The sequence below is a fragment of the Paraburkholderia sp. LEh10 genome, assembly GCF_017814945.1.
In the GTDB taxonomy this organism is placed as follows: Bacteria; Pseudomonadota; Gammaproteobacteria; order Burkholderiales; family Burkholderiaceae; genus Paraburkholderia.
Genome location: NZ_JAGIPX010000003.1, coordinates 1 through 57,671, shown reverse-complemented (window position 1 = coordinate 57,671; position 57,671 = coordinate 1). Strand labels below are relative to the sequence as shown.

The window sequence follows — 57,671 nt, the reverse complement described above, 5'->3', positions numbered from 1 at the left end:
GCATCGAAGCCGAGCAAGACATCAAACGCCCGATGCAGGTCGCGTGCTTCGTCGAATGCGCGATGAAACGTGAGGGGCATGCCGTCGGCGGCTTCGGCCGCGCGCTTCAGTTTCTCGCGATCCACCTCTCCCGACGCCGTCAGCATCCCGATCACGACAGCGTTCGCGCCCGCCGACTTCGCCGCTCGCACATCGCGCAACATCACGGCAAAGTCGCCGGCGTCATAGACGAACGAACGGCTATGCGGACGCACGATCACGTTCACGGGAATCGGCACCGCCGCGACCACGGCTTCGATCATGCCGATGCTCGGCGTCAGGCCGCCTTCGCCCATCGCCGTGACGAGTTCGATGCGATCCGCGCCGCCACGCGCGGCGGCCTTCGCATCGGCGAGCGTCGTCGCGATGACTTCGAGCAGCACCCGTTCGTTTTGCATGTCAGGGATTCATGTCGTGTTGAACCCCGACATGATGTCAGAAGTGCGGCTCCTCGAACCAGTCGATATCGCCGCACAGCACGCAAGTGCGATTGCCGATCTGCGTCGCCACCGACAACGTCACGCACGGCACCGCCTCGTTGATCGACAGATAGGGCCGCGTCACATGCACGCGCTCGGGCGCATTGATCGCGGTGCGGAAATAAGGACGGCGCAGCCAGTTCGCACCTTGCGCATCGGAGAGCGGCAGAAAGCGCGTCTCGTGCGATGCGCGGTCCGCGCGCAACACGACGTTGCGCCCGGCCTGCCGACCTTTGTCGTCGAGCAGATAGCAGCGCGCGGCGTGATCGAGCGCGAGGAAATTCCAGCACACTTCGTCGAGCAGTTCGCCCGCGGCCAGCCGCTCGGCGGCGCGCTCGAACGCCCGGATGTACGGCGCGAGCCGCGACGCGTTGCGCCGCTCGCGCTCTTCCATCTGCGTCTGGAAGCGCTCAGTCAGCTCGCCGATGCAGGCGGCCGCGTGCGGCGCATCGGCCAGGCCCGGATGTGGACGTCCGAAGTAAAAGCCCTGCACGAAATCGACGTTGCATTCGAGCGCCATATGCGCCTCGTGCTCCGTCTCGACACCTTCGATCAGCACAAGCTTGCCCGCCTCGTGCAGCAGCGACACGAGCCCCGGCAGGATCGACGCGACGTCCGCGCGATGCGCCGCATGCGACAGCATGATGCGGTCGAGCTTCACGATGTCGGGGTTCAACTGCCAGATGCGCTCGATGTTCGAATGCCCCGCGCCGAAGTCGTCGAGCGCGATCAGAAAGCCGCGCTCGCGGAACTGTCGCACGGCGTCGGCGAGACGCTCGATGTCCTCCGCGCTCTGTTCGAGCACTTCGAGCACGATGCGTCGCGGCGACAGGTTCAGCCGCCGCAGATTCGCGAGCAGCGCGGCCGAATGATACGAGTCGATCAACGCGCCCGGGTGGACGTTGAGAAACAGCCACTCGCGCTCCGCGCCGAGCATCTTGAAGTTCTCCAGATGCAGCGACTGCGCGAGCCGGTCGACATGCAGCACGTCACCGACACGCGACGCCTGCCCGAACACGTCGATGGGCGACACCACGCGGTCGAGCGGATCGTGCGCGCGAAGCAAGCCCTCGTAGCCGACGGCACGCAGGTGCGACAGGCTGAAGATCGGCTGAAAGACGCTCGTGAGCGTCAGGTCGCCGTGTTGTACCGAATAGCGCTGAAGGCCCGAACTCACGCTGAGTTCGAAGCCGTGCGGCGCCGCTGTTCGTTCCTGCTGCGCAATGGTCATGCAATCCTCTCACGCAAGAGTCACGGCGCGGGTCCGCGAATGCGAAAGAGCCGCGGCCGTCCTCAAAATGTGCGTCATCGCCACCCGTTAAGCAAGGTCCATGCGCACGCTGCCCCACGGATAACGGAATCCTGCGTCGCGGGCTGCACCGCGCATAAGGGCGGATGCGTCGCGCAGGGGCGTGCAATGCACCGTGACGGTGCGCCGGCTTTCGGACGACTTGCAACGTTCGCGGCGCGTTTTCAGGTGGTCGGGCTAAACTTCGGACTGACCGACGCGCCGCCTCCTCACGACGAGGCGACTCGTACAGCGCGAAGTGTCGGCCTCTTGCTCGCGCGCGTCTGCCTGTTTCCCCACCCTCCTCCGCTTCTGATGGAAATCGTCTTCACCGTTTTGATCCTGCTGCTTGCCGTCGCCGCTTCCGGCGTCGTCGTGCGGCTCGTGCCGTTCAAGCTGCCGCTGCCTCTCGTGCAGATCGGACTAGGCGCGCTGCTCGCGTGGCCGCGCCTCGGCTTGCATGTGACGTTCGATCCCGAGCTCTTCATGCTGCTGTTCATCCCGCCGCTGCTGTTCGCGGACGGCTGGCGCATTCCGAAGCGCGAGTTCTTCATGCAGCGCCGCGCGATCCTGATGCTCGCGCTCGGCCTCGTGTTCATGACGGTCGTCGCCATCGGCTACTTCATTCACGCGATGGTGCCGTCGATGTCGCTGCCCGTCGCCTTCGCGCTCGCCGCCGTGCTCTCGCCGACGGACGCCGTCGCACTCGCCGGCATCGCTGGCCGCAACCGGCTGCCCGAGCACCTGATGCACATCCTCGAAGGCGAAGCGCTGATGAACGACGCCTCCGGCCTCGTCGCGCTGAAGTTCGCGGTCGCCGCCGCGCTGACGGGCGTGTTCTCGCTGCGCGACGCATCGGTGAGCTTCGTCATCATCGCGCTCGGCGGGCTCGCGACGGGCGCGGCCGTTAGCTGGCTGTTCAGCTATGCGTCGACGCGTTTTCTCAACCTCACCGAGGAAGGCGACCCCGCGCCCGGCGTCGTGATGACGATGCTGATTCCGTTCGCGGCCTACCTGTTCGCCGAGCACTTCGGCTTCTCTGGCATTCTCGCCGCCGTCGCCGCGGGCATGACGATGAACTACTCTGACTTCGAGCGCGCGACACCCGCGTCGGCGCGCGTGCGTGCGAACGTCACGTGGACGATGATCGAGTTCGTCTTCAATGGCATGGTCTTTATTCTGCTCGGCTTGCAGTTCCCGCACATCATCGGCCGCGCGCTGCTCGACGCGCACGAAGAGGCAAGCGGTTCCGAGTTGCGGCTGATCTTCCATGTCGTGGCCGTTGCTCTCGCGCTCTACGCGCTGCGCTTCGTGTGGGTGTGGCTGCTGCGCTGGTTCGCGAGCCGCAGCGCGGCCACGCAGGGTGTCACGAATGCGGTGCCCGGCTTGCGCACGGCTTCCATCACGACGATAGCCGGCGTGCGCGGCGCCGTGACGCTGGCGGGCGTGCTGTCGCTGCCCGTCGCGCTGTCGAATGGACAGCCGCTGCCCGGACGCGATGTCGCGATCTTCATTGCGTCGGGCGTGATCCTCGTGTCGCTGGTCGTGGCTGTCGTCGGCTTGCCCGTGCTGATGAACGGCGCGCGCCGCCGTGCCGATCCGCACGCCGCCGAAGAACGCGCCGCGCGCATTCAGGCGGCACAAGCGGCGATTCGCGCAATCGACGAGTTTCACGAGAACGCCGCCGCCGATCTCGACGAAGCGGCATCGGCGCATGCCGCCGACGTGACGGCGCGCGTGATGAATATCTACCGCCGCCGCCTCGCGACGCTCGACGACGACAAGGAGCCCGCCGCCAAGGCGCGGCGCGGCGAAGCACTGGAGTTCCAGATGAAGCTCGCGGCGATGCGCGCCGAGCGCGCGACGCTGCTCGACCTGCGCGGCAAGCAGTTCATCAATGACGACACGATGAACAAGCTGATGCGCGAAGTGGATCTGACGGAGACCGCGCTGCTGACGCGCGGCAAAGGGAAGAATTGAGGCTGAATGAAAACCGGCGCCTCGTGTGCTGACGCGCCGGCTTTGTCGTCGCTTCCTGCCGGTCAGACAGCAGGCTCTTGCGGACCCTTACGCCGCAGCAGCGCATACAGGATGATCGCGCCGAACGTCGCCGTGCCGATTCCGCCGAGCGCGAATCCGCCGAACTTCAGTGAGAAGTCGCCTGCGCCGAGCACGAGCGTCACGGCAGCGACGATCAGATTGCGGTTGTCGGAGAAGTTCACCTTGTTGACGACCCAGATGCGCGCGCCCGTCACCGCGATCAGCCCGAACACGACGATCGATACGCCGCCCAGCACGGGGCCCGGAATCGTCTGGATCACCGCGCCGAATTTCGGCGAGAAGCCGAGCACGAGCGCAATCAGCGCGGCGATCACGAACACGAGCGTCGAATAGATGCGCGTCACCGCCATCACACCGATGTTCTCCGCGTACGTCGTCACACCCGTGCCGCCCGCGAAGCCGGAGACGACCGTCGCGAGACCGTCGCCAATGAATGCGCGGCCGATATAGCGGTCGAGGTTCTGTCCCGTCATCGCGCTGACGGCCTTGATATGGCCGAGGTTCTCCGCGACGAGAATCACCGCGACGGGCGCGAGCAGCGCCATCGCCTGGCCGTTGAAGACGGGTGCCATGAAATGCGGCATACCGAACCACGGCGCGTTCGCGACGATCGAGAAGTCGACCGGCTTGCCCATGCCCATGCCGTTCGTGACGACGGCGTAGATCGCATACGCGATCAGCAGGCCGACGAGAATCAACAGACGCTGCAGCATGCCGTGCGCGAATACGGCCACGGCGCCCACGCACAGCACCGTGACGAGCGCCATATACGAGTCGAACGCGCTGCCGCTCACGCCCTTGACGGCGATCGGCGCGAGATTCAAACCGATCACCGCGACGATTGAGCCCGTCACGACGGGCGGCATCAGCGTTTCGATCCAGGCGGTGCCGATCACCGACACGATCAACCCGATGATGATGTAAGCGACGCCGCACGCAATGATCCCGCCGAGCGCGACGGGTATGTTCATGTTCGGCCCTTGCCCGGTGTAGCCGGTGATCGCGATCACGAGCCCGATGAACGCGAAGCTCGAACCGAGATAGCTCGGCACGCGGCCGCCGACCAGCACGAAGAACCAGAGCGTGCCGATGCCGGACATGAAGATGCAAAGATTGGGATCGAAGCCCATCAGGAGCGGCGCGAGCACCGTCGCGCCGAACATCGCGACGACGTGCTGAATGCCCATGGCGAACATTTGCGGCCAGGGCAGGCGCTCATCGGTGTTGACGACGCGCCCTTCGACGCTCTTCGGCTGGACGCGCCAGCGCGGAAACCAGGAATCGGCCATCGCGGGGGTTCTCCTCTATTGGCGTGGATCTTGTGTGGGAGCGCCGCCGGCTTCGCAGGCATTTTTGCACGCGTATTCGCGCGTCAGGCGGCGCGGTCCAGGATGGGATTCTTGAACTACGCGCGAGTTTACGGAGAGCGCATGTCGATGACAAGCCGCGCAAAATCGATAGCCGCGATCGTGCGGGCGAGTGTTGTATCAAGGAGAAAATGCGGCGACGGCTGCCTTCAGATCACGCGCCCGGCCATCGCGCCCGCCGCCGCAGCCGCCTGCTCGACGAGAGCCGCGTTCTGCTGGGTCACTTCGTCCATCTGCGCGACGGCGCGGTTCACCTGCTCGATACCCGTGCTCTGCTCGCCCGACGCGGCCGAACTCTCGCCCATGATGTCCGTCATCCGTTGCACGGCGCGGACTTGATGAACGGATGTCCGGGATAAGAAAGCCCGAATGAGAGTTGCGCGGGTGGTTTGTGTGCGCGTGGCGAAGACGGGCCGATGCGGTGCGTCGGGGCCAATGCGACGCCCTTTCAGACTTCTCTGATATCGGATCGCATGATTCGATCCCTACACTTCAAAGGCTGCGTGACCCCAATTGAGTAACGCAAGCGATGTTGTAACTCTCCGACTTTTCCGCTCATGCTCCCCGGCGTGAGCGGTTTTTTTTCGCCTTCTCTTCATTGCTTCAGGACTGAGCGTCACGCATCTTCTGGCGCATCGCTACTGAACGCGCGCTTCGCCAGCATGCGCGCATGATCGCGAACATCGACAGGCCACGCAGCCGTCATAGCATCGAAACGAAGCGCGTCGTCGGCGTAAAGCGCCCGTGTCGCTTCCTCATAACCTGCGAAATCGCCCGCCATTGCCGTCATGAAACGGTACGCCGCTTCCTGCGCGTGACGCACCCGGTCCTTCCCTTCGCTCGCGACGCGCGCCGCATCGACCAGCTTGCGCAGCACCACCGATGCGCCGCCCGGCTGCCCGTTCAGCCATTCCCAATGCCTCGGCAGCAACGTCACCTCGCGCGCGACGACGCCGAGCTTCGGACGGCCGCGGCCACGCGATGCGCCAGCTTCCCGGTTCGCGTTTTGCGTCTGGTGCGCGTCTGCGCTGTCGGGTTCGGCGAGCCTCGCGAGCATGTCGCCTGTCGAGCCTCGCAAATCCAGTTCGACAGGCAGACTGGTCAGGTCGTCGAAGATCAGCACAGGGGCCGCGCCGTCACGCTCCGTTGCGGCTTTCACCGATAGCGCGACGTCCTTCAGCGCACCGGACGCAATGCGCCGGACGCCTTCGAAAGCAGTGCAGGTTGCTGGAAGCGTGGTCATGTCGTGCCTCGATGGGTGAAATCGCTCGCGCATTTTATCCGGGTATAAATAGAAAATGCAATATCATCCGGGTAAAAATTAGACTAGACACGCACCCGCCGCACGGAATGCCAGCCGTCACTCGACACACGCGCGCAATGCATGGATCAGCTCGAGCGGATCATACGGCTTGCGCAGTTGCGCCGCGTTGTGCAGCTGCGTGCGCTGCTGCGGCGACAGCGGCGCATCGTTGCCCGTGACGAAGATCACGCGCAACGCGGGCTGGCGCGCCGTCGCGTCGAATGCGAGATCGACGCCCGACGCGCCGCCGAGACCCACGTCCGTCAACAGCACGTCGAAGCTGCCGTCGTCGATCATCTGCAGCGCTTGCGCCGCGCTCTGCGCTTCGGCCACGTCGAGCCCGAACGTGCGCAGCAATTCCGCCGTGCTCACGCGAACCAGTTCGTCGTCCTCGACGAACAGAATGCGCAGATGGCGGATCGCTTCGAACGTCTCGTTGCTGCCGCGATCCACCAGGCGCACCGTCTGCGAGTCCTCAGCCTGCAACGTGACCCCGCCGCCTGGCCGCGCGTATTGCAGGCGCAGCGTGTGCTGGATCTTGCGCGCGAGCGCTTCCTGCGAATAAGGCTTGCTGAGCAGCTCGACGCCTTCGTCGAGACGCCCCGCATGCACGATCGCGTTGTCGGTGTAGCCCGACGTGAACAGCACCGCGATGCCCGGCTGGCGCTCACGCGCCTTGCGCGCCAGTTCGGTGCTGCGCAGGGGCCCCGGCATCACGACGTCGGTGAAGAGCAGATGGATCGGCACGCCGCTCTCGATGATCGCGAGCGCGCTTTGCGCATCTCTCGCCTTCAGCACGCGATAGCCGAGCGACGCGAGCATCTCGACAACCGTCGTACGCACGTCTTCATCGTCCTCGACGACGAGGATCGTCTCGGAGCCGCCTTTCGCCTGCCCCGCATCGACTTCGGTTTCGAGGTCTTCCTCCTCGCGCACGCGCGGCAGATAAAGGCGGATCGTCGTGCCGTGTCCGGGTTCGCTATAGATCTTCACATGACCGCCCGACTGCTTGACGAAGCCGTACACCATGCTCAGGCCCAGCCCCGTGCCCTGCCCTTCGGGCTTGGTCGTGAAGAACGGCTCGAACACGTGCTCCTGCACTTGCGGCGACATGCCCGAGCCCGTATCGGTGACGGCCACCATCACGTACTGACCGGGCACCACATCGGCATGGCGCTTCGCGTACGCATCGTCGAGCGACGCATTGCCCGCTTCGATGGTGAGCTTGCCGTGGCCGTCCATCGCATCGCGCGCGTTGATCGCGAGATTGAGCAGCGCGTTCTCGACCTGGAACGGATCGACGAGCGTATTCCACAGGCCGCCCGACACCACCGCTTCGATCTCGATGCCGTCGCCCAGCGCGCGGCGCAGCATGTCGTCGAGGCCGCGCACGAAGCGCCCGAGGTTCACCACCTTCGGCGCGAGCGGCTGTCGCCGGCCGAACGCGAGAAGTTGCGACGCGAGCTTCGCGCCACGCGCGACGCCCGCCAGCGCATTGCGCACGCGCTGCGAAGGCCGCTCGTCACCCGCGACGTCGTCGGCGAGAAGCTGCAGATTGCCGCCGATCACTTGCAGCAGATTGTTGAAGTCATGCGCGACACCGCCCGTCAGCTTGCCAATCGCCTCCATCTTCTGCGCGATGCGCAATGCCTCTTCGGCGTGACGCAGCGCTTCCTGCGTTTCGCGGTCGCTCGTCACGTCGCGGCCGACACCGTGGACGCGCTCCGTATCCGGATCGAGCGAGAGCGTCCACGCGATCCAGCGCCACGAGCCGTCCGCATGCCTGAGACGATTCTCGAAGCGCACAGGCGCACCCGTGCGGCGCAGCTCGCCGAGATGCGCGTTGACCAGCGGGAGATCGTCGGCGTGGATCAGCGCGAAGTACGGTTGCAGCGCGAGCCAGCGCACGTCGTGACCGAGCACGCGCGTCCACGAAGGACTCACGCGCTCCAATCGGCCGTCGACGCCCGCGACCACCAGCAGGTCCTCGCTGATCTCCCACAGACGGTCGCGATCCGCGACGGCTTCGACGACGCGTGCCTCCAGCGTTTCGTTCAGTTCGAGCAGCGCCTCTTCCGCCCTGGTGCGTTCGACGATCTCTTTCTGCGCGGCCTGATAGAGGCGCGCGTTGTCGATGGCCGTCGCGGCCTGCGCGGCGATGCCCTCGACGATGCGCTCGGCGCGCGAGGTGAAGACGCCCGGCGCCGGATGGCCGAAGAAAAGCCCGCCGAGCACTTCGCCCGTGCGCGACACGACAGGCGCCGCGAGATAGCTGCGCACCTGGAGATGACCTTCGGGCATGCCGCGATGAGGCGGATTGCGGCCGTAGCGCGAATCTTTCGTGATGTCGTCGGAGCGCACGATGCTCTCGCCGTTGAACGTCGGCGCAAACAGGGCCGTGTTACGCGGCATCGGAAACTTCGCGAACGTGTCCTTCGGCACACCCGAGAGCGTGTACAGCATGTAGCCGCCGCCCTTGTCGTCCTGCACGTTGTAGAAGAATGAACCGAATGAGGCGCCCGTGAGCTCCGTTGCGGCATCGACGACGACCTGCACCGCGCGGTTCAGATCGAGTTCGGCCGCGACCACCGTGCCGACGCGATTCAGGATTTCCAGCGTGCGCGATTCCTCGCGCAGGCGGTTGCCCGTCTCGCGCCGCAGACGCGCGAGCTGAAGGTTGCCCGCGACGCGCGCGAGCAGTTCGCGCGCGGCAAACGGCTTGATCAGATAGTCGTCCGCGCCCGATTCGAGACCGCCCACTTTCGCCGCTTCACCCGCGCGCGCCGACAGCAGCAGCACGGGCGTTTCGCGCAGTTCAGCATCGGCGCGCAATGCGCGCAGCAGCTCGAAACCGTTGAGCTTCGGCATCATCACGTCCGACACCACCAGATCGGGCCGCAGCTTGCCCGCGACGGCGAGCGCCTCTTCGCCGTCGGCGGCGACCTGCACGTCATGCCCCGCCGCCGACAGGATGCGCCGCATGTAGTCGCGCAGATCGGCGTTATCGTCGACGACCAGCAATCGGCCCGTTTGCGCGCCCTGCTGGCCGCCCCCCGCCGTGTCGGCGGAATCGTCGAGCAGGCTGCCCATGTCGTTGGTGTCGGCGTCGTCTGCGTTCTGCGCGTCGGGCAGCCAGCGCCTCGCCGCATCGACATAGGTGCGCGCTTGCCGGCTCGTCAGCGCGCGCGTGGCGCCGCTCGACGCGGCGTCGATGGGCGCGGGCGGCAGCACCACGGTAAACCGCGTGCCGACGCCCAGTTCGCTTGTGACGCGAATCGTGCCGTCATGCAGCCGCACGAGTTCATGCACGAGCGCAAGCCCGATGCCGCTGCCTTCGACCGAGCGGCCCATCGCCCCCTCGACACGATGAAACCGTTCGAACAGGCGCGGAATTTCGTGCTCCGGAATGCCGATGCCCGAATCGGCGACGCTTGCTTCGATGCTGCCGTTGTCCGCCTTTTTCACGCTGACCGTGATCGTGCCGCTGAGCGTGAACTTGAACGCGTTCGACAGCAGATTCAGCACGACTTTTTCCCACATGTCGCGGTCGATGGGCACGAGATGCGGCAGCGGCTCGCAATCGACAGTGAGTGTCATGCCCGCCGACTCAATCGCCGACCGGAACAGCGACGCGAGATCGGCGGTGAACGCGGCGAGGTCGGTCGGCTGCGGATGAATCTCGATCCGTCCCGCTTCGATGCGCGAAAAATCGAGCAGCGTGTTCACGAGCTTGAGGAGCCGCAAGCCGTTGCGATGCGTGACTTCGATCAGCATGCGCTCCGATGCGTCCGTCTGCGGCTTCGCCAGCAACTCTTCGAGCGGGCCGAGCATCAGCGTGAGCGGCGTGCGGAACTCATGGCTGATGTTCGAGAAGAACGTTGTCTTCGCGCGGTCGATTTCCGCGAGCGCTTCCGCGCGCCGCCGCGCTTCGTCATATGCGTCCGCATAGCCGAGCGCCGCGCCGATCTGCCGCGCGACCAGCGTCAGAAACGACCGGTAGTTGTCGTCGACGAGCCGGTACGGGTTGAGCCCGACTACCAGCACGCCGCCGCGTCCCGTTTCGCCCGACGGTTGCACGGGCAGCACGGCCGCCTGCGCCGGCGGACGCTGCCATGCGCCTGTAGGCAGCGACGTGCCGAAACGCTCCGCGAGATCCGGCACGATCGCGAGCCGCTGGCCGCGCAACACGTCGACGAACGGCCATACGGGGCCGCGCGCGCCATCCATCGTGGGCGGCGCGGCGGGATGATCGGGGGCGATGCCGCACGCGCCCGCGAGCGACGCGACGGCGCTGCCCGGCTCGGCCTGGTAGAAGAGCGCGAAGGTGATGTCATAGGGATCGCTCTTCAGCGCGAGCACGCTGCCTTCGCAGACGTCGCGCCACGACAGCGCCTCGCGCGTCGCGCTGCCGATCTCGCGCAGCAGCCGCAACTGACGATCGCCGAGCACGCGCGCGGTGTCGTCGCTGTTCGCGCAGATGATGCCGCCCGTGCCGCCGCCGTCGTCGGGAACCGGGCTGTACGAGAACGTGTAGTACGTCTCCTCCGGGTAGCCGTTGCGCTCCATGATGAGGAGCTTCTGCTCGGTGAACGTGCCTTCGCTGCCCGTCAGCGCCGTTTCCAGCAGCGGATGAATCTCGCTCCAGATTTCGCGCCATACGACCGACGTCGGCTGTCCGAGCGCAGCGGGATGCTTGCCGCCGATGATCGACTTGTACGGATCGTTGTAGAAGAACACGAGGTCCGGCCCCCAGCCGATCCAGATCGGCTGGCGCGATGTCAGCATGATGCGGATCGCCGTCTTCAGGCTTTGCGGCCAGCCGTCGGGATCGCCGAGCTGCGTCGCGCGCCAGTCGTACGCGCGCATCAGCTCGCCCATCTCGCCGCCGCCGGCGAGAAAGCTCGGCGCCGCGCCATCCGCGAGGGCTCCTTCCGCCTCAGCGTGCGTGCCTGCCATCGTGTTGTCCGGTTTCATCGACGCAACCTCAAATGTCCCGTCGCATGACGCGCGCGCATAGTTCCGTTGCCGTCCTGCCGGTCGCGCCCGCGCCTCCATTCGTCAATCCACTGGTTGTCTTTTCCGCCTGCGTCTGCCTGCCGCCCTTATCCGCTTTCCCTGCCTGCCGCCGGATTCAGCTCGCTCTCGTGTTTGCGCGCTCCTCGCCCGAACTCACTCCGTCATATCCGAACGGGCCGCGTCAGGCTGCGCCGGCACGCCCGGGTTGCGCGGCGTAGCGCCTGGCGCGTCCGCCGCAATCACGCGCTCGATGTCGTCGAGGGATGCAGGTTTCACGAGATGATGGTCGAAGCCTGCATCGCGCGTGCGTTGCCGGTCGCTCTCCTGCCCGTAGCCCGTCAGCGCGATCAGCAGCGCGCCCGCGGTCGCCCGTTCGGCGCGCAGCGCGCGCGCAACCTGAAAGCCGTCGATGCCCGGCAAGCCAATGTCGAGCAGCACCACATCCGGCCTGAATTCGGGCGCGGCCGCAAGCGCGGCCGCGCCGTCGTACAGCACGCGGACCTCGTGGCCAAGCATCTCCAGCAGGATCGACATCGACTCCGCGCCGTCGATGCTGTCGTCGACGACCATCACGCGGCGCTTCGCATTCGGCGCGCTTCCGCCAGACGGGCGATGAACCGCCGAATCGGCTGGGTTCGCGCCGGGCGCAGTTGTGTCAGGTGCCGTTGCAGCGGGCGTCGATACGCCGGGCGTCGATACGCCGGGCGTCGGTACGCACGGCGCAGCGCCTGCTTCGAGCGCGATGGGCAAGGTCACGACGAATTCCGACCCCATCCCGAGCCCTGCCGAAAATGCTTCGATCGTGCCGCCGTGCAACTCACTGAGCGTCTTCGCGAGCGACAGCCCGATACCGAGGCCGCCCTCGGAGCGCGCGAGCGAATCTTCGGATTGCATGAACAGGTTGAACACATCGGCAAGCTCGTTCGGCGGGATGCCGATGCCGTTGTCGCGCACGCGAATCACCACGCTGCCGCCCGCCGTGCTCACGTCCAGCGCGATCACGCCGCCCTCCGGCGTGTACTTCGCCGCATTCGACAGCAGATTGCCGATGATCTGCGCGACGCGCATCGAGTCGCCGCGAATCATGCAGGCCGGTTCGGGCAAGTTGACGTGCAGCGCGTGATGCTTCCTCACGATCGACGGCTGATTCGTTTCCACCGCCGTTGCGACGGCTGCCGCGACATTGACGCATTCGATCTGCAGCGCGATCTTGCCGTGCGTGATGCGCGACACGTCGAGCAGATCGTCGACGAGCCGGCTCAGATGCTCGACCTGGCGGCGCGCGATCATGCGGGCGTCGCGCACCGCTTCCTCGTTCGCGTGATGACGCGGGTCCATCAGTTCGACGGCGTTGCGGATCGGCGCGAGCGGGTTGCGCAACTCGTGCGCGAGCGTCGCGAGAAACTGGTCCTTGCGCCGGTCCGCGTCACGCAGCGCCTCTTCCGCACGATGCAGCCGCAACATCGCGCGCACGTTGGCGACGAGCTCGGAAGGCTCGATCGGCTCAGTCAGATAGCTGTCCGCGCCGCCATCGAGCGCGCGAACCTTGTCGAACGATTGCACGGCGGCCGCCGACGTTTGCAGCACGAGCGTCGAGCGCGTGCGCGGATCGCGCTTCAGGATCGAACAGACCTCGATGCCGCTGATGTCGGGCAGCTTCACATCGAGCAGCACGAGCGCCGGGTTGTGCGCGCGCACCTGATCGAGCGCGCCGTGGCCCGTCGCCGCCTCGATCACCTCGAAACCGGCATGCACGAGCACGCGCGTCTTCGCGTAGCGCGCGCCGTCATTGTCGTCTACGTTGAGTATCAGCGCGGCGGCCACGGTCATGAGGCGCCTCCGGGCGCGGAGGACGCGCCGCCTGCGTCACCGTTCGCGCCGGGCGCGTCGTGCCCGGCGACGGCTTCGGCCTTGAGCGGCAGCGTCGTGTAGAACGTCGAGCCGACGCCTGGCGTGCTGTCGACACCCGTATAGCCGCCGAGCAGCGCGGCAAGCTTGCGGCACAGCGACAGGCCGAGCCCCGTGCCCTTCACGCGTTGTTGCAGATGGTTCTGCACCTGGCCGAACTCTTCGAAAATCACTTGCTGATGCTCCTCGGCGATGCCGATTCCCGTATCGGCCACGAAGAACGTGACGCCTTTGCCATCCGGCTCCAGCCGCGCGCCCACACGAATCTCGCCGCGCTCGGTAAATTTGAGCGCGTTGGAGACGAAATTACGCAGTATCTGCGTGAGCTTGGCTTCGTCGCTGAAGATGGGTGGCAAACCGTACGTGTCCTCGAAAATCAGCGCCACGGCGGGATCGCTCAAAAGCGGCGTGAGCGTTGCGCGCAGCGCCGCAAAAAGGCCCGTGGCTTTGAACCAGACTGGCGTCACGTCGGCACGGCCGGCTTCTATCTTGGCCAGATCGAGCAGATCGTTGACGATGTCGGACAGGTCTTCGGCCGATTTGCGGATGAGTAGCACCTGGCGTTCCTGCTCCGCGGTCAGGTCGCCGTCCAGCCGGTTCAGCAGCAGATTCGACAGCGCGCGGATCGAGCTGAGCGGCGTGCGCAGCTCGTGGCTCATGTTCGACAGGAAACGCGACTTCATCGTGTCGGCGCGGCGCAATTCGTCCGCGCGCTCGTCGAGTTCCGCGTACAGCGCGACCACGCCGCGATTGGTCGCTTCGAGTTCCTGCGTGAGGCGCGTGAGTTCGTCCTGGCGGTCGCGCAGTTCCGTCAGCGTCGATAGCAGTTCGCGGTTCTGCTCGTGCATTTCGTCGAATGAACGGCGCGCCATCTCCAGCGCGTCGCGTGGTGCGCCCGCTTGCGCGCGTTTCTGCGCGTTTTCCTGGGCGCCTTGATGCATCAGGCCGCGCACGACGGCATCGAGGCCCGTCGTGGCCACTTCCGGCCGGTCGATCGGCAGGAAGCGCGCCATCGATACCGTCGTGCCGCTTCCCGCCGCCGATTCGATCTCGCAGCGGTCCATCAGGCGGCGGCTGCCGGCGATGCCGCGCCCCATGCCCGTCGTCGAACGATAGGTGCCGTCGAGCACCGCTTCGAGGTCGCAGATGCCGGGCCCGTCGTCGCTCACGTCGATCAGAAACGCCTGCGGCTTCGCGGCGCCGTCGAATGCGAACGACACTTCGCCGCCACGTGCGTACTCGTATGCATTGCGCGCGATTTCGGACACCGCGCTCGCAATGCGCGTCTGGTCGAGCGGCGAAAAGCCGAAGCCTGCTGCCAGCGCACGCGCCTTGCGGCGGGCCGCGACCACGTCTTCCTCGGTGTCGAGCCGCATGCGCAGCAAGGGGGTCGCCAAGCCTGAAATGTACTCACGTCCCATGCTTTACTCTGCTCCCATGCAAGCTGGTGGCTAAGCCGCCTTGACGACGACCACCGTGGCGTCGTCGCGGCGGCGCGAAAAATCGCGGTACAGCACGGCGGCGATCATCACGGCCGGCTGCAGATGCAAGCCTGGATAGGCCGCCAGGTCCCAGCGCGTGCCAATGCCGTCCGAATGCAGGACGAGCAGCGCGTCGCGCGTCCACGGCACTTCGTATTCCTGCGACTCGCGCATCGTATGACCGACGATGCCGTTGCGCGACGTGAGCTGCCAGCTGTCGCGCGCTCCGCCCGCAGCCGCCGCGCCGTGCGCCGCGCCGCCGCCGACGAGCGCCGGCCTGCCGGCATTGAAGATCGACGCCGCGATGTTGCCCGTGCCCGCGAACGCCAGTTGCGAGCGCGCGAGGTCGAGCCGCGCGATCGCCACGGCCGCGCCGCGCGTCGGGCGCAGCGCGCCGTGCGCAAGCGCCATCAGCGCGGCGGGCGAGCGGCCCGCGCGGCGCCGCACGACATCGACGGCGCTGGCGGCCGCCACATGTGCATCGGGACCGTGGCCGAGACCATCCGCGACGGTGATCGTCAGACCGTGCTGGTCGGACTCGATGCCCCACGCGTCACCGCAAACCACTTCGCCCGGATAAGGCACGCACACGCCGCCGATATCCGTGCCCGCCGCCGGCGCGGCGCGTGCCGGCATGCCGTCGTTCGCGCCGCGGCCGCGCACGACGGCGCGCAGCACGGTGCCAAGACGCGGCTGCGAATACACCGCCAGTTCTTCCGACAGACGCCGGATCGCGCCGAGGCCCGTGCCCGGCGAGCCCGCCGTCGAGCGCCCGTCGTGAAACGCAAGACGCACGTCCTGCATGCCGGGACCTTTGTCGATCGCGATGATCTCGACGCCGTCCGTGGGCGTGCCCGGCGCTTCGGCCGGCAATTCGCGCACGAGCAGTTCGCCGTGCTGCGCGTGCTTGAGGATGTTGGTCGCCGCCTCCGTCACGATCAGCGCGACGCGGCCCAGATCCGTTTCGTTCAGCGCGCCTTTTTGCGCCGCCTCAGTCGCGCCGCGCCGCGCATACGCGACGCTGGTCGCGTCGGCGATTTCGAACGACGCATGCATCCCGCGCAGACCGCTCAGCGAAGTTTCCATTTGGTGATCGACACTGTCGTGCCCCTTCCTGGTTCCGAGTGGATTTCGAATTCGTCGCACAGACGCCGCGCGCCGCCGAGGCCGAGGCCAAGTCCCGAGCCGCTGGTGAAGCCGTCCTGCATCGCGCGTTCCACATCGGGTATGCCTGCGCCGTTGTCGACGAACGTCAGCCTGAGCCCCTTGCGCGTCCCGTTGACGACCACGGCCAAGGTCGCATCACCGCCTCCACCGTACAAAAGCGTGTTGCGTGCCAGTTCGCTTGCGGCCGTGACGAACTTTGTCTGATCGACGAGCGAGAAGCCTTGCGTAATCGCCTCGTCGCGCACGATCTGCCGAAGCTTGACGATCTCCTGATCCGAGCGCAGGCCCACTTCGAGAGTCGACGTCACCACTACGCCGAATGAGTTCATGGTTGAGCGCCCCAATTGGTCAGCGCTGTCGCTGCTTGAGCAGCGCCATGCCTCGTTCGACGTTGAGCGCCGTGCGCACGCCCGTCAGCGTGAGCCCGAGCTCGACCAGCGTGATCGCGACCGACGGCTGCATCCCGACGACAACCGTCTGCGCGTCGAGCACCGTCGCCATCGCGGCCGTATTGCTGATCATCCGGCCGATGAATGAATCGACGATGTCGAGCGCCGAGATGTCGATCAGCACGCCCTTCGCCTTGTCCTTGACGATGCGCGCGGTCAGATCGTCCTGAAGCGCGAGCGCGAGACGATCGTGCATGTCGACTTGAATCGCGACGATCAGACAGTCGCCCATCCGCAAGATTGGAATGCGGTCCATGTCCGCTCCTCAGCCGACGCGCGACGACACGCTCTGCCCGCTCTTCTCCAGCGCGACGATAAACGCATCCGCGAGCGTGGACTTCGTGATCACGTTGGTGAGATCGACGCCGAGATGCACGATGGTCTGCGCAATCTGCGGACGAATGCCGCTGATGATGCAATCGGCGCCCATCAGACGCGCAGCCGCGACCGTCTTCAGCAGATGTTGCGCGACGAGCGTGTCGACGGTCGGAACGCCCGTGATGTCGATGATCGAAATCGCCGCGCCCGTTTCGACGATCTTCTCCAACAGGCTTTCCATCACGACTTGCGTGCGTGCGGAATCGAGCGTGCCGATCAGCGGCAGCGCAAGAATGCCGTCCCACAGTTGCACGACGGGCGTCGACAGTTCGAGCAATTCTTCCTGCTGACGCGCGATGATGGCATCGCGGCTGCGCTGGAACACTTCCGTCGTGTAAAGGCCGAGCGCATCGAGTAGCAGGTTCAGCATCCAGCTCACTTCCGCCAGTTCTTCCGGGCGGTCGCCGAACGCCTCGCGCATGCGCCCGTACAGCGGCTGCTTCAGCGAGAACACGAAAGTCGCCGTTTCGGCGGGCGTGAAGCCCTGGCGCGCGCGATGCGCGGACATGTCGCCGAGAAACGCGCGCACAGGTTCCCATTCGGGACGGCTCGCGTCGAGCGTATCGGCCGTGGCCAGCGTGTCGGAGAAGATGTTCAGGAACTTGCGGAACTGATCGCTCATTTCCGCTTCCGTGGTGAGCCCGCGACGCAGTGCGATCGATAGATGCTGATTCAACCAGTCTGCTAGCAACGTGTCGCGGTGACGCGTCAGCACTTCAACGAGGGTCGCGCTTTTCGATGCTTCCATAAGGTCTCCGGGAACAGGGCAAGTAAATTTTGCTGAACTGTTTGCGTGCAAACTGTTCGCACACGTTCAATGTGCGCAAACATTACCGGAAGACGCGCCGATGACAGCAGTTAGCAGCGCCTTGCCGTGCGTTCGACAAATACTACAGGCGGGTGGTGCCGTTGCGGGCAAATAAGCGAGCGCAAGTGTGCGCTGCGTGACAACACTAGACAGAGGTATGTCTCTGCCTTCCGTGACGCGTTGTTTTGATCTGAAGAGCTTCGAATCAGGGCTCGCTGCACGCGAAGTTGCTCGCGTCGTTCAGATTGCCTTTGCCGAGATAGCGCGGATACATGGGATAACGACACAACGGACGTGAGCGGCCGTTGGTCGGTGCGGCGATATCGGTGGCGAGCAGCGTTTCCGGCGACACGCCGCGCGTCACCCAATTGTCCAGCGCGCCGAGCAGGTCGACGGAAGGAATGAATGCGCCGCCGCCATGCTGGAAGCCCGGCACCATGTACAGACGCATGAACCCATTCACGCGCTCGTCGCCGTACAGATCGACGAGGCGCTCGTAGTACGCGATCGTCTGGTTGGGGCTGATGACTTCGTCGGCGAGGCCCTGCATCGTGATCAGCTTGCCGCCCTTCGCGATGAAGCGGCCCAGCTCCGGGTTCATCGCGCCGATCGTCTGCGACAGCGCGACCAGTTGCTTCTGGTATCTGCCGGGATGCAGCACATCGAACTTCAATGAGTCGAAGGTGGCGTCCTGCGCGACGAAATAGCGGATGTAGCCGTCGCCTTGCGTGAACAGATAGCCGTTGCCGTTGAACGTGGGCGATGTCTGATGCACGGGGTCGCGGCCGAGTCCGAGCATGCCGTTCAGACGCGTGCCCTGGAAGACGTTGTAGCCGCGGTAGCCGCTGACATCGTAGGCGAGCTTGTACGGCAGCCTGAGTCCGTCGCGCAGGACGAAGAGCGTCGAGAGTTGCGCGTCGTTCAGACAGCCGCCCTCGTGCGCATAGGATGTGCCGCGATGACAGCGCAGCGCATCGATGATCTCGGGCTCGTGCTGGCGGCAATCGACGATGTCGCTGACGATGCCATCGGCGGCGCCGTCGAGCTTGTCGCAGACGTCGAGCGTCTTCAGGTACACGCGGTCGAGCAGCGCCGGCGGCACGAAGCCGCCGGGCGTCGCGTACTCCGCCTGGCCGACACGCACGCCTATCAGCCGCACGCCCGAGAAGTTCAGCGCGGGTGAATCCGCGATCACGCCGTCATAGTCGTCGGGAAAGCGCTGCATCGCCGTGTAGCCTTCGCGCCCGCCTGTCGAGCCGCCGGCGAAATACATCCGGCCGGGCGGCCGGCCGTACATGCGCACGATCAGCGCGAGCGCCGCGTCATGCGTCTTCTTCAGATGCGCGTATCCGAAGTTGACGACGGCTTCGTCGACAAGGCCGAACACTGCGAGCGACGAGTTGCCGACGTGGCCGGAGTCGTCGCCGAACGTCACGTAGCCTTGCGCGAGCGGCGCGCGCATCGGCGAGAACGGCATCACGCCGATGCCCGTCACGACCGTGCCGTTGTAACCGCCCCCGCCGACCTGCAACGCGCGGCCGTTCCAGCGGCGTGGCAGGTTGAGATCGAAGCGGATGTCGGGTGTCGTGCCCTTGATGGCTCGAATGAGGCCCGTGATGCGGCAGAATTCGCCCGCGCCGTTACCCGGGGTTTGCGCAGAGATCAGCGTCGCGCTTTCGACGTGCGCGCCGTGAGTGGGTAACGCGATCGTGTCGGAGTCGAGCCAGACGCCTCCGAGGTCCGTGCAGCGGGTGGCGAAAGGCGGCTGTCGGGATGGGGGCGTCGGGGCTGGGATTGGGTTGGCGGTTGGGTTGGCGGTTGCGTTTGAATCTGGGTTCTGGGTCGGGGCAATCGTCGCGGTGGCGCCCGCCATCGCTGCGCCGACGCAGTTCAACGCGACGATGCACAGGAGCGCAATGCGTGCGTGCCTGAGCGCCGCACGCGGCCATGCAATACCGCACTTCATCGGCAATCGGCTCCGCGGACCGCGGCGCGCGACTGCATGGTGCCCTGCCAGTCGTTCCAGACACGCGCCAGCAGCAGGACGGCGATGATCGCGACCAGGTCGCCCGCGAGCGCTACCAGGCCATGACTTACGCCGTGCATGTTGCGCGGCGTGGCTGTGTCGACGATCAGCGAAATCAGCGTGCCGCCGACAAAACAGACGAGGCCCGTCTGGCCGACCTTGACGACGGCAGGCATGCGCAGCGCGAGTCTGGCGACGCCGCCGATGCGCACCAGTCGGGTGACAAGCCAGGCGATGGCAAGGAAGTTGATCACGCGTTCGATCGACAGGTTCTGTTTCAGGTGGCTGGGTAGCGGCTGCGTCAGGATGAACAGTTTGATTATGGCGAAGGCTAGCACGGCTGCTATGGCGATTCTGGTTAGCCAGTGTCCTGATTTCGATGCGCTGAAAGCGTCGGAAACAGGATGCTCACGGCAAAGGATACCGATGACGAACATCAGTTGCCAGGCAAACGGATTGAAAGCCCAGTCGGTGACGTCGTCGATGGCGAACAGCCTTGCTAGCGGGCCGGCAAGCGCCCAGACCGCGATGCTTAGCGTCATGGCGGCGATTGGCGATCTTCGCGCGAGCGGGACGATGAACGGTACGGTGATCGCGAAGAGGACATACATCGGCAGGACGCTGGAGAGGTAGGGCTGGCGTCTCAATGTCGCGATTTCCAAGGCTTCCCAAATTGGTGCGGATGAGAAGGATGGCCAGCCTGTCAGGTCGACCATCGGGTGGTTTAGGTGCAAGCGCTGGAGGATCGCGCCTGAAAGCAGTGTAAGGAGCGCAGTGAGAAGGTAGGCGCGATAGATTTCCCAGCAGCGTTTGTAGAAGCGGGTTTGGGCAGCCTTGGGGCCTTTTTTGGTCAGTACGGCGTTGTAGGCTGCTGCTGACGCGTAGCCCCCCAGGCAAACGAATATTTCGGCTGAATCGCATAAGGCGTAGGCGTGCAGCATCAGGTGCTGGAGCACGCTCCCCGGGATGTGATCCAGAACGATCACGATCAATACGATCCCTCGGAAGAAATCCACTTCGATTGAGCGGGGCTGGTGGGGGGCATGCTCGAACTCGGTTGGTGGGGCTGGGTGCGTTTGTAGGAGCGGTCGGGGCGGAGGAGGATCGAACTCCCGACCTTCGCATTGCGAATTAGAAGGTTTCCCACTGTGAATACAGTCTTTGCGAGCACTTATTGCGTTTCTGGGACAATTTTGAGACACTTACCTCTCAAGAAAGACTCCTGGCGGGCACTCAGCTTATGGCGACCTTTACCAAACGCGGTGACCTGCAGTGGCAAGCCAAAATTCGCAGAAAAGGTTACCCCCAACAATCGAAGACATTTGACACCAAGGCGGACGCTGAAAAGTGGGCCAGGTCCATCGAACGGGAGATGGACCGGGGTCGCTTCGTTAGCAGCGCGGAAGCTGAGAGCACAACCTTTACCGAAGCATTGGATCGCTACGAGCGGGAGATAGCGTCGAACAAACGAGGCGCGACGCAGGAGCAGTCAATCATTCGCCAGCTCCGCGACTCATGGCTCGCAAAGCGCCCACTCGCTGGGATTCGGAGGGCTGATATTGCGAAGCTGCGTGATGAATGGTGTATCACGCATAGTCCGGCGACGGTCGTCCGCCGTCTAGCCGTGATCTCTCACCTCTTCACCATCGCCCGGAAGGAGTGGGGGCTGGAAAGCCTCTCCAATCCTGTCGAGCTAGTTCGAAAGCCTACAGTCAAGAACGAACGCACACGCCGCATCGCCAGAATCGAATCAGATGCCATCAGAGGCGCCTCGACCGACGAACTCACGTACGTCAAGACAGCTTCCGCGTCTGCGTTCCTGCCAGCCCTCATTGACATAGCGGTCGAAACCGCGATGCGTAGAGGTGAGCTGGTCTCGCTCGGGCCTGCCCAGGTTGACCTTACAAAGCGCGTTGCGCGTCTTGCCCTCACAAAGAACGGGAGTTCACGTGACGTCCCCCTTTCGAGTAAAGCCATTGCTGTGTTTGAAGAGCTCGTCAAAGACGGCCGCGAATTGTTTTTCCCACTGCGTCCCGATGCGGTAACACGTGCGTTCGAGAGAGCGGTCGCTCGGGCCAGGAAAACCTACGAGGAAGACTGTGCGAACAATGCAGTAGCGGTGGACCCTACTTTTTTGGTCGACCTGTGCTTTCACGACTTGCGACACGAGGCAACGTCACGCCTTGCCGAAAAATTCCCACTCCATGAGTTGGCGAAGATTACGGGCCATCGTGACACGAAAATGCTGATGCGGTACTACCATCCGAGGGCTGAGGACCTTGCGAAGAAGCTGGACTAACCATCGCTTAGGACGTGACATCTCCGACGAAGTTTTTGGCCATGTCCGGCCAGCAGTACGGCCACTGGCGTTCGCCGTTAGCAAGTTGATACCGATCGGAGTGTCATTCCAACTGCAACGAATTACGCCTCGTCGTCAGGCGCGCGCGTGCTGAAGTCAATGCTGGTGATCAAAGCAGACCTGCGCAGTGGCGTCGTGAATGCGACGAAAATCCACGCCAAACGATCTGACGCGGCGAGTGTTAACAATCGTTGAAATTCGCCTTCAGTCATATCAACTACTCCCTGTAACTCCGGTTTGACCGCTATAAACGCACCGATGTTCGGAATAGCGGTATTCCCCAAATCTGGTTTGTCCTTGGGAGAAACCTGAATCAAGAACCGGGCAACGCCGGCCACCGCTTCCGTGAACTCCCCCTCCAACTGGATCGATGCGTGAGTCTCTCGCCACGGAGGAAGGCCACGAGGCCGGTCCGCACGAACTGAGATACTTGCGTGCCAGCTAACGACGCGCCCATAACGACTGAGCAATTCGCGCCGGATGTTTCGATGCTTCGCCTTGTTCATAACGCCGCTCCATTACCCGCATGCCCTGCCCAAAGGGGGACGCATTGCGCCGGGCGACGCATCATTCATGCGGTGCGGTCGCTCGCTTCTGTCTTGAATATTAGGTTGCGGTGCCAGGGGAGGTAGGCACGGTGACCGTCCCCTAGCCCGCGCACGCAAAGCGGCCGATTGAGCCCCAGAGTCGCCCGTGCTTCGGCGTCAAGCACGTCACTCACAATGATCATTCCGTCGTCGGCCACTGTGATGAAGCCGCGATCAAACGCAGCGTCAAGGTGCGGCGCGAGCAGGATTCCGTTGAAGACGTCGAGCCGTTCGGCATCCGTCTCACAGTCAGCCCAAGGCTTGATGTGACTAGCGCGCAAGAGCGCGGGCACCGCCAACCCAGTCACAGCGCAGCGCCCTTCCCACAGATCCAGTAGTCCCTCGCGGAACAAGTTCTGCCCGACGCGCTCAAGCACGAGGCGCTCAGCCTCTGTGGTCTTCGGCAACATGGCGATCTGCTTCTCGAACGTATGGAGCAGCTCGTTCGGGAGCGTCTTTGAAAGCTGGACTGCTCGCTTCAGGAGCCGATGAAGGGCGGGCACGTCGGGCACGGCACGTCCGGCGAAAGCTCTCTTTGGATTCGGCGCAGCCATCGGTATCCCGTATTCGCCGAGAGCGCGGACAACGTTCTGTTGTGAGAACGCCGCAAGGAAGAGAGCGTCACCGGACACAGCGAGCCACACACGAAGCGGGCACTGAGTGCTCGCAAAGCTGAGCCAGTCGCCTTCGCGCTCAAGCTCTCGGTCGAATCCATTGTCCGTCGCCACCTTCTCGAGGCGAGAGACGATGATGGGAGATAGCAACGTAGTCACCCTTCGTCCTCGTCGGTCATCTCACGCGAGGAAGGTACTGCTCGGGCAAGCAGATTTTCGATACGACGCTTGAGGAGTAGGTCATCGTCGCTCGCGCGCGACAGTTTGAGGATGCGTGTCGGAGGCTCGCAAAGCATCCCTGGAGGCGGGGTAGTGGTCGTAAGGATTACCTGGAGGCCAGGAACTGCCTTGCAGGCTTCGTCAACGAGGGTAAGGAAGCGGTCATATAGGTGCGGGCTCATCTCACGCTCTCGCGGGCAGTCGAAAATCAGAAGTCCCGGATGTGCACCGCCACCACTCGCGCCGTCCAGAGCGCATGCGAGGTCGCCGAGCAAGATCTCCAGCACCGTATAAGCATCCCCGTCAGCGCCGAGCATCTGGAACGGACGCTTCTCGTCCGAGGGCACGTAACGCCCGTTCACGCCAAACGCCTCGGCGAGCTTGGCGACTCGTTTTGTGATCTGCTGCTCACGTTCGGACACCTGCTGTTGAGCTGCGACTTTGGCACCCTTTGCTGTCTCAAGATTCCTTTCGAAATTCAACACGGCGGCACGAGCGTCCCGCAACTTTTCCGTTTCAGCCGCTCGCTGGCTCTCCTGCCATTGCCTGAGCGTCCGGCGCACCCCATCGCCCTCACCAAGCTGCCGCAATCGGCGTTCGATCTCAAAGCTCAGCGCCGCCCTATGCCCGATCATCCTTTCCCGCGCGTCCATTAGCATGCCGAGCGCCTTCGCCTCCCGCTCGTAGTCTGCCTTTTCGGCCGCTTCACGGTCGCCCTGCACTTCGATCGTCTTCGTGAGCACGTTGATGTCACGCTTGGCCGTTAGTTTGACCACGTCGCGTTGCGTCTGGACGTAACTGCATTCCGGATACGCGACCCCACCGTATTGGCACATGCCGGTAAGTGTGAGGAGCGTGTCTCGTCGCTCGCGAATTTCCTTCAGCGACGTGTCATCTTTGCACCGAAGCGCCACGCTTTCCTCCCAGCGCGCCTTCGCCAACTCTACGATTCGCTCTTGCACCTTGACGTCAGCGGCGACCTCGATAAGGTCTCGGTCCAAAGTTGCGATCAGTGTCCGATCATCGTCGTTCTTGGTTTCTAGTTGAGCCGCCCGCCTCACAATCTCTGTCTCAACGGACTCTGCGAAGAGATCGTCGGTGACCATCTGCAGCGAGCTGCTCACGCCCGCCCATACGCGAAGTTGCGTCTCGACGATGCTACGAGTGTTCGTACCCCGCTGCTCCTCACTCCTGAGGGTGTCGCGAGCCCGCGACAGCTCGCCGTAGATGGTTGAGATCCGTTTCTCGGCCTTGGCTTCCGCGTCGCCGAGAAGCCCGAGAACAAGCCGCACGAGAGCCGGCGGGTCCATGACTTTGCGACGCAGTCCGGTCCCATCGTCATTGCGCCACTCGAAGTATTGGCGTAACCCGAGCGCTTGATCGCGGGCGATCCAACAGACGATGTGCGACCACTCGACGGTTTGGCCGGTGATAGGAAGTGTGCGCGTCGGCATGCGTAGCAGGCAAGCGTGTTCGCCGAGCGCCGCGACGTAAGCTGAGAAGGCAACTGCATTCGCCTCCGCATTTTCTTCGAAAAGATCCTCAACTGTGGCATTCTCGAGTGCGAAGCTCTGCTGCCCGAAGGAGCGCAAGACTGCGAATCGTTTCTCGCCGGTAACGACTTCGGCGGCAATACCTCCGCTGCCGTAGAACTCGGAAAGATGATTCCGCATGGTCTTAACGGCCGCGCCATCGTCGCCCAGCACCGCTCGGAGCATGAGCGTGAACGTGCTCTTGCCGACGCCGTGGCCGGCACGCTCAACTTCTGTTGCGCCGCCGGCAGGCGTCAGCTCTTCAGCCCAGACAATGTTGAGGCCCGTGCGCAGTCGAATGTCACGAATAAATGTGGCCGGCGAGCGCGACTCGACGATCACGAGACGTTCGATGTGAAGACGCGGAGCCGATGCGGTCATGCGCGCTTCGCCTTTTCGGTCTGGACCGTCTCGACGGTAAGCGTCGTGCTAGCACCTTGCTCGGCACGCTCAATGCCACTACGCAGAACGCTCGCGAGTTTTGCCAGCACAGGTGTCTGCGGGAGCCAAGCCGGAATCGTACCGCCAGCGTGCAGTCGAACGATGCCCTTACTATCCTGGGTAATTGCCTTCGCTGTCTCGAGCGCGGCGAGCAGATTCGTTGCTTTGCTCTCCGCGGCACCGTCCGTAAGGATCGGGTCCGAACTCCGGATCTGCTCGAAATATGCGAGCGCTGAACGTTCGAGCCAGTTGGTCGCGTGCTTCGAATCTTGAAGCCAGACGAGTGTTCGAGAAAGCATGCTCAGCGAAATGCCCGACTCCCCACTAAGACGGACAAGTGCGAAGAGCAAGCCGGTACGAAGCGCTTCGGCGTAGTTCTTAGGTATACCGTCTTTCTGGAATGTACCGTAGCTCGCCCCCGGCGCGGCAGGAGGCGGATCAAGAAGCGTTTGGTAGGGCCTGCCGTCTTGCGCCGCCGTCGAAAGCGCGTCATATATTTCGAGGATAGCTCGTTTGGTACGATACTCGCGGTGCACCTTCTCGTCATTCTTGCGGACGATTGGGAAGGTTTCCATCACATACTCGACGTCCTCGCGTGACAGTCCGTACAGATGGAACATTGCCGCATCCAACTCGCAGCGAAGCAAGAAGCGACGCTCACGGTCCCAGCAAAATGGCGTTCCCGCGTAGCCAAGATCACGAGCGAAAGGCTCCAAGTCCCAAGCTGTGTAAGTGAGTTCCAGCACCCGGCATAATATAAATGAAATTCCCTGATTGAGCGGTCGAGCGGCTTTCACCATCGCTACGGTTGGCACCGGAAGTTGCTGCGCTATAGCCTTTGTGAGCGCCGGACCATAAATCTTCTGACGAAGCACGTAGTCACCGACAAAAGAGGTCCACGAGGCAAGTATGATTGCGGCCGAGATCGCAGCATCTGGACTGTCCTGATCAATCAAGAGGAGCGCGCACGAATCACTTACCGGTTCTCTCGGAATGATCGCGACCTGTGCGGTACGCGCATCGACGATAGCGCGGCATACGTGGCGGTAAGCTAAGAGCCAATAGTGTCGGCAGCCCTTTGCTGAGAAACGCTGTTCGGCGTCATCCTCGCGTAGCCAATAGCGCGGTACAGCGCGCATTGAGGGATTCGCAATCCCCTCCTCGCCCAAGTCACGTGCCTCCGCTTTTTTTCCAAACCGTGCTTTCCGTGGCACATCCAAAAACGTTCCGAATCGATGGTTAAAGCTGCCGATCAGCTTACCTTCGATCAGGGGCCTGACTCCCGGTGCCCAGTAGCCGCTAATATCGATCGAACCGGATGCCAGCAGTGCCTCGAAATCATTTGCTGCAAACAAGCCCGAGTCTGTGGAAGAGTTAAGGTGACCGCGCGCGTATCGGACGTGCAGTGGATTACTCGGGATAGATTCGTTTACCAGCACGGGAATACGTTCGTGAATTCCGAGAAGTATTTCCTTATCGCGCACGGAGGTAAGCGGTGGCACACTTAAGTCATTTGGATTCAACCTAGCAAGTTGAGAATTCGTTACAGTAATCAAACGTGACGTGTCTGCTAAGTCACCGATGCGCGTAAGGCAGAACATGAAAGATGTACTGTCCATCTTTAGCGATGTGCCGGCAACCACAAACGAGCAGAACCGCTCGTTCGAAACAACATCTGGGAAGATTCCTTCTGTATTAACGAAATCTCGAATCGCCACAACCCGGTTATCGTGAAGCAAGGACGCGAAGAAGTGTTGGTTGTCTTGCGCGTTAACGATCCCGGTTTTCAGCACTAAACCCGTTCGTCCGTATGGCTCTACAATCTTTACGCAGAGCTCCGCAAACGTGCGATATGTGTTCTGCTTACCGATCGATGTGAATGGGTAGCGGCCGGCGACGGAAATAAAGTGAGCTTCACCAGCGCTTTGCCTTTGAGCATTGGACCACGCAAGTGCCAGACGTGGATCCTCGACCAACAGGCGGTCGATCATCTTCAAGCGCTCGTCCGTTGTACCCGCCGTCAGTACCTCGGGACGATGGGCGGCAAAAAACTCCACCTTCATTAAATCCGACGACTCCCACGGAGGATTGCCGAGGACAACGTCGAATCCCCCCTTCGCGAACACCTGCGGAAACTGCAGGTGCCAGTGGAAGAACCGATACTGCTGAGCGAGCTGATCCACCATTTTTGTCGTAATCGGCGGAGGTTCGCCCTGTCCGTCCCTGAGCTGTCGCCATAACTCGTTCGTCGGCGCAGCATCGGCCGGCTCCCCAGGCTGCTTCGGCCACACGAAGGCTGCGCACCACGCGTCGGCCACGGACTTCTGGTGGCAGTACTCGCGCGAACCGAGGATGTCATCCCAAAGCTCTTCCTTCTTCGTCAGTTCGTCGAGCTTCGCGTCACTTGCAGCGTCGAGCTCTGCGACCGCGCGGAAGACTGCCTCGGACTCGCCCTCGCTGTTCTGCTTTCCTCCAAAATCGAACGTTCGTTGCCCTCCCGCCTCCGCCTTGTTCCGCTTTTTCAGTGCGCTCGCCGTCTTCCTGTCGTCCCCGTCGATAGGTTCCCAAGCAGCGTCCGGAATGCCCTTGGTCATCAGTTCAGGCGTCGTGCCAAGAAGCGCGTTACCATGCTGGATATGTGAGTTGAGGAACGTTAGTGGCATACCCGGCTCGACGGCCTCCATCCACAAGCCGACCTTGCACAACTCAACAGCCATGGTGTTGAGGTCGACACCGAAGATGCAGCGCCCCACAACCTGCCGAATCGCGTGCTGGTATTCGGCGGCCGAAGGAGTGCCATTCGCCTGAAGACGTGCAATGTGCGCCGCCAACCGACGCGCAGCAGCAAGCAGGAAATGCCCGGATCCGCAGGCCGGATCGACGATCGACAAACTCAGGAGCGCCTCGACGGGGTTTATTGGATTCTTCGCAATTGTGTCAGCGATAACAGGCTCGAGCGCGCTATCGAGTAGCACCTGGACGAGGCTGTCGGGCGTGTAGTAGCTGCCCGTCGTTTTACGCGCGTTGCCCTTCTTCTCTTCACCTTTCGCGAACACGAACTGGCGCCCATCCAAGGTAATCTGCGGAACGAGCTCGAGGAGGCTCTCGTAGACGCTACCCAGCTCTTCAGGCCCCATATCGCGCCAGTTAACACGTGATAGTCTGCCCTCTTCGCGCAACCACGAGAGTTTGAACATCGCAAGGAGAAGTGCGCGGTTTTCGAGCTTCGCTCCGTCGAGCGTTTGGCACTGGCTTTCAGCAAAGATGCCTGCAAGGGCAGGCAAACCGAGGCGCGGCTCGCCAGAGGCTAGTCCTCGGAACACTACCTTTGTCGCTTCCCAGAGATCCGCGAATCGATCATAGGCATTGCGCTTCACCGAGCGCTCGCGCAAGCGTCGCATGCCGTATCCATCCCCGTAGAGTGCCTTGGCCGCCTCGGAGGTGCCATCGGGATGGAGCAACGCGCGCTCTTCCACGGTCAGGAGAAAGATGAGCCGGTAGACCATCCGCAACAGCTGGTTGAAATAGTCTTTCAACGGCAGGGTGCCGTTCTGCAGGTCGCCACGCACGGCCTGGTTCTCGGGGTGAGTGAGGAAACCCTGACCAAGCGCAACTAGCGCTTCCTCAACGCCGCGACGGAGGTGCTCGCGAGCACGAGTGCCCTCCTCCCGACCCGCATTGCGCCACGCTTCAAGCGCGCATGCTGTGACCGGCTGGCCCTCGCGACCGAAGCGCGTCTCGTGGCAGAGCAACCAGAGCGCAGCGAAGTCGGCATACCGCTCTTCTGCAAAAATCCGTTGAAGATCAGCCTCAATCCATGCGGGGCGCGTAAGGCTCGCGTTGTCGCGTACGATTCGAAGCGACGCCCCGTCGCTAGCAATGCCCCAAAGCGCGTCTTCTTGCGCGTTCAAATACTCCTGCGCTAGGCCAAAAGCGCTGCGCTTGCGTCCTCCGGCACTGAACGCGGATGCGAGCGTATCCAGCCCACTAGCGGCAGCGGCAATGACGATGGGCACGCGCCCCCCTAGTGCCGTGTGCCCAATCGGGTAAGAGCGCTCAGCGAGGATAACCGGCTCCACTTGCGTGAGCGACGTGAAGCCGAACGCATCGTGGAGAAGCGCCAGGAGGAAGCGCTCGGAGACGGCCTTCGAATCCGTCTTAGCTTCAAGGCCCGACTTGAAATCAGTCCAATGCGCCTGCGCAATTCGCCAGTAGCGGCCAATTTCGTCGCGCAGGTTAAGCCCCTTGGGTATACGGTATTCGGTCTCTGCCTGAATACCCGCCTGAAGCTGAGCAACCTTTGAAAGCCACTCTGGCGAGAGCAGTCCTCCGTTGATCGAGAGAGCCTCGAAGGCGAGCTGCGCTTCGCTGGTTTTGGTTTTTCGTTTGGCGACCATGATCAGTCCACCTTCGGCAGAAGGACGAATAGGCCGATGACGTCAGCCGGAAGAAGCGCTTTCACACTGTAGCGACCGGCGGCTTCAGCGGCCTCACGCACGCGGCGATGATCGGTGAGTAGCGCCTGCGCGCGTCGCTCGGCGAAGGCATTCAACTCCGGCAGGCGCGTCTCAAGCTGCTCAAGTGCCTGTGTGACAGCTCTCTCACGCACGTGCACGGGTGGATCAGCTACGGGCAACGGCGACAACAATGCCAGTGCATCAGCACCCTCGAACGGAACGGGGTCGCCCATCCAAGCGATGGCAGTGGCCTCCTCGACGAGAAGTGTCGTTATATGATGTCCGCGCTGCGAAATGAGTTGATGCCGGAGGCGGACGAGCACAACCAGGGTGCGCGACGTGATACCGTCTGCGACCCAACAGCCAACACGCCCCAGCACGCCGGTATCGCTCGCATCGGCGCTGGCTACGTTGCCGAGCGTACGCTCGAGCATCGTCTCGGCAAGCACCGAAACGAGCGGATGGCTTCGCTGGACCGAGCGGCACCGCGAAGCAGGTGGGTACTGGAAGTCGATCAAGATCGAACCCGCAAGCCCCTCCACTTCCAAGCGCTCACGCACATCCTCGGGAAGCGCATCCAAGGGGGCTTTGAAACCTCCGCGGCCAGCATTGCCTAGCGGTTCAAGTGCTCCGCCCAATCGCGCCAAAGCACGCCCGGTAAAGCGCTGCACGTCCTCCTTGCCGCCAAGTACAGCAAGAGATTTTTTCCACTCCGGCAGCACATCCTCAGGCTTGAGTCGGCGCTGCGCGAAGACAGTGCGGCGATTCTTCTTCGCCTTGTCCGCGGCGTCGAGCCATCGCTTCTCGATGACCTTGGCCTCCTCCAACTCCAAAAAATCGAACGTTAGCTGACGCTTCCGGTCGCGTTCGCGATTGCGCAGCAATACGGCCTTCATCAGTGCTTGGCTGAGTGTGTGCCCGTCGTCAGGAAGTGGCACCGGTACGCCAAGCTCCTCCCGGATCTTTTCGGCCTTCCTGAGGATGACCTCAAGCACCGCACCGTCAACGGGGTTGTTTGCGCCGAAAATCAAAGTGGCACGCACGACGTTGCTCTCCTGCCCGAAACGATCGACTCGTCCCTCTCGCTGCTCGTGCCGCGTCGGATTCCACGATAGGTCGTAGTGGACCACCGCGTCGAAGTGCTCCTGCAGATTCACTCCTTCAGAAAGGCAGTCGGTGGCGACGAGAATCCGGCGTTCGGCATCGCCTAGAAGCTCGACTTTTTCTTTTCGCTCGTCAGATGTCAGCTCGCCCGTGACGACGCCGACCGTGACGCCCTTCACCTTGGCGTCAAGCTGTTGGCCGAGATAGTGGGCCGTCGCAATGTAGCGGCAGAATATGACGGGGTTGAAGCCCTCTTCTACCAGTTCTGCGACATGGTCGGTAAGCACCTTGAGTTTGGGGTCGCCTGCTTGCCCGGCGAGCTCTTCGGCCTGCGAGATCAGTGCCGCGAGTGCCTCGTCCTCCAGACCCGCAGGAGGCTCAACGTCGTCATCGGGGAGCGCGTCGGCGGCGCCATCGAAGACTCGTTCTTCCATGGTGTCCTCGCCGACGTCCCCTTCAAGCCCCGCGCGTGTGCGCAGCGCCAAGACAGCAGCCGAGGGGCTTGACGCCACACACCGCATGAGCGCCAGCGTACCCCAGAAGTTAAGCCGTTGCTTTTTGGTATCCTCACCGGCCTGAGCAACAACGGACGCGCAGTAATCGAGCACGGCGTCGAAGAAGCGCTCCCATGCCCCCGTGAGTTTGTAGGTCAGCTCTGTAGTTTCGCGGCGAGGGAAGAGACTACCGTCCTTCCATTCCGCGATGTCCGGACGACGACGCTGAACGAAGTGCGCTGCGAGACGGTCGCGAAGTCTCTTGTGCTCATCGCCCGTCGCACTGGAGAGCGCGGCGAAGTCCGCGTGAAGTAGCCCGATCAACCGAAAGTATGCATCCTCATCCCCACTGTGCGGTGTCGCGGTTAGCATTACGAGGTGACGTGCCCGCGCGACCGAGTCACCGTGTGTGCCGCACGCTGATTCACCGACAAGGCTCTTCAACAGCTCGTAGCGCTGGTGCCGGCCTTGTCCGGTTGACGCGCAGGTGTGCGCTTCATCGACGATGACCAACTCCGGGCACGCGCGCAGGAACTCCGCACGCCGTCGCTCGCTCTTGATGTAGTCGAGGCTGACAACTGTGTGCGCGTGAGTTGTGAAGATACTCTCACTTGGCGGAAGGTTGCGTTCGAGGCGCGCGGCGCTCGCAGCCGTCACGGCCACGGGGTGCAAGTGGAACCGGCCTTCGAGCTCGCTGACCCACTGATCGACAAGGTGCGGCGGACAGAGCACAGTAAATCGCTCAACGTCGCCGCGATCAAGCAACTCGCGCGCGATGAGCGCCGCCTCTATCGTCTTGCCAACGCCCACATCGTCAGCAATGAGCAGCCGAACCGGATCGAGCTTGAGCGCCATGAGCAGTGGCACGAGCTGGTAGGCGCGCGGCTCGATGGCGATCTGGCCAAAGCTGCGGAACGGACCGGCGCCCCGGCGCAGTGAGAGAACGAGCGCGTCGCGCAAAAGCAATGCCGCATCGTGACCCGCCATCTGCGACGGAGCAGGCTTTGGAAACGAAGCATCTACAACCGGCGTTGCTTCAAGCGCAAGGTGGATATATGTCTGGTCCTCTTCGGAGCCCGAGATCGGACGAACCCGCAGCACTTCGGCGTCACTGCCGGAAAGCACGATCCACTCGCGGCCGCGCGCGCGGACGAGACTACCAGGACTCCAGCGGGCGCCCGAGGGCGGTATCGACGTCGCAGCAATCGTACTCACAGCACCCTCCCGAGAAGCGTTGAGAGCAACGCCGTAGGTTCAATCCAGCCTGCTTCGCTCTCGCCGAGCATGACGACCTCGAAGCCCTTGTCTTCGAGCTTCGCGGACAACGCGCTGTCGTTAGCCAACAGTGCAGCGACGTAGTGATTGCGCCAAACAAGCGCGACGGGTTGTTCGTTAACCAAAAGAGGCTCTAAATCAGGGGAAGGAATACCACAGCTACTTGCGTAGGCGAGCCACACTCCCGTGAGGTCACCATCCGTGCCAAGGGCGCTGGGAGAAAGCTCAGGAGAGGAGCCGAGCAGCGGCACAAGCCCCGTGAGAGTTCCTCGGGCAAGCCGGAGCAAGAACGCGCGCGCGCCGTCGTCTCTACGGTCGAGCAGTTCGTGATCCGGCTGGTTGAAGTATGACATCAAGCACCGGTAACAGGCGGCAACGCATGAAGTGCCCGGCGCGTCGACAAAGAGCACCTCTGTAGCCGGAAGGCCATTCGACAAGTCAAAATGCATGATAGCAAGCGCCTCCTGGGCCACTTTAGCCAGGCATTCGGGCTCTGCTACGAGGCGGGTGAGAACACCGGCGCCGCCCTCCGTCGCCTCGTATAAGAGGAAGCCCGTTCGCGCGTCGCGTTGAGGCATTGGCTCGGCAAGGACTTCGCCCTCCTGGAGTTGGAACACGGCTTCAATGCCCCTAAGCAACGCGTGCTGCACTGTCGTCAGCGTAACCTGCGAGAGCTCGCTACCTTGGGGCTGGAGTAGAAGCGCGTTCTTGCGGTCCTGAACACTTGGCACGATCCACTGGCGGGGTGACGCACTCGGGTCAGTACCGTCGTCCTCCTCGTCTTCGTTCTTCGCCCAAAAGCCCGAGACCGGATCCATCCTGAAGCCAAGTTTCGTGCGGTCCTTTCGGCGACGCAGACCCTTGTTCAGCCTGGTAATCGCGGCTCCCGGCCCGTAGGAGAGTCGCGCAATCTCGCCCTCGGAGTCGAGCGCAATGCCCTTTCGTACGTCGAGCACATGGTCGCGTGTGGCCCACTCGAACGTCGTCTGCAGCTCGAAGCCTTGGCGCTGTCGCTCCTCGTCGTTCGCTGTGATGCGCTCAGCGGGCTGAGTCGAGACGTTCTCAATGCGAAACGTATGGTTGACGATCTCAGCATCTCCAAGCGACGCGCTGCACGCGTGGCACATGGACGCTTCATCGGTCCAGTGCCCGGCGCCGCAGGACTTACAGATGCGAACCTTTTTCGTCGGTAGGCGCACATCGGCAGTAGCGCTCGCTTGATGGCCGAGGGAAAGCATCGCGCGCACTACGCGGTACGCGCGCCCTTCGTGGTAGACGAGGCTGCGTGGACCGAACTCAGACAATGCGAGGAAGCGAGGCCGCTGAAGGTACGTCTGTCTGCCACGTCCGTCATTCGTCGCCGGAATATAAGCCATCAGCGGAAGGCGCGGGAAGTTATACCCAGGCAAGAAGCCCTCGGTCGCAAGGTAGCGGTATGTGTTGAAGTCGCTTGAGGGGCTGTTCGAGTTCCGCGTGTCCGACTGCAATAGGTTGAGCTGGTCTATGGCCTGCGCGTGACGACTCTGCGCAGCACGCTTCTCGTTCTGAGGGGCCGAGTAGTCGTCCATAGTGCGGCGAGCAGCGTCGCGCTGCCGTTCGGCGGCGAGGAAGAGATCGCGCCATCGATTGAATGCCAGCTCGAAGCGCGTCAGCGCACGCTCCACAACCTCGTCGGCGAAAACCTCGCGACTCTGAAGCCAAGGCGCAAGCGCGGGCGACAACTCTTCCCCCAGTAGATTCAGCACGCGTCGAATGCGGCGACGGGCCTCGTCGGCGACCTTCTGCAGCGCCATTGGCTCCTTCACTTCCTTCTTCAGCGGGCGCCCTGTCTCCGAAAGGACGAGCAGCTCGCCGATCGATGGCTCGAGCGGCAACTGGGTACACGCAAGCCAGACGGCATAGAGGTGGCTCTCGACGAGATCTCGGTTCGCGAGATCGAGGAGTGGAGGACGGACCTCGCCGTGCACCATTGCCTTCGGGTCACGGAAGAAGTACTGATCGTGCGGGCTTTGTGAGGACGTGTATGTAAGAACCAGTGCTGCCTGTCCGCTTCGCCCCGCCCGACCGCTGCGCTGCGCGTAGTTCGCCGGCGTCGGTGGGACGTTGCGTAGGTAGACCGCATTGAGCGCCGAAATATCAACGCCGAGCTCCATCGTCGGCGAACAAAAGAGAACCGGTAGAAATCGGTTAGCCTCGCCGATCTCCCGCAGGTGCTTCTCGTCGGTGCTGAGCTCTTCGCGCTCCTTCGCACCAAAGCGGAACCGCTTCTCACGCACGGCGCGCCTTTCACCATCGACTTGTGCCGTGTGTTCACGCGCTTCGAACCCGAAGAGCGGGTGAACTGGCTGGCGCAGCGTCGCCGCGAGGTTTGCGTAGAAGTCCCGGAAGAAGGCGTTATCGTTCGGGTGATCCGGATCAATGGCCGGCGTTCCCCGTTTGAAGAGCACACAGGCATCGTTAAGGCGGAAACCGGTCTGGTCACCGAAGGGAGTTACCTCTTCGGACACCAGCCCGTGAGTAACGGCGCCCTTGAGCAACACTTTTATCAGCGCGTCGAAGTCCTTGGACTTAAGAGCGCGCACGGCAGACGGGCTCTTCCAGAGCCTGCGTCCATTAGGCTCCAGCGACGTGCGCGTTCCACGTGACGATTTTAGGAGCTTTCCAAGCGCACTACGCGAGCCGCCGCGCACAATGAGGTCCTCGTCGCGCAAGCTATTGTCCTTGCGCGGCGGCGGTGCGACGAGCAGCCAGCGCGCCTTGAGCGGCTTCTCGTCGTTGTCAAATCCCCACGGTGTACGCAGGCGACTGTGCGATTTTTGCAGCATCTGTTCGATGACCGTGGGATCAAGCACCTGACTGCGGATCGCCATTGACTTCCGCAGGTGGTCGAACACCTCGATGTAAACGGCTTTGCGCACCTCGGACGAAGCGAGCCGAAGGACGTCCGGCGCACTCGTGAACAACTCCTCGTCAGAAGCCAGCTCGTCGATACCAAGGTATTCGACCTCGACGAGCCCTAGCTGCTCGAGGTTCGGATTTGTATATCGCCAACCTCGCCGTTGGTCGAACCACACACGGTACGAGAGGACCTGCCGGAGCGCGCTTTCGGCCTCTTGCAGGTTGAAACCCTTAAGCGTCGGTTCAAGGAGCCACTCCCTGCGGAATTCCGGCGCAGGCCGGTCGAAGCCGAGCGCGCGCTGCTGTGCTGCGCCTAGTTCGTCGCTGCGGAGCCCTTTGTCGCTCGCGACATCGAGCGCACTGAGGAAGCCTGCACGGATAAGACTGACAAACAGAAAATCGTTGAAGTGCCCCGACTGAAGCGCGGCGTCTTGGCGATTGTCGGTGAAACCGAGCAGCTTTCTCGTGTGCGTCGAGAGGCTCGAGTCCTTCCCGTGCATCCAGCGGAGGGCGCTAGATACTAGCACTGTGGTGGCCGAACTCCGGCCTTCAGCGGAGAGGGACGCGAGGCGCGTGCGGTCGCGCGCTGACGTGCTGTGCGTTGCTCCGCAGCGAAGGCAGAACCGAAAGCGGCCGGGGATAAACCAAGCTCTCGTGCCAGCACCCACCCTGCCGTCGGGCGTTACGAAGACTTCGCGAACACGAGCACGTCGGTAGTGACTCTTGACGCGTGGACTTCCAGCGGCGTCGAAGTCGAGCCAAGCCTCCGGGTAATCTTCGTCTCGGTCGGTAAAGGTGAACTCTGAGTCGCGCGCGTCGAGCGTGAGGAATCCAAAAAGCTCCTGATCGGTGGAAGATTCACCCTCCCCCCCCGGCTCGTCATCGTTTTTTGCCGGGGGCGCATCGTCGATGTCGCGAGCCAGAAACTTCCGCTCGCCATCGTCAGAGATGAAGCGAACTGGATGATATTCGTGCCCGCAGTCACGGCAAAAATGAGTTGAGTAAAGACGTTTGTCAGGGTCACCCGGCAGGTACTGCTGCCCCTCAACGGTGACCGACCGCTTGCCTGGCAGTTCGAGCGTGGCGAAGGCGTGGCCAGCACCCGAGACGAACTGGTGCAACTTGAAGGCGAAGAAGCTTCGGTGGGACGCCGCCTCGTTGCTTGTTCGATCCGACTCAGGAAGGCTCGACAGGAAGAGCAACGTCCGCAGTGCATCCTTACACGCTTGTTCGTCTCGCCCCGCGTCCGCTGCGAGTTCGCGCGCTGCCTCATCAAGTGTACGCGGGCGCGCGCGGTGCCACGCCGGGTTCGCGTCGGTTGTCGTGATACCGAGGCGTGTCTCCGTCCAGATTGCAAGCGAATGGCTTCTAAGCGCGTCGTCCGTGATGTTCGGCGCAATGCCAACGTCGATCGCCGGACCAAGCATACTCTTCACCGACTCGGCACGCCTCGACTTATCGGTGACGCGCTCAAGCTCCTCAATGATGACATGGCTCGGATCAATCGCCGTTGCAAAAAGCTTGGATGCGACGCTAGCAACAACCTCCTGCTTGTTCCTCACGCTGCCTTCGCTCGCCATCGTCGCCGAAGTGCCTATGCACTGGAGTTGATCTGGAGCAAGGCGCTCGCGAACGCGGCGCACAAGCAAAGCGACGTCGGCACCCTGACGTCCCCGGTAGGTGTGCAACTCGTCGAGTACCAAGAATCGAAGGCCAGCACAGTTGCCGATTACCTTCCTATCCAGCTCGTCCTGACGAGTCATCAGAAGCTCGAGCATCATGAAGTTCGTCAATAGGATGTCCGGCGGATCTTCGGCAATACGCCGACGTTCCTCGTTGTCGTCCTGCCCCGTGTAGCGGGCGAAGGTCACGGGGCGTTCGCCTTGGACGTTCGCGACGAACTTATCCAGCTCCTCAAGTTGACTGTTCGCCAGCGCATTCATCGGGTAGATGATGATCGCGCGCGTACGCCTCGTTGCGCCCCCTCGCTTCTCCGCGAGCACTGCGCTGACAATCGGGATGAAGAAACAGAGTGACTTACCGGATCCCGTGCCTGTGGTGACGACGTAGCTCTCACCCTGCGAGGCGAGGACAACGGCTTGCTCCTGGTGCTTGTAGAGAGACAGCGGCACCCCTCCGTCACGGAAGATTTCCGCAGTTCGGTGGTCTAGTGCACCATTCGCGATGAGGATGTCGATGCCCAAGCCACGCTTGTAGCTTGGGTTAATCTGAAGGAGCGGGTCCGGCCAGAAGCGCCCCTTGGCATAGATCGCCTCGACTTGTGCGCGAATGTCATCCGCGTGGATAGTCGTGAAAGACGTTGCGAACTTGCGGTACTCACTGACGATCGAGTCGCGCAGCGAGAATACGTCCATGCTTTTGCCGCTCATGAACGCCCCCTTTTTATACTAGTAGTCTTAGCCTTCGAGGCGGGCTTCCCGCAGCTCGCCCCCCCAAGGCGGCCCCCGTCAACCTCCGTGAGCGCGACGCCCCCGAGCCGCCCAACTTATGCGCGGTGAATACCCGTGCCCCAAGTATCCCGAATACTAACAAACTCTGGACGGGCCGTCCCTCGTCAGAGTAGCTTCGGGCCAGTCCACAGCCCGTCAAGTAGACTCCTCTTCTAAGCCCCGCACCGAAACGACACGTGTCTTGCGTGATCGAAACGACGCAAATTCGACGCAAATTCGACGCAAGACCTCCCGCCCTTTGCCTCGCACGTCCTCTAGGACCGACAAACGACGCAAACTTGCGTCGTTTAGTGCCCACTCGCGGCTAAGTCCCCGAACGGCCGCATGAAAACGACGCAAATTCGACGCATCCTACCGCGATCGAGCTTAGCAGCGAGGCGTTGGCAGTCGCTATCGAACACTCGCATACCGAGCGCCCACGAGACGAAGGCAAGACGCGGATAAGGATTCTTAATTGCTCGGTATCTGAAGCCCATTCGCCATCTGACGGCTGTTACAGCTCACGGCAAGTGAAGCTGTAACGCGGCTATATGGAATATAGCCGCTACGTGATACCTAACCGTGTAACGAATCCCGAAACACTCAGAATACGATCGGGCGGAACGCAAAATCCATTCGAAAACTGATAGTCTTGAAACCGCAACGCCTCGACCACGCCACGCCGATCACTCACCAATTGCCGCCCCAAAGGGAACCCGGATCCACATCATGAAGGACCCACGTCAAACGGCCAGAAATCAAACCCGGACGAAGCCAACCATCGCTGCATACTTGTCGCGCGCCCATGGCCTCTTGTGTCGGATTGCAGAAGAATTGGAGTTGCCTGAGGATGCCTATCCGGCACCAAGCGATGTCGTTGCCTACATGAAGCGGCGCGCAAAAGACTGGAAGTGGGCGACTTTTCGGCAATACCAAGCCAGCCTTGTTTGCAGATACGAACTCGAATTCGAGCGTAATCGAGATCCGTTGTTCCAGCAGACTGCAGAGGAGATCCGCAGCCTTCCGTCCGCCGATTGTCGGCCGAACCGCGAACCCGGTCACACGTCCTCGCGGAAACGAAAAGGCATTCCCAAGCGCGACTACGATGTGCTGGTGGCAAACCTCGCCAATCCAGCCCGAGCTAGCGATTATTCGAAACGCGCCGCACTGTGGCTAATGGCGGGACTTGTGACGGGGTTGCGTCCGTGCGAATGGGAAAACGCACAACTGTCCGAAGACGGCAGGACTCTCAACGTCCTGAACGCAAAAGCTACCAACGGCCGAGCGACAGGCACAAGCCGAGTGGTCCCCGTTAACGCCGACGACTTCACAGTAGTCCGCGCTCACCTCGCGTCACTCCGAGAGCTTCTCGCTCGCGGGCTCGAGTTCTCCGTGATTCAGAAGGGATGCACGCAAGCAATTCGCCGAACGTGCGCCGCTCTGTGGCCTAGCGACGACAAGCGAACATACGCGCTCTACTCCGCTCGCCATCAATTTTCGGCAAACGCGAAGGCTATCGCGTCCGCAGAGGAAGTTGCCGCTCTCCTCGGCCACCGATCGACCCGCACTGCGCGCCGACACTATGCACCGCGCCGCAGCGCTTGGTCTGAATTCCGGCAAGTGCAAACCGCAAAACCGACTGCGCAAATGCAAGCACCCGTCCGGCGATCAACGCCCCGGAACGGATAGTTGACGAAGAGCACTTGTTGCGCATTCATCAACTCTTATTTCGCTGATATCAGGCGTTTTGGCTGGGTGCATACGTCAGCCCACTTTGCCCTCCTCCTAAGTTTTACAGTGGCGGGCAGGACGCTTCTCGTGAGTCGACCTTGGACTAACAACAGGGGAACTTCGGCAATTTCACAACGGACAGAAAAAAAATTTGCCGACATTGAACTATAGCGCAACCCGCCTATTGTCCGATTATCTGAAAGGGTGATAATTGATTATCTTTAATTAGAACACCTTAAAAAAGCGGTGCGACGATCGGCTGGCACCGGCCGTCGCACCTAACCACCACGTCACCTGTACGAGAGGCTACGCAATGGCTAATAGCATTCTAGCAAGTCACCCCCTGTCCTCCCTTTCAAGCGACAGCGAACTGTCGATCGAATTTGAGTTGCGCGATCCGTTTCACATGCCCCTTGATCGGCTCGAAAGTCTCATCGAGGACACGGAACCCGGTACGGAACTGCGCGGGTATCTATTTGGCCTTCTGGACCTGCGCAGAACAGTGGTCTACGCACGGGGGCACTGACCATGAGAAAAGTCATTTGCGCATGCCTGCTCGCTGCCGTGTCGGCGTCAGTTTTTGCCGGTCAACAAACCGTCTCCGATGTGATCGCGGCCGCGCAGGCTGCGGCCGATGCGCACCACGCCGAAGTCACTGCGCAACTCAAGTCCGAAGACGACTCGGCTATGGATCGTGTCGTGATGGTGTGTGACTGCGTGAACGGGGTATCCGTCTACCATCAAACGACGCTGCGGCAGTACCTGAACGAAGGCAAGGCCCTTGCCATGAAGGCGCGGTTGCTCGAAACGTTCGTATCCCCTCCGACAGCGATGCGCCTGCTTTCTTCCTGCCACTGAGAAGCCCTATGAAGCTGAGAAAAACCGTCCTATGCGCCGCGCTGGCCGGCTCGACCCTGCTTTCGACCAGCAGCGCCTACGCTGTATGCGACGGGTGCGTGGTGAGCGCTGTCGAGCAAGCATCAATGACGCTCAACAGCCTCATCCAGGCGCTCGGTACATCGTTCACGACGCTGTTCAACGAGATAGACACCGATATCGCGTCCGTTGGCACGAAGGTCTCGAACGCCGTTACGCAGGCGTCCGACTCGCAGCGCGAAATGGCGCTCGAAGTCCAGCGACAGCAGGAAATGGATCAGGTCGCCCGCGAAACGGAATTGCCGATCGACCCGTGCGCCACGTCTTCGAGCAACTATGCGGTGCAAGCGGTTAGCGGCGCTGCCTCTACATCGTCCTCGCTGCGTCCGGGTGGCGCACACGTCAGCTATCCGCCACTCGAAAAGGCGCTGAACTCGCCGGCCCCGTCTGTTGAGGCTTCGCGTCGCACTTCGGCGGCCATCCATGCCGACAACTACTGCACGCCGCTGGAGTTGCAGCTTGGCTATCCGGGCTGCAAGTCATCGCAACTTCCTGATGGCGATGCGGATGTGGATTCGATTTTCATCGGTGCTGGCTTGCCGGGTAAAAGCGTCGATCTGACGTTCACGCAACAGCAACAAGACGCGGCCCGCGCCTACGCGCGCATGTCGATCGATCCGCAGCCGCCCGAGAGCATCAACAAGGCTGAGGCAGGCACGGAGGCCGGCAAGCTCTATATCGCGATGCAGAAGGGTTACCAGGCCAACATGTCGAGCGCGATCAAGCCGATGAATGACCTGATTGGCTCCCGTCAACCGTTCAACGGCAGCACCCAACTGATTCAAGAACTCAAGCAGTCGGACGCCGCCGCGCAGTATTTCAATGCAACCGCATCGAGCGTCGCCAAGAGCACAGGCACGATGAGTCTCGCCGAACTCGAAGATTTCGAGGCCGGCCGCCGTTGGAAAAATCCGTATTGGCACATCGAATTCGGGGCTGTGGCCGACCCGACGAAGCTCTTGCGCGAACTGCTGTTTGCGACCGCCTTCCAGGTCTACCAAACCCATGAGCACGTCGAGGCGCAGCGGCAAACGAACTTGCTCCTGGGGCAACTGCTCGCAGCCAATGAGCGGGGAACGGATCGCACCGCGATCGAAACGCAGCTACAGCGCGTGCGCGCGACCAATGCTCGATAAGGAGTGGCTGTGAAGCCAAAGAGACAGAGTTTCGGGTGTGCGTTGGCAACGGTGTTGATCGCGACGGCGCTCGCTCAACCCGTGCAAGCTACCTGCACGATGCAAACGGAAATGTCGAACGCTCAGGCTCAAGAGCAGCAACGCCGTTTGAACAACATCAACACCAATTTTCAGCAGCTTCAGCTACTCAACCAGTTGCAGACGGCCTGCCTCGAAAATTTTCCCGACTATCCGACGCAGTACCTCGGCAATAGCTCGGTGATGACAACGGCGTTCAACAAGATCAAGCAGGCATCCTGCCAGTCGCTCGCGAACAAGGCCCGGCAGACCTCGGCGCAGGCAATGGCCTCAGCGCAAGCCCAGGTGCAGCAGCAGATTGACGCCATTCAAAAGAACGTGGCCGGCTCTACGGCCGGGTCGAGCGGATTGCTATCGGGCACGTTCAATCAGGTTGCGCCATCGTCCAACGGCGTGATTTCAACCATTACCGGCAGCCTAGCGCGGCTGTTCCAGTAAAGCGAGAGGCACATATGACCATCAACCATTTCCTTCATGTGCTCGCCGCTTCGCCGCGCGTCTTGGCCCGTCGCCGCGCACGTGGTGGCCTCACACATGAGCAGTTCAAGGATGCCTGCCTCGTCGTCCAGATTTGTTTTCTCGTGCATTGCTTTGTAGCCGCCTCGATCTGGTGGGCTCGCAGCCACGAAGGCGATCCGACGCGTTGGCTCGGCGTCGCCGTAGCCGTGGCGTGGGTCATCTTTTTCTGGTGCTTCCTCTTGAAGCAGGCATACCAATCGGTTGAAAACGCAATGGCACGGGAGATCCAACGATGAGCAACGAAACGAAGAAAGCCGGCATCGGCCGCCGTGTCGCACGTGGGATTGCCTACAACATGGTCCCAGGCTATCCGATCTACAAGGCGTTTGCGTCCGGCAAGGAAATGATCGTCGGCGGCGCAAAGACAGTGCTCGATCAATACAAAGAACTCGAACGGCAGCGGCCAACAACCCGGATCGTGCGCACCTATCGCGAAGCACTTGCACTCCGACCGGCCGACGCGGCACCGCTGGAGTGGATCGCGCGGCATTGTCTCAATTGCAAGCGTATGTGCCTCTTCATTGCGTACCTCTGCCTCCTGTCGTTCATCTACGGGGTGGTCAGCGGGTACTTCCTGGTCGTGTTCATCAGTGTTTTTGCTGCCGAGCTCCCGTTGCTGTTCACGGTCAAGTACGAGCACCGTCTGTGGCAACTGGAGACCGGCCCGCTTCGGCCCGACGAACCGCTTGGCGGCTACGGTGATTTTTTCCGCTCTCGCGGCGCGCTCCTGCGGTTATTCAATCCGCGTCTCTTCTAACCGGAGTCCGTCGATGCTCAAGCTCAACATGCTCAAGCGGGCAACTGTAGCCTTATCGCTCATCCTTGTCGCGGCAACGGCATTTGCCCAACAGGCGAGCGTTTCGGTCGGCGATATCCAGAACGCGGCGAATCGCAGCGGCGACAAGTCGATGTCGCTGCTGGAACTGGTCTACGGCCCGATCATTCACAACCCGCTGCTCGCTGGAAGTGGCTCGGGCGGCATGATGGCGCAATTGTTCCTCGTGCTGAATGCATGCATGCTCGCGGTCGGCGCGGTTTGGGCCGGGTATCACTTCCTCACCGCGGCAATCGCGACGGGAGCGGACGGCGAGTTCATGGGCCAGAAAAAGTCGTCGCCCTGGTTCATGATCCGAACAGGGGCCGGCTTCACTGGCCTCGTTCCGATCTTTGCGGGCTACAACGGCGCGCAAGCCGTTATGCTTTGGGGAACAATGATCGGCGTTGGTATTGCGAACCTGTCGCTCGATGCGGCGGTTACCGTGCTCAATAGCGGCGGTTCGATGATCGCGACGCCGGCCGCGCCGCAAGCAACGACGTTGGCAAAGGCCCTTTTCGAAGCCAACCTGTGCGCGCAGGCCGCGAACACGGCCATCGAGGACATGCCCAACGATACGGGCGTGTCGGTCGATCCAGCCGAGAAATTCATCTCGGCCGGGACCGGATCGAAGATCGTCCTGATAAACGGGCGTGGTCTTTCCTGCGGCGGGGCGGAAATTGCGATTACGGCCCCGCAGTCGATCCCGCAATACGACACCATGGGCATGGCCGTTTATACGAACGACCCGGCCCCGGAGTATAAGCACCTGCTCGAAGCTCACCAAAACGCGCTCAAGGCGATGCAATCAACGCTGTCCGGTGCCGCGCAAGCCTACGTGTCAGCTATCGACAGGCAGGGTCAACCGGCCGACCCTGCGAACACCATCAATCAGGCCGCATTGCAATACCAGGCCACGATCACGAAGGCGCTCGCAGACTCGTCAAGCGGCATCAACCAGCTTGCTGGCGTCATCCAGTCGAACCTTCAACGCGACGGCTGGATCATGATGGGCGCCTGGTATCAGACTTTCGCGCAAGCGAACTCGCAGCTTACGAGTCTCGCCAACGCGACGGCCGCAGCAGTGTCCGGGACCAGCCCCGACAACCTGCCTTACCCGCAGCTATACCGAAAGGTGAGCGCCGTCTACAGCCAGCAACTACAGTTGGACTCATCGGTTACAACGACGCAAGGTGCCCTGTCGGTGGGTATCACCGGCACGGACCCGAAAAGCATCCTCGGCAAGCTCTTCAGCGGGCAGCAGTGGGTGAAGTGGGCAACCGATCTGAACTCCGGTCAAGGGCCGGGCGGATCAACCAACCCGCTCATCGGCATGAAGAACCTCGGCGACGATATCCTCAACACCGGCTGGACCGCGCTCGGCGCTTACGCGGGCGCGAAGGCTATCGCGGGCGCGGCGAAAGAGAGCATGGCTGGAAAGATTGCCGATGTGTTCACAGCCGGCGTTTCTGGACTATTGACGGGCGCAGGCGACGGCTTGTTGAGCGCGCTCACTCCGTTCATCGTGATAATCCTTGTCACACTGTTTTTCTTCGGCGCGATGCTGTCGATCTACATTCCGATGCTTCCGTTCCTCATCTGGTTCGGTGGCATTGTGTCGTGGTATGCCGTGGTCGGCGAAAGCGTCGTTGCCGCACCGCTGTGGGCGTTTGCTCACCTTGACGGCGACGGCGAAGGTATGGGCCAGCGCACCACGCACGGCTATATCTTCCTGCTGAACGTGATGTTCCGCCCGGTCTTCATGATGCTCGGTTTCGTTCTTGGTGGGGCCGGGGTGGTTGTGCTCGGCACATTGCTCAACACGATGTTCGGAGTCGCATTGACGAACGCGCAATTCGACTCGTCAACCGGGCTGGTGAGCATCATCGGCTACATCGTTTTGTATGTGGGAATGTGTCAAACCTTGGTGCAAGGCACCTTCTCACTGATCCACGTTGTACCCGATCAGGTGTTCGCGTGGGTCGGCGGACAGATGGCGGGTGCGGTTGGTCGGGACATGCACGACAAGGCGAAGGACATCCTTGGCGCGGGTACAAGGCACGGGCAAGGATCTGCAACGGGAGCGCTCGGGCGTGGTGGTTCTCCGAAACCTGCTACGCCAAGCGCACCGATCGCGCCTGCTCCGCTTCCGCCTAGTGATTAACGAGGCCCGTCATCGACGGGCCATATTTCCTTGCGCGAGCCCGTCGCGAATTGCGTCGAGACGCCTGTGAAAGAGACTGTCATCTATGATCGAGCGATCGCGAAACATGTCGCTGCCGGTTCGGTCTGTCTCGATCAGCAGCTGTGCCCACTCGATCAAGGCAGGCTGCGCCCGCACCTGCGCAAGCTGCTCGCGGATCTCGTTTAGAAACTTCGTTTCCTCGCTCGGCATTACCGTCTTGGCGAGCAACAACGCGCGCGCAACGGCTTCTGTCGCGTCATCCGCTTGGCGCGCATTGTCTGGCGTGTTCCAGAGCGCCGTCAGTCGCTTAGCGCGGTCGGCAAGCATTCGCCCTGCGCGAGCCTCGGCCGACACCGCCCGCACCTTTTCACGCGTCGAATTACGCACGATGTAGGCTGGCTTAATGCCCTTGGCCTCAAGCGCGCGCACCGCCTCGGCGACGGCTGCATTAGCGCGTTCGAAAAACGTGCGACTCGTGATGTAGCGGCCTAGTTTGTTCGCAGGCATGGCTTCTTCTCCTTGTTAATACAAGGATACGCCTACCGCCCGGACCCTCGAAAGCGTTGATTTCGCCTGCTGCGCCGACGCAGGCGCGACCAACTAACCTCACGGTTGCCGCACAGGCCGAAGGACATCCTACCCATGTCGTCACAATCAATTGGCGTAGCACGCTTCTCTTGCGACTGTGGCTGGGGCCGCTACACTCGGTGCATACGACGCCTCGGGACAAAAATGGACATCCGACCGCTGCACACTGAAGATGACTATCGTTCGGCGCTGGCGGAAGTGTCGGCGCTGGTCGAACAGGACCCGGAGCCCGGTACGCCGGAAGGCGACAGGCTGGAGATATTGAGCATCCTCGTTCAGCATTACGAGGGCTCAATCGAAACGGCGCACCTGCTGCGTTCTTCGGCTAACGCTGCGCATCTGGGTGGTTCCATCGCGCAATTGCGGGCAGGTGGCGGTGGTTTCCGCGCATCGCCCGCACTTGGCGAAGCCAACGTAGACCACGCACATCGAGATAATCCAGACTTGTCGGCCGGTTGGGTGCCCAGCCCGCACTACACTGGCAATCGTCACCCTCACAGCGAAGGTCATCCCATGAGCACCAAGGCATCAATCAAATATCACGACGGCGAGGGCGGGGAGCCGTCCTGGCATCTTTATACGGAAGCTTTCGAAAAAGACGACGTCGTCTATCTCGAACTGGAAGGCGTACTGGCCGACGTAGTAATGATCGACAGTGCATGGGCAAAGGCGGGCACGGTACTGCTGCGCTTGCCAACCACCACGGCCAAGCAGCTTGGGCTGCTGTCGCCTAGCGATCCCGCATAACACATGTTATCAGGGCTATCCGTATTTGCTGGTTGATGCCGGCGTTCTCGGTTGCATTGCACCAATTGAGCACGGTAGCTGTGTGTCGTCCGTCGGACGCATTTCGACCCACTGCGGCCGCTCCGAACAGCGCCGCCGCTGTGACCGCTTCCAAGTGCACAGCGGCCGTCGACTCTTCGAGTCCGGCGGCGATTAACGGCGTTTTGCGAAGCGCTTTATACGGCCAACGAGAATCGGCATGTCAATTCTTCTTCCGTCTTTCGATTTCTTGTCTCACACGTTCGATTTCAAGCCGTTTGGCTTCCTTTGTTCCCCATGGTGGCGCTCTGTTTTGGGTGCCTTCGGCGGCGGCATGAATACGCGCTTTGGCAGCAAGTTGGTTGGCTCTGCGTTCGTCCAACTCCCTCATTTTGGCCGCTTCCCGCTCGGCGAAGCGTTCAGCGGCGATAGGTGTGGTTCGTTCAGGTAGTCCGGCAAGGATCACAAGCTTGTCAATATTGTCCCAGGTGCTGATCCAGCCGTCGTTGTAGGCAAACTCGCTAATCAACGGGAGATTGAGTGCCGTGTAGATCGGGATCCAGTTTACTTCTTCGCCTTGGCGGCGACGCACAGCGAGTTTGGGATTGAACTGGTACCGTCCGGTGGATACACGCAGAAACAGAGATCTATTGTAGGCATAGTCTCTGTCGATTTCGTTCCTCGCCAGCACGCCAGAAAGATGCTGGCGCTTGTTGCGCTCGGGCCGCACTACGTTAGCGGGTAAGTGTTGCCAGGCATCGAGGATGATTTGGGTCTGGAACGCGCTGTCTGCATTGCGTCGTATCTTGCTGAATTGGGCTTTGAACAATACCCACAGGGTCTGGAACAGAAAGTATTCAGACAGATGCCGGTCGATGCGGACCAAGCGATCACCCGCTCTGACATCAATGCAGGGCGGAGCCAAGCATTCATAGATTGCCGCCAGCGGGCCAGCAGCGAACTTTGTATCGCCAAATGCCTGCCGCAGAGCCCAGTGCAGTGCATTGTGACCATAGTGATCGACGGCATCGCGGTCGGCACCGCGCTCCAGCAGGGCTTCTACCAGCGCCACATTTCCCGCAGCAGCTGCGGCCATCAGTGGCGTCTGGTTCATTGGCAGGCGATGATCGACGCCATGCAGGTCACACTGCCTGAGGATGTCCTTGAAGTGGTTGGCGAAGTAAGGGACGTAGCTCTTGCGGCCGAATACCGCGCGCTGCTGATCAAAGGACCGTGCCTGCTCGAATTTCGCCTCAACTGCCAGCCACTTGGCGAGCTGCGGTTCGTCGAAACAGGTGGCATAGTCAAAGAGTTGCTGCTTGCCCTTGTTGCCCGGAGACTGCTCGCGGAAGACCTTGATCAGCAGGTTCCTGACCTTGGCATCATCGAACACCGGCCAAGGCACCGGAACCTGCTTCAAGATGGTGCGGCGGATGGCGTCCGCCTGCTCCTGCTTGCCCTGAAGTTCGAGTTTGCGTGCTTCCTTCTGCCAGTCTTCGAGCGTGGATTGTTTGCCCTCGATCTTGGTCTGGCCGACGACGAGATCCAGCAACCCGAACAACTCATGCCCTGTGTCCGACTCGATCATGTAGATGTTCTTGATGGCGCGCGTCAGCGCTACATACAGGGCATTGACGAAGAACTTGTAGACTTCGAGCGACTTATCACTCTTGTCTTTGGCGCGTTTGTAATCCAGTGTCTCGACCGCCAGATCGGCCTTGGCGACGCCCTCGACGATATCGTTGAACTCGCCGCGGTGATCCGAGATGAAGCGGTAGAGCACGATATTCTCGTATTCGAGACCCTTGGCTTCGTGGATCGAGAACAATAGCGGCGTGGCAAAGTGCTTGCGAGCGTCGGCCTTGTCCTCATCGCGCATTACCAGGACGGCGAACTGTGTGGATTGGCGAATCTTCTGGTCCAGTTCGCGCTTGGTGGCGTCCTTGTCGGGTATCAGCGTAACCTGGCCGGTCTCGCCGCCGACGGCCTGGACCAGGAAGTTGCTCTCGCGGTCGATGGAACCGAAGCGCCGCTGCTTGATCTTGAGCAACTGATTGGCGACGCGAGTGGCCTCCAGGCCGTTGCGAAAGTTGGCCTCAAGCACGCGCAATTCCTGTCGCTCGGCCAGTTTAGGGTCCTTCCAGAACAGGCTCTTGACTTGGCTCCAGGAAAAGAAATTGGGATGGACAATCTGGTTGGAATCCCCGCAGAGCATGAAATGGCCAGGCTTCTTCAGGGTTTTCAGCACGAGCGCGAGTTGCACGGTGGTGATGTCCTGCACCTCGTCAATAACCACGAAGTCGTAGCGCGGCGCAGCCAGCGCTTGCCAGTCGTGTGCGACAAGATTCAGGTCGTAGAGCTTTGCCTCGGCCAGCCAGGCGCTATACTTCTCAAACAGATTGTAGAGTTGGTCGCGCCGTTCTACGGGAAAGATCGATTGACGCACCCCCAGTGCTTGATACTCGTCGCGCGACAGGACACCGCCCGACCCGGCAGCAATCACGCCGCGAATCTCCTCGAAAGCCTGGTGGGCTTCGACATCCTTGAAGTTCTGCCGTATACGGGAGTACCAGCCCGCAAAGTCGCGCCAGCTAGCCTCGCGTCCTGCCGGAACGCGGATCGACTCGACAAACTCCCGGTAGGACAGAAATACGGCATCCTGACCGCCATGCTCGAAACCGTTGGAGTAGTAAAGGTCGCGGGCGCTCTGCGCCAGGAAGGCGGAGTGAGTGACGTAGAGGACCTCACCTTCGGCATGCTTGAGCTTTTCAAGCGTCAGTGCGGTCTTGCCACTGCCAGCGCTACCGACGACAACCAACGGAGGTGGCTGTCGGTAAATGGTCTCCTGCGTGTCATCAAACGAGATCGGTTTGTCGAGCAGGTGAATTCCGGTACGTTCGGGATGAAGGTAGCGTAGAGCTTGCGCCTCCCTGATGGCGTCATCAGCGCTGATGTCTGGAATTTTGCTCTCGTCAATCGCCGCGCCGCGCAGGAAGCGTGACTTATCGTAGGCGTGATTGGCGATCACTTCCAGCATCAGTGCGCAGACTTCGTCCCCGTGGCGCACCAGCGAGAACAACAGCCGGTCGGCGTCATCCAGCTTCGCCCGGTAGAACTTGCCGTGGCTCAGATTGGCGAGCTTCTTGACTTGGGCAGCACGGAAGTCGTGGCGAGCGATGGCCGCGGACACCTTGTCGTAGCTGGCCTTGACGCGTGAGGTGTCGAGCCCGGTGTATTCGAGGATCTTCATGAGGCGACGAGGATGAGAACAAGTGCAAGAGCAAGAATTCTCTCATGGTCGTGTGGCCTGCCAACTTCTATAACAAGTTTTCCGGTCTTGAACGGCAGTTATCCGACATGCACCGGACGCCCTATGACTGACGATTTGCTCATACTGAATGACGGCTCCTGGCCGTTCTGCGACGCCCTGGCAGCCGCTTTCACCCCAGCGCTTTCACTGCGCCGCACAATGACAAATCAACCGCAGAATACCAATACCCGTTTTCAGTCGATGTTCTCCGAAAACAGTTGCACCAACCGCACCAGCTTTGCCCGCTCCGCTTCCACGGACAGATGTTTAACCGTGAACGCATAAGGCCCGCCATCGGTGGGCTTTATTGTCGTTGCGCGAGCGTTTCGTTGTTTGCCTCGACGTGCGGGCTACGTCCCGTTTCCGCTAACGAACTCACGACAGGCGGCAGATCCGATGCGAACTCGGGGGCCGCGCTTTTCCAAAGCTTCAGTCCATCGCAACACTTCGTCTTTGGTTTCGAGCCTCTACCCGACAGGCGCGACCAAATAACCTCGATCGACGGCCAGGATGGAGCGAGAACTTTCGGGCCTTTGGACCGTTCGCCTAACTCGCCGGCCCCACGACTCTCGCCGACCGTCACCAAGGGCACCACGGGGCTGTTTTCACGCCGATAGAGGGCAACCAGCAAAGGTACTCGCTGCGATGCAGCTTCATAGCTGCATCTGCGGTGCGCGCGCCATGGTCAAAGCGGTCTCGATAATGATGTTCCGGTGCTCCTGGGACACGAGCGGGTTCGATGGGCTGACCTTTGCAAGTTCGGCCGCCATCTTGTCCTGGAGGCCATCGAGCGCGGCCGTCCGTGCCTGCATGGCCTCCAGCTGCTGACGCAGGGCGTCTCGCTCTCGCTCGACGGTTGAGAGCTTGGCCTTGAGTTTGTCCGCGTAGGCGATCCACTGATCGACGGCGTTCCTGTTGTGATCGGCAACCTGCCTATTTTGGTCAGCAACTTGCCTGTTGTGGTCGGCGATCCGCTGGTTGCGCTGGGCGAGACCAAGCGTGTAACGATCAAACTCCGGCATGACCGGGACTCCCGTAGTGTTATCGACGGCGCGTTACTTCGCGACCGCCGTGGCCCAATCTCGATTCAACCAGTGCAAATACTGCCTCGACGGACCCGATATCGCAACAGGGTCTGCATGACCTGATCGGAGCGATTGCGGTAAGCGCGACCAAATAACCTCACCAAGCGATCCAAATGCCGCTCCGCTCGTCAACCCGTCGTCGCTCTGTGACACCGACTCACGATTACGTACAACGTCATTTCTTTGATCATCAGCCACCCTAATCTGACATAAGCGCTGTTATGTCACCGTTGCAACGTCAAGGGGCGAAGCCACTCGATGGCCCGTGGAACATCCTGGCTTCATCGCCCGTAAAGCATTCAGCGACGCGGGTTTACAGCAGTTTCAAATTCTTCCGTGGAACAATTGATGGCGGCTGCCGCCGTGCGTTTTTGGGCACCCGCATTTCGGGTTGAATCATGTGTGGCGAAGAGGGCCCGCACTTGCGAGTGCGTCCGACGGTTCCTTCAGTGTAGGCGGATCCGTTTCGCTGCGTCCTCGCGCCGCAAACACTCTGCCCGTTGAATCGGACATCGGCGAAGGATGACTCAAGCGCTTCGGTATTCAAGGCATTGGATCGCGCCGCGTCCAATTCTTAGGATTGCCGCCTCGTATGATCCAAGGTAGGGGCAAGACGGCGCGACCGACGTCGGGGTCGGCCACCAGTGAACTTTCAAAGGTCGTGCGCCAAGCTTTCCAGCGAAACTATTCTGGACAAAAGGATTTTCATTTCACCTGCCTTGAAGTCATCGAGTTCTGTATTTATGAAATCTACAAGCGGGGGAATATCCGCATCTTTCGCGACAAACAGATACCGAATATCGTCAGGATTGAATTTCAGTTCATGACCTTTCGTCGTTTCATTGGCTGCGTTTCTCACAGTGGGATCATCAAACGGTCCCCACAGCAGATGATCTATCTCCTTCTTCTGCAGCACATACCGCCACTCAGACTCTTGATAAAACTCGGCATGAACTTCAGCCCCTTTGAGCATCATCGTGCCCTCTAGCGGCTTTACGTATTGGAGCAGCCGAAGCACGTCCCAGCGCGCCGCTTTAGCTTCGTCTTCAGACGGAGATGTGTGTTCTTTTACATAAGTAAAGAGGTTCTCGACCTTATCGCGAAGCAAACTCTGATCTGACAGATATATCACGGGATTGAGTTGGTTACGTATCGCCCACTCTTTTGACATTCCGATGCCGTACGAACCGTAGGAGTCCACATGATTCTCAATTCGTCCTAACGGGATATCGCAGAAACAGATCATTGGATAGGCAACAAGCTTCGCCTTTCCAGTCAGCCATGATAGGTCTTCGACTGCATAACGCGGCTGAAGGCCAGTAGAAAGGATGCTCTTCAAAATGTCGAGATTCGACGTGAAGTGAAATAAGGTGTGGGATTTTGGTTTTGCCATTGTTTTCATAATTTGTGGATCAACCGTGGCCCGTATCGTACCGGAAAGCCAGATCGGTTGGTGCGTCGCCTAGCCAGTTCTGACTTTGCCGACAGGGTCACGAATATATGTCATCACGTCTTGATGGCCGGAAACACCGGTCGGCTCTTGTGCTGTCGTACGCGCGGGGCTCTCGGCTGCGCTCGACTTGGTCACTTCTGCGGATCATGATGCAAATGCAAAAACATGTGCCTGATGTAATAAGGAAGACCCGTACCTTTATGCGCCTCGGCAGTCGAGAACGCCAAGCCCGGACGGCCAGCATCGTTCATATCGCAAGCAATACCATGGTCGTTCGTCAGGTGATCCGCCCATTGCTGCATCCGATTGTTCGCGTTGTCGTAGTCCCTGTTATAAATCAGCATCCCGCCGCGATCGGCGTTTTTACGTGCAGTGCTGTAACGCGTAGTCAACTGCTCCAAGCCGCCAAAGCAATATTTTGGCCCCCTGTCGAGCTTTGCTTCTCCGAGCCAACTGAAGCCTTGCTTGTGCCTGCACTCGACCGTTATATCGACGTGCCCGTTTGTGTCCTTGTCATGATGCGCCGAATATCCAAAGCGCTTGAGGTCGCTAATGATCGCGTCCGAAATTTGATCCTCGCTCGCCTCGGCGAAATACTTTTTTCGGTCTTCTAGGTCGCCAAGAATTTGGTCTAAGTCTTCGTAAAGCAGTTCGACGAACTCCTCATACGTTTCCGTGGTTACTCGGCGCAATATCCGATCCCCGCCGACAGCCAACCGCATAACAGCCTCAAATGCCTTTACACTAACTTTACGACCTGAATCGTCTGCCGGCAAAACGAAAGCAATTTCACTCATTGGCGACGATTTCCTTTGCCAACGGCGACGGCACAAACGTTACGAACACGCGATCCTCGTAGTTTTCTATCGGATCGCCTGTTTCTGGGTGATTTAGTTCGCCCTCACGCCGAGCGGCATCGAGCGCGTTTGCGTCGAAATAAAACACCTCATCTTCATCGTCGATGAACTCGAACTGCATATCGAGAAGATGGAGGTCGTGGCCGGTAAGGTACTGAATCGCTCTCGCTATATCGGCTTCCTGCGCGTCAGTCTTGGCTGCAAGTCTATCGAGTTGACCGAACGTCAGCCGCTTGAGGACACCTTCCGCAATCAGGTCTAGCACGGCAATGCAAAGAGCACCCGTCGGGGCTTGTGCCCAAACGGATTGAACGTGCTCGATTGCTTGGTGTCTGTTCATCAGGGAATCAAACATGCCCAAGAAGGGTCTGCACGGCATTCTCAAAGTCGACTTCGGAGATGCACCCGCTGATCGCCGCGACTTCCAGCCGCTGCGAAGGCTTTGCAAGCTCCCTGAATGATCCCGGCAGCATGAGTTCGACCATAGCGCCGTGGACTGTAGACGGGAAGCGCACCGCCAGCCGATAGGGGACTATTTCTGCCAAGCCTCCGAGGCCTGCTTTTCCAGCTTTATGATACAACTCCTCGCGCAGGTCCGAAGTCTTGTCTCGCATCTTCTCGACCTTGACCGAATCCGTCGGCGTTTCAAAACCCAGCTCACTGACGCGACCCAGCCCCTTTTTTTGATAGATTTTATCTATCGCCCTAAACAAATTTTGGCGCTCGCCAAGGATTGGCTCGCCCTTCGGCCCGGAAAAGTGCGCGTGGAAGTGCTGGAGCAGAGTCTTTGCGCAAATTTCCGCATAGTCCATGTTCGTCAGCGTCGGCAAATCTAGCCGAATTTGAACCGAACAATCGGGCGACACGACGATGCTATCCATACACTGCTTGAAGCGAAGTTTTATAGCGATAAATTCATCGTAGTCTTGAAAGGCGTCACGCACGGCGGCGGAAACTTCGTCCCGCTTGTATTTGTCGCGCTCTTCGACATAACGACCAGATAAGAAAAATAACGCAATCCGACCGTCCGGATGCTTCACACTCCCCGCAAACGTTGGGACCCCAGGCACGTCCGATTTAACCCGCGCCTCGGGAATCAATGAGGGGAAGCTTTTCGAAACGGGGCTGACGGGAGCGACCGCCTTTCGTGCGAGGTCATAAATTCGGCCCTTGAAGTCCGGATGAGGCTCGAAGAACGTTACGACCCGGTCGCCCGCCAACAGCTGCGCCATGTAGAACTCTTGGAGCTTTGCGGTAACCTTGTTCAATGTGGCGTCAGTGGTGTTGCTTTCCAGCAGCCCCGCCAAAAACGGATCCCATGTGCGAGTAACAGGAAGCCCATTCGCGCTAGCATAAGCACTCATCCGCCCCCATTTCGTCACTCGGCGCAGGTCGGCGACAAGCCCCATTACTTTTAATTGTGCTTCTGTCATGTCTGTCTCTCAGACCATCTTCTTTTTGGGTAAAAGCATGCTCAGACGGCATACGATGTCCGACGGATTCCAGATGCGAATCCATACCAGTCGTCAAGAGCCCGCGCAAATGGAATCGCAACGCTGGCAGCAGCCTTAAATTCCGCCCGCCAGTATAAGAGAGATAGTCGGCGACGGTAGTGAAAAGATGCACGTCTCAAACGGCATAAAAAGTGGAGTCCCGATGCGAAGGCCAATGGGCGCTGGGTGGCGATGTCCGGGCTTTGACGCCGAAGCTCTGCGGCAGATGGAAGGTGACATGGCCGTAGCGCGAACTCGATTGACGGTTCTCATTGCAGCTGCGAAAAGAGCGCTAACTAACAGATGCGGATACTACGTTTTTCGCATTGTGCTGAGGTTATTTGGTCGCGCCCGACAGAACGCGGCAGCTCGGTGCTCGAATACCTATCATCGCCCCAGTCAAAACCATCGATTCGCGCCGCAGTGACGGATCCCGCGCCCGCCCGTGGACGGGAGCGCTGCCCACACCGCAAGGGCGTGGACAGCGCCGGCTTCGTAGCCGGCGTCCCGCTCCCGCCCACCGGCTCCCCGCGAGCCTCGCCTTCGGCCTGACGCGCCGCGATGCGGCTTGCCATAGCGAGAACGACGGCCAACCATAAGCCCCTCTCTGCAAGCCCGAGCCGTTGATCGATGATTGGGCAACGCGAGTGCCAAGAGCCCGGATTGAGGCGCACGGGCACCGCCGCCCGTAGGGCGGTGGAATGCCGACCGGCCCTTCGGGCCGGGCAATCCGGCTGGGCGAATGTTGACCGTCGGTATTTCACATAGCGGCTAATCACGCGTCGCAGGCGCGCACTTGTTCCGTTCCATGGCGGTGCGAAGTAAGCCGACGCGAAATTCTCTGCCGAGTTGTCCGTAGCTTTTCCACAGCGCGAGGACGGTTTACGGTTAAAGAGAGGTTAGTAAACGGTTAGGGGTTGCCGAAACCGGCCGCTTAGCCTTGTTCAGAACGGATTTGAAGAGATCACACGCCGGCCAAAGGTCATACTCCGGCCGGTCAAAGGTCATACTCCAGTCGGTCAAAGGTCACAGCCGGTCGGCCAAAAGTCATACTTCGGTCGGTCAAAGGTCATGCAGTCGCTCGACCTTCACAAGGTCGTCCGGACTAAGGGACCAGTCTTTCAGAAACCTGACCCGCTTGAGCTCATTCAGGGCGGCTTTGGCGAGTTCGCGCAGATGCTTCTGCGTCGTAGTTGTCAGCCCGGCCCCTGCCTTGATGGTCCCCAGCTTGATAGGAAACGGCACTTCATGACTGGCAAAGTAGCCATGTAGCCATGTTGCGAGGCCAGGCGGTAGATCGAGCCGCTGCGCCCACTCGACTCGGGTGAAATAGCCCTTTCCGCCGTACAGGTCGACCAGTTGCGAGGCCAATTGCACCCTGTACTGTTTGAGTGGCGCACCGGTACGAGGGTCGCGCCACTCGAACGCTGGGATCATCGACATCGCCTTGCCGTCTTCCTCGCCTTTTTCATTGCTGTCGTCGAGGCGCTTTACTATCACTTGCAGCGACGTGGCTTGCATACGCGTCAAGCAATCGCGCAAACGGGTATAGCTTTGGCTTTTGACCGGCCATCCGATCGCCAGGAGAAAGGAGCGTGCGGTGAACCGCACGTTTTCGCCAAGTGGCTGGCACTTGGCGAGCTGAATCAGCTGAAGCCAGACCGTTTCATCATCCTGCCGTAGCTCTTCACCCGTGTAAGTGATCCGACCGTCACCGATGACGTAGATTTCACGCTCTTTCAGGTACTCGCGTTTCCTGGATTTATTGCGTGCGTTGAAGAGAGCCGATCGGAAAACTTCGTTCGGCAGCGCACGGAACTTCGCAGGCCAGAAAGGGAGCGATAGCTGTTGGTTGGCTACGCTCTCAGCTATAGCCGCGTCCAGCTTTGCTCGGTGCGCAGCCTGCTTGTCCTGTTGCGCAATCGACCGCTGCACGATCTCTGGCGAATGCGCGAAGATGATGTCAGCCGCAGACTTCCGCGAACCTGCCGCCTCCTGCTCGCGACACGTGCAGCGGTCTACAACGGCGCACGCATGCATGTCACTTATCGGTTGACGATGCGAAGGGCGCGGGCGAACGCCCCCGTCAACCAGTGGCAGGATCTGCTCATTCAGGGAGTTCATCTGCCCTCCCGCGCCACTGCCAGACGTTCAAGCTGCTGTCGTTTCGTCGGTCGGCCGACCTGCCGTCGAGGATTGTTCGAAACGCTGCGGGAGGGCGCTGCGATTGTACGGACGATCGTCGTTGCAGACTTGCTGCCGCCAACTTCTTGTGCGGCCTCTAGATGGTCTCTCAACCAATCGACAACTATTGACTCGAGCCAAAGACGTCCGCGCCGTCCCGGGATCTTAATCGAGGGGGGCAACCGATGCGGTGCTCGCGTAAGGTCCTTAAAGATCGTTGCAGCGGGTCGGTGAAGATAAATCGCCCCGAGTTCGTGAGCGTGTTGGCGGCGGCGTAAATCCGACACCAGACGGCGGCGCAAGGTTGAGTTAAACACTCGACCATGCGCCGCAGGCA

37 protein-coding genes and 1 pseudogene (1 of these 38 running past the window's edge) are annotated in these 57,671 nt (G+C 61.2%); 10 read left to right on the top strand and 28 right to left on the bottom strand.

Going from position 1 to position 57,671, the window contains the following annotated elements:
• A protein-coding gene (locus J8I87_RS03190; RefSeq protein ID WP_209930001.1) for a copper homeostasis protein CutC crosses the window boundary here: on the bottom strand, positions 1–437 show its 5' portion. The gene continues 265 nt to the left of window position 1, outside the view; 437 of the gene's 702 nt are visible here — the first part of the coding sequence; the start codon lies at positions 435–437; the stop codon falls past the left edge of the window.
• 37 nt (positions 438–474) lie between these two features.
• Positions 475–1,749: an EAL domain-containing protein gene (locus J8I87_RS03185; protein ID WP_209930000.1), complete on the bottom strand. Its 1,275-nt coding sequence runs from the start codon at positions 1,747–1,749 to the stop codon at positions 475–477.
• Between the two features lie 372 nt (positions 1,750–2,121).
• Here J8I87_RS03185 and J8I87_RS03180 point away from each other — a divergent pair, with 372 nt between their 5' ends.
• A complete protein-coding gene (locus tag J8I87_RS03180; RefSeq protein WP_209930192.1) occupies positions 2,122–3,786 on the top strand; it encodes a Na+/H+ antiporter in 1,665 nt (554 codons plus the stop codon).
• Between the two features lie 62 nt (positions 3,787–3,848).
• On the opposite strand, the gene J8I87_RS03175 is transcribed toward J8I87_RS03180, so the two are convergent.
• The 12 genes and pseudogenes from J8I87_RS03175 to J8I87_RS03120 all read right to left on the bottom strand — a co-directional run bounded on the left by J8I87_RS03175 (position 3,849) and on the right by J8I87_RS03120 (position 20,792).
• The gene (locus J8I87_RS03175) at positions 3,849–5,156 is read right to left on the bottom strand and encodes a solute carrier family 23 protein (RefSeq protein ID WP_209929999.1); all 1,308 of its coding nucleotides are present in this window, start codon (positions 5,154–5,156) and stop codon (positions 3,849–3,851) included.
• A gap of 198 nt (positions 5,157–5,354) precedes the next feature.
• Positions 5,355–5,569, bottom strand: a pseudogene (locus J8I87_RS03170) (methyl-accepting chemotaxis protein); the annotation flags it as partial.
• Positions 5,570–5,850: 281 nt separating this feature from the next.
• Positions 5,851–6,477 (bottom strand): DUF2239 family protein, encoded by a 627-nt coding sequence (locus tag J8I87_RS03165; protein WP_209929998.1) that lies wholly within the window; start codon positions 6,475–6,477, stop codon positions 5,851–5,853.
• A gap of 117 nt (positions 6,478–6,594) precedes the next feature.
• Complete coding sequence (locus J8I87_RS03160; RefSeq protein ID WP_209929997.1) at positions 6,595–11,511, bottom strand: response regulator; 4,917 nt, start codon at positions 11,509–11,511, stop codon at positions 6,595–6,597.
• A gap of 195 nt (positions 11,512–11,706) precedes the next feature.
• A complete protein-coding gene (locus tag J8I87_RS03155) occupies positions 11,707–13,383 on the bottom strand; it encodes a response regulator (RefSeq protein ID WP_209929996.1) in 1,677 nt (558 codons plus the stop codon).
• Entirely contained in the window at positions 13,380–14,858 is a 1,479-nt protein-coding gene (locus tag J8I87_RS03150) for a sensor histidine kinase (RefSeq protein WP_245253670.1), read from the bottom strand. The genes J8I87_RS03155 and J8I87_RS03150 overlap by 4 nt, the downstream gene beginning before the upstream one ends.
• A 54-nt stretch (positions 14,859–14,912) precedes the next feature.
• Complete coding sequence (locus J8I87_RS03145; protein ID WP_209929994.1) at positions 14,913–16,028, bottom strand: ATP-binding protein; 1,116 nt, start codon at positions 16,026–16,028, stop codon at positions 14,913–14,915.
• Positions 16,013–16,438, bottom strand: coding sequence for an anti-sigma regulatory factor (locus J8I87_RS03140; protein ID WP_209929993.1), 426 nt, complete (start codon positions 16,436–16,438; stop codon positions 16,013–16,015). The genes J8I87_RS03145 and J8I87_RS03140 overlap by 16 nt, the downstream gene beginning before the upstream one ends.
• A 19-nt stretch (positions 16,439–16,457) precedes the next feature.
• Positions 16,458–16,814, bottom strand: coding sequence for an STAS domain-containing protein (locus tag J8I87_RS03135; protein ID WP_209929992.1), 357 nt, complete (start codon positions 16,812–16,814; stop codon positions 16,458–16,460).
• A 9-nt stretch (positions 16,815–16,823) separates the two neighbouring features.
• Complete coding sequence (locus J8I87_RS03130) at positions 16,824–17,684, bottom strand: STAS domain-containing protein (RefSeq protein WP_209929991.1); 861 nt, start codon at positions 17,682–17,684, stop codon at positions 16,824–16,826.
• Between the two features lie 265 nt (positions 17,685–17,949).
• Entirely contained in the window at positions 17,950–19,710 is a 1,761-nt protein-coding gene (locus J8I87_RS03125; protein ID WP_245253669.1) for a tannase/feruloyl esterase family alpha/beta hydrolase, read from the bottom strand.
• Positions 19,707–20,792, bottom strand: a complete 1,086-nt coding sequence (locus J8I87_RS03120) for an OpgC domain-containing protein (protein ID WP_209930190.1) — start codon at positions 20,790–20,792, stop codon at positions 19,707–19,709. Before J8I87_RS03120 ends, J8I87_RS03125 begins: the two co-directional genes overlap by 4 nt.
• Positions 20,793–21,010: 218 nt before the next feature.
• On the opposite strand from J8I87_RS03120, the gene J8I87_RS03115 reads away from it, so the two are divergent.
• Positions 21,011–22,069 (top strand): tyrosine-type recombinase/integrase, encoded by a 1,059-nt coding sequence (locus J8I87_RS03115; protein WP_209929990.1) that lies wholly within the window; start codon positions 21,011–21,013, stop codon positions 22,067–22,069.
• Between the two features lie 122 nt (positions 22,070–22,191).
• Here J8I87_RS03115 and J8I87_RS03110 read toward each other — a convergent pair whose 3' ends face one another.
• The 6 genes from J8I87_RS03110 to J8I87_RS03085 all read right to left on the bottom strand — a co-directional run bounded on the left by J8I87_RS03110 (position 22,192) and on the right by J8I87_RS03085 (position 38,140).
• The gene (locus tag J8I87_RS03110) at positions 22,192–22,635 is read right to left on the bottom strand and encodes a hypothetical protein (protein WP_209929989.1); all 444 of its coding nucleotides are present in this window, start codon (positions 22,633–22,635) and stop codon (positions 22,192–22,194) included.
• 65 nt (positions 22,636–22,700) lie between these two features.
• Positions 22,701–23,480: an HNH endonuclease gene (locus J8I87_RS03105; protein WP_209929988.1), complete on the bottom strand. Its 780-nt coding sequence runs from the start codon at positions 23,478–23,480 to the stop codon at positions 22,701–22,703.
• Between the two features lie 5 nt (positions 23,481–23,485).
• Entirely contained in the window at positions 23,486–25,462 is a 1,977-nt protein-coding gene (locus J8I87_RS03100; protein WP_209929987.1) for a hypothetical protein, read from the bottom strand.
• Positions 25,459–29,919 (bottom strand): Eco57I restriction-modification methylase domain-containing protein, encoded by a 4,461-nt coding sequence (locus J8I87_RS03095; RefSeq protein WP_209929986.1) that lies wholly within the window; start codon positions 29,917–29,919, stop codon positions 25,459–25,461. The genes J8I87_RS03100 and J8I87_RS03095 overlap by 4 nt, the downstream gene beginning before the upstream one ends.
• A 2-nt stretch (positions 29,920–29,921) precedes the next feature.
• Positions 29,922–32,792, bottom strand: a complete 2,871-nt coding sequence (locus tag J8I87_RS03090; RefSeq protein ID WP_313063663.1) for a helicase-related protein — start codon at positions 32,790–32,792, stop codon at positions 29,922–29,924.
• Entirely contained in the window at positions 32,789–38,140 is a 5,352-nt protein-coding gene (locus tag J8I87_RS03085; protein WP_209929985.1) for a DEAD/DEAH box helicase, read from the bottom strand. The genes J8I87_RS03090 and J8I87_RS03085 overlap by 4 nt, the downstream gene beginning before the upstream one ends.
• Before the next feature lie 2,355 nt (positions 38,141–40,495).
• On the opposite strand from J8I87_RS03085, the gene J8I87_RS03080 reads away from it, so the two are divergent.
• The 6 genes from J8I87_RS03080 to J8I87_RS03055 all read left to right on the top strand — a co-directional run bounded on the left by J8I87_RS03080 (position 40,496) and on the right by J8I87_RS03055 (position 45,578).
• Complete coding sequence (locus tag J8I87_RS03080) at positions 40,496–40,789, top strand: hypothetical protein (protein ID WP_209929984.1); 294 nt, start codon at positions 40,496–40,498, stop codon at positions 40,787–40,789.
• Positions 40,790–40,797: 8 nt separating this feature from the next.
• Positions 40,798–42,003: a conjugal transfer protein TraW gene (gene traW, locus J8I87_RS03075; protein ID WP_209929983.1), complete on the top strand. Its 1,206-nt coding sequence runs from the start codon at positions 40,798–40,800 to the stop codon at positions 42,001–42,003.
• Between the two features lie 111 nt (positions 42,004–42,114).
• Positions 42,115–42,519 carry a hypothetical protein gene (locus tag J8I87_RS03070; RefSeq protein ID WP_209929982.1) on the top strand — a complete coding sequence of 135 codons (405 nt, stop codon included), beginning with the start codon at positions 42,115–42,117 and terminating at the stop codon, positions 42,517–42,519.
• A 14-nt stretch (positions 42,520–42,533) separates the two neighbouring features.
• The gene (locus J8I87_RS03065) at positions 42,534–42,836 is read left to right on the top strand and encodes a hypothetical protein (protein ID WP_209929981.1); all 303 of its coding nucleotides are present in this window, start codon (positions 42,534–42,536) and stop codon (positions 42,834–42,836) included.
• The gene (locus tag J8I87_RS03060; protein ID WP_209929980.1) at positions 42,833–43,357 is read left to right on the top strand and encodes a hypothetical protein; all 525 of its coding nucleotides are present in this window, start codon (positions 42,833–42,835) and stop codon (positions 43,355–43,357) included. The genes J8I87_RS03065 and J8I87_RS03060 overlap by 4 nt, the downstream gene beginning before the upstream one ends.
• A gap of 13 nt (positions 43,358–43,370) precedes the next feature.
• Entirely contained in the window at positions 43,371–45,578 is a 2,208-nt protein-coding gene (locus tag J8I87_RS03055; RefSeq protein ID WP_245253679.1) for a DotA/TraY family protein, read from the top strand.
• A gap of 9 nt (positions 45,579–45,587) precedes the next feature.
• On the opposite strand, the gene J8I87_RS03050 is transcribed toward J8I87_RS03055, so the two are convergent.
• On the bottom strand, positions 45,588–46,106 hold the full coding sequence (locus J8I87_RS03050) for a hypothetical protein (RefSeq protein WP_209929979.1): 519 nt from the start codon (positions 46,104–46,106) through the stop codon (positions 45,588–45,590).
• Positions 46,107–46,331: 225 nt separating this feature from the next.
• On the opposite strand from J8I87_RS03050, the gene J8I87_RS46220 reads away from it, so the two are divergent.
• A complete protein-coding gene (locus tag J8I87_RS46220) occupies positions 46,332–46,934 on the top strand; it encodes a hypothetical protein (protein ID WP_409518720.1) in 603 nt (200 codons plus the stop codon).
• Between the two features lie 241 nt (positions 46,935–47,175).
• Here the strand turns inward: J8I87_RS46220 and J8I87_RS03035 are convergent, their stop codons facing one another.
• Positions 47,176–50,202 carry an ankyrin repeat domain-containing protein gene (locus tag J8I87_RS03035; RefSeq protein WP_209929978.1) on the bottom strand — a complete coding sequence of 1,009 codons (3,027 nt, stop codon included), beginning with the start codon at positions 50,200–50,202 and terminating at the stop codon, positions 47,176–47,178.
• Between the two features lie 123 nt (positions 50,203–50,325).
• On the opposite strand from J8I87_RS03035, the gene J8I87_RS03030 reads away from it, so the two are divergent.
• The gene (locus J8I87_RS03030) at positions 50,326–50,547 is read left to right on the top strand and encodes a hypothetical protein (RefSeq protein WP_209929977.1); all 222 of its coding nucleotides are present in this window, start codon (positions 50,326–50,328) and stop codon (positions 50,545–50,547) included.
• A 368-nt stretch (positions 50,548–50,915) separates the two neighbouring features.
• On the opposite strand, the gene J8I87_RS03025 is transcribed toward J8I87_RS03030, so the two are convergent.
• The 6 genes from J8I87_RS03025 to trfA form a co-directional block, all read right to left on the bottom strand.
• Positions 50,916–51,284 carry a hypothetical protein gene (locus J8I87_RS03025; RefSeq protein ID WP_209929976.1) on the bottom strand — a complete coding sequence of 123 codons (369 nt, stop codon included), beginning with the start codon at positions 51,282–51,284 and terminating at the stop codon, positions 50,916–50,918.
• Positions 51,285–51,999: 715 nt separating this feature from the next.
• Complete coding sequence (locus J8I87_RS03020) at positions 52,000–52,740, bottom strand: abortive infection system antitoxin AbiGi family protein (RefSeq protein ID WP_209929975.1); 741 nt, start codon at positions 52,738–52,740, stop codon at positions 52,000–52,002.
• A 191-nt stretch (positions 52,741–52,931) separates the two neighbouring features.
• Complete coding sequence (locus J8I87_RS03015) at positions 52,932–53,597, bottom strand: hypothetical protein (protein ID WP_209929974.1); 666 nt, start codon at positions 53,595–53,597, stop codon at positions 52,932–52,934.
• Positions 53,590–53,997: a hypothetical protein gene (locus tag J8I87_RS03010; protein ID WP_209929973.1), complete on the bottom strand. Its 408-nt coding sequence runs from the start codon at positions 53,995–53,997 to the stop codon at positions 53,590–53,592. The genes J8I87_RS03015 and J8I87_RS03010 overlap by 8 nt, the downstream gene beginning before the upstream one ends.
• A gap of 7 nt (positions 53,998–54,004) precedes the next feature.
• Positions 54,005–55,090 (bottom strand): hypothetical protein, encoded by a 1,086-nt coding sequence (locus J8I87_RS03005; protein ID WP_209929972.1) that lies wholly within the window; start codon positions 55,088–55,090, stop codon positions 54,005–54,007.
• A 1,122-nt stretch (positions 55,091–56,212) separates the two neighbouring features.
• Positions 56,213–57,274, bottom strand: a complete 1,062-nt coding sequence (gene trfA, locus J8I87_RS03000) for a plasmid replication initiator TrfA (RefSeq protein WP_209929971.1) — start codon at positions 57,272–57,274, stop codon at positions 56,213–56,215.
• Positions 57,275–57,671 lie beyond the last annotated feature (397 nt).

Coding starts and splice junctions, on each gene's coding strand:
- J8I87_RS03095 (WP_209929986.1), bottom strand. CDS start 29,919: ATGGTCGCCAAACGAAAAACCAAAACCAGCGAAGCGCAGCTCGCCTTC.
- J8I87_RS03060 (WP_209929980.1), top strand. CDS start 42,833: ATGAGCAACGAAACGAAGAAAGCCGGCATCGGCCGCCGTGTCGCACGT.
- J8I87_RS03065 (WP_209929981.1), top strand. CDS start 42,534: ATGACCATCAACCATTTCCTTCATGTGCTCGCCGCTTCGCCGCGCGTC.
- J8I87_RS46220 (WP_409518720.1), top strand. CDS start 46,332: ATGGACATCCGACCGCTGCACACTGAAGATGACTATCGTTCGGCGCTG.
- J8I87_RS03145 (WP_209929994.1), bottom strand. CDS start 16,028: ATGGAAACTTCGCTGAGCGGTCTGCGCGGGATGCATGCGTCGTTCGAA.
- J8I87_RS03030 (WP_209929977.1), top strand. CDS start 50,326: ATGACTGACGATTTGCTCATACTGAATGACGGCTCCTGGCCGTTCTGC.
- trfA (WP_209929971.1), bottom strand. CDS start 57,274: ATGAACTCCCTGAATGAGCAGATCCTGCCACTGGTTGACGGGGGCGTT.
- J8I87_RS03035 (WP_209929978.1), bottom strand. CDS start 50,202: ATGAAGATCCTCGAATACACCGGGCTCGACACCTCACGCGTCAAGGCC.
- J8I87_RS03115 (WP_209929990.1), top strand. CDS start 21,011: ATGGCGACCTTTACCAAACGCGGTGACCTGCAGTGGCAAGCCAAAATT.
- J8I87_RS03130 (WP_209929991.1), bottom strand. CDS start 17,684: ATGGAAGCATCGAAAAGCGCGACCCTCGTTGAAGTGCTGACGCGTCAC.
- J8I87_RS03185 (WP_209930000.1), bottom strand. CDS start 1,749: ATGACCATTGCGCAGCAGGAACGAACAGCGGCGCCGCACGGCTTCGAA.
- J8I87_RS03125 (WP_245253669.1), bottom strand. CDS start 19,710: ATGAAGTGCGGTATTGCATGGCCGCGTGCGGCGCTCAGGCACGCACGC.
- J8I87_RS03070 (WP_209929982.1), top strand. CDS start 42,115: ATGTCGAACGCTCAGGCTCAAGAGCAGCAACGCCGTTTGAACAACATC.
- J8I87_RS03085 (WP_209929985.1), bottom strand. CDS start 38,140: ATGAGCGGCAAAAGCATGGACGTATTCTCGCTGCGCGACTCGATCGTC.
- J8I87_RS03135 (WP_209929992.1), bottom strand. CDS start 16,814: ATGGACCGCATTCCAATCTTGCGGATGGGCGACTGTCTGATCGTCGCG.
- J8I87_RS03050 (WP_209929979.1), bottom strand. CDS start 46,106: ATGCCTGCGAACAAACTAGGCCGCTACATCACGAGTCGCACGTTTTTC.
- J8I87_RS03010 (WP_209929973.1), bottom strand. CDS start 53,997: ATGAACAGACACCAAGCAATCGAGCACGTTCAATCCGTTTGGGCACAA.
- J8I87_RS03005 (WP_209929972.1), bottom strand. CDS start 55,090: ATGACAGAAGCACAATTAAAAGTAATGGGGCTTGTCGCCGACCTGCGC.
- J8I87_RS03155 (WP_209929996.1), bottom strand. CDS start 13,383: ATGACCGTGGCCGCCGCGCTGATACTCAACGTAGACGACAATGACGGC.
- J8I87_RS03165 (WP_209929998.1), bottom strand. CDS start 6,477: ATGACCACGCTTCCAGCAACCTGCACTGCTTTCGAAGGCGTCCGGCGC.
- J8I87_RS03020 (WP_209929975.1), bottom strand. CDS start 52,740: ATGGCAAAACCAAAATCCCACACCTTATTTCACTTCACGTCGAATCTC.
- J8I87_RS03025 (WP_209929976.1), bottom strand. CDS start 51,284: ATGCCGGAGTTTGATCGTTACACGCTTGGTCTCGCCCAGCGCAACCAG.
- J8I87_RS03110 (WP_209929989.1), bottom strand. CDS start 22,635: ATGAACAAGGCGAAGCATCGAAACATCCGGCGCGAATTGCTCAGTCGT.
- J8I87_RS03160 (WP_209929997.1), bottom strand. CDS start 11,511: ATGAAACCGGACAACACGATGGCAGGCACGCACGCTGAGGCGGAAGGA.
- J8I87_RS03180 (WP_209930192.1), top strand. CDS start 2,122: ATGGAAATCGTCTTCACCGTTTTGATCCTGCTGCTTGCCGTCGCCGCT.
- J8I87_RS03140 (WP_209929993.1), bottom strand. CDS start 16,438: ATGAACTCATTCGGCGTAGTGGTGACGTCGACTCTCGAAGTGGGCCTG.
- J8I87_RS03100 (WP_209929987.1), bottom strand. CDS start 25,462: ATGACCGCATCGGCTCCGCGTCTTCACATCGAACGTCTCGTGATCGTC.
- traW (WP_209929983.1), top strand. CDS start 40,798: ATGAAGCTGAGAAAAACCGTCCTATGCGCCGCGCTGGCCGGCTCGACC.
- J8I87_RS03015 (WP_209929974.1), bottom strand. CDS start 53,597: ATGAGTGAAATTGCTTTCGTTTTGCCGGCAGACGATTCAGGTCGTAAA.
- J8I87_RS03055 (WP_245253679.1), top strand. CDS start 43,371: ATGCTCAAGCTCAACATGCTCAAGCGGGCAACTGTAGCCTTATCGCTC.
- J8I87_RS03175 (WP_209929999.1), bottom strand. CDS start 5,156: ATGGCCGATTCCTGGTTTCCGCGCTGGCGCGTCCAGCCGAAGAGCGTC.